At 63.6% G+C, this 56771-nt stretch carries 55 protein-coding genes and 3 pseudogenes; 13 read left to right on the top strand and 45 right to left on the bottom strand.

The genetic code is table 11. From position 1 onward, the window contains the following. Positions 1-154: 154 nt before the first annotated feature. The 3 genes from Q0877_RS12320 to Q0877_RS12310 form a co-directional block, all read right to left on the bottom strand. Entirely contained in the window at positions 155-412 is a 258-nt protein-coding gene (locus Q0877_RS12320) for a hypothetical protein (protein ID WP_299168203.1), read from the bottom strand. A gap of 63 nt (positions 413-475) precedes the next feature. Continuing rightward, entirely contained in the window at positions 476-769 is a 294-nt protein-coding gene (locus Q0877_RS12315) for a DUF503 domain-containing protein (RefSeq protein WP_299168201.1), read from the bottom strand. 6 nt (positions 770-775) lie between these two features. Then, positions 776-1534: an SDR family oxidoreductase gene (locus tag Q0877_RS12310; protein WP_299168199.1), complete on the bottom strand. Its 759-nt coding sequence runs from the start codon at positions 1532-1534 to the stop codon at positions 776-778. A gap of 150 nt (positions 1535-1684) precedes the next feature. Here Q0877_RS12310 and Q0877_RS12305 point away from each other — a divergent pair, with 150 nt between their 5' ends. Continuing rightward, on the top strand, positions 1685-2143 hold the full coding sequence (locus Q0877_RS12305) for a DUF4383 domain-containing protein (RefSeq protein ID WP_299168197.1): 459 nt from the start codon (positions 1685-1687) through the stop codon (positions 2141-2143). 200 nt (positions 2144-2343) lie between these two features. Then, complete coding sequence (gene fdhA / locus Q0877_RS12300; RefSeq protein ID WP_299168195.1) at positions 2344-3561, top strand: formaldehyde dehydrogenase, glutathione-independent; 1218 nt, start codon at positions 2344-2346, stop codon at positions 3559-3561. Between the two features lie 86 nt (positions 3562-3647). Here the strand turns inward: fdhA and Q0877_RS12295 are convergent, their stop codons facing one another. Beyond that, positions 3648-4064, bottom strand: a complete 417-nt coding sequence (locus tag Q0877_RS12295; RefSeq protein ID WP_299168193.1) for a thioesterase family protein — start codon at positions 4062-4064, stop codon at positions 3648-3650. Between the two features lie 376 nt (positions 4065-4440). Between Q0877_RS12295 and Q0877_RS12290 the strand changes: the two genes are divergently transcribed. Next, entirely contained in the window at positions 4441-5133 is a 693-nt protein-coding gene (locus Q0877_RS12290; RefSeq protein WP_299168191.1) for a transglycosylase family protein, read from the top strand. A 74-nt stretch (positions 5134-5207) separates the two neighbouring features. On the opposite strand, the gene Q0877_RS12285 is transcribed toward Q0877_RS12290, so the two are convergent. The 9 genes from Q0877_RS12285 to Q0877_RS12245 form a co-directional block, all read right to left on the bottom strand. Next, positions 5208-7628, bottom strand: coding sequence for a Tex family protein (locus Q0877_RS12285; RefSeq protein ID WP_299168190.1), 2421 nt, complete (start codon positions 7626-7628; stop codon positions 5208-5210). 79 nt (positions 7629-7707) lie between these two features. Continuing rightward, positions 7708-8562, bottom strand: coding sequence for a cyclopropane-fatty-acyl-phospholipid synthase family protein (locus tag Q0877_RS12280; RefSeq protein WP_299168188.1), 855 nt, complete (start codon positions 8560-8562; stop codon positions 7708-7710). A 45-nt stretch (positions 8563-8607) separates the two neighbouring features. After that, positions 8608-9717 (bottom strand): AAA family ATPase, encoded by a 1110-nt coding sequence (locus Q0877_RS12275; protein WP_299168186.1) that lies wholly within the window; start codon positions 9715-9717, stop codon positions 8608-8610. A gap of 79 nt (positions 9718-9796) precedes the next feature. Continuing rightward, positions 9797-10012, bottom strand: a complete 216-nt coding sequence (locus tag Q0877_RS12270) for a hypothetical protein (RefSeq protein ID WP_299168185.1) — start codon at positions 10010-10012, stop codon at positions 9797-9799. Positions 10013-10091: 79 nt separating this feature from the next. Beyond that, positions 10092-10790, bottom strand: a complete 699-nt coding sequence (locus Q0877_RS12265; RefSeq protein ID WP_299168184.1) for a hypothetical protein — start codon at positions 10788-10790, stop codon at positions 10092-10094. 131 nt (positions 10791-10921) lie between these two features. Further along, positions 10922-11071 (bottom strand): hypothetical protein, encoded by a 150-nt coding sequence (locus tag Q0877_RS12260; RefSeq protein ID WP_299168182.1) that lies wholly within the window; start codon positions 11069-11071, stop codon positions 10922-10924. Further along, positions 11068-11220, bottom strand: a complete 153-nt coding sequence (locus Q0877_RS12255) for a hypothetical protein (RefSeq protein ID WP_299168181.1) — start codon at positions 11218-11220, stop codon at positions 11068-11070. The genes Q0877_RS12260 and Q0877_RS12255 overlap by 4 nt, the downstream gene beginning before the upstream one ends. A 34-nt stretch (positions 11221-11254) precedes the next feature. Further along, entirely contained in the window at positions 11255-11899 is a 645-nt protein-coding gene (locus Q0877_RS12250) for a hypothetical protein (RefSeq protein WP_299168180.1), read from the bottom strand. Between the two features lie 61 nt (positions 11900-11960). Continuing rightward, entirely contained in the window at positions 11961-13007 is a 1047-nt protein-coding gene (locus tag Q0877_RS12245) for a hypothetical protein (RefSeq protein ID WP_299168179.1), read from the bottom strand. A gap of 117 nt (positions 13008-13124) precedes the next feature. On the opposite strand from Q0877_RS12245, the gene Q0877_RS12240 reads away from it, so the two are divergent. The 3 genes from Q0877_RS12240 to Q0877_RS12230 are packed head-to-tail and all read left to right on the top strand — an operon-like array spanning position 13125 to position 16062. After that, complete coding sequence (locus Q0877_RS12240; protein WP_299168178.1) at positions 13125-14261, top strand: type III polyketide synthase; 1137 nt, start codon at positions 13125-13127, stop codon at positions 14259-14261. Beyond that, positions 14262-14948 (top strand): class I SAM-dependent methyltransferase, encoded by a 687-nt coding sequence (locus Q0877_RS12235; RefSeq protein WP_299168177.1) that lies wholly within the window; start codon positions 14262-14264, stop codon positions 14946-14948. Continuing rightward, positions 14941-16062, top strand: coding sequence for an NAD(P)/FAD-dependent oxidoreductase (locus Q0877_RS12230; protein ID WP_299168176.1), 1122 nt, complete (start codon positions 14941-14943; stop codon positions 16060-16062). Before Q0877_RS12235 ends, Q0877_RS12230 begins: the two co-directional genes overlap by 8 nt. Before the next feature lie 12 nt (positions 16063-16074). Here Q0877_RS12230 and Q0877_RS12225 read toward each other — a convergent pair whose 3' ends face one another. The 11 genes and pseudogenes from Q0877_RS12225 to Q0877_RS12175 all read right to left on the bottom strand — a co-directional run bounded on the left by Q0877_RS12225 (position 16075) and on the right by Q0877_RS12175 (position 28168). Further along, positions 16075-17163, bottom strand: coding sequence for an FAD-binding oxidoreductase (locus Q0877_RS12225; RefSeq protein WP_299168175.1), 1089 nt, complete (start codon positions 17161-17163; stop codon positions 16075-16077). Positions 17164-17302: 139 nt separating this feature from the next. Further along, a complete protein-coding gene (locus Q0877_RS12220) occupies positions 17303-17929 on the bottom strand; it encodes a CE1759 family FMN reductase (protein ID WP_299168174.1) in 627 nt (208 codons plus the stop codon). 76 nt (positions 17930-18005) lie between these two features. Continuing rightward, positions 18006-18209 (bottom strand): DUF2945 domain-containing protein, encoded by a 204-nt coding sequence (locus Q0877_RS12215; RefSeq protein ID WP_299168234.1) that lies wholly within the window; start codon positions 18207-18209, stop codon positions 18006-18008. 63 nt (positions 18210-18272) lie between these two features. Further along, positions 18273-20060, bottom strand: a pseudogene (locus tag Q0877_RS12210) (glycoside hydrolase family 127 protein); the annotation flags it as partial. 114 nt (positions 20061-20174) lie between these two features. Next, on the bottom strand, positions 20175-21167 hold the full coding sequence (locus tag Q0877_RS12205) for an arabinan endo-1,5-alpha-L-arabinosidase (protein WP_299168173.1): 993 nt from the start codon (positions 21165-21167) through the stop codon (positions 20175-20177). Further along, entirely contained in the window at positions 21167-22669 is a 1503-nt protein-coding gene (locus Q0877_RS12200) for an alpha-N-arabinofuranosidase (protein ID WP_299168232.1), read from the bottom strand. The genes Q0877_RS12205 and Q0877_RS12200 overlap by 1 nt, the downstream gene beginning before the upstream one ends. A gap of 134 nt (positions 22670-22803) precedes the next feature. After that, a complete protein-coding gene (locus Q0877_RS12195; RefSeq protein WP_299168172.1) occupies positions 22804-23493 on the bottom strand; it encodes a YesL family protein in 690 nt (229 codons plus the stop codon). Position 23494: 1 nt separating this feature from the next. Further along, positions 23495-24835: an arabinan endo-1,5-alpha-L-arabinosidase gene (locus Q0877_RS12190; RefSeq protein WP_299168171.1), complete on the bottom strand. Its 1341-nt coding sequence runs from the start codon at positions 24833-24835 to the stop codon at positions 23495-23497. Between the two features lie 3 nt (positions 24836-24838). Next, positions 24839-25792, bottom strand: a complete 954-nt coding sequence (locus tag Q0877_RS12185) for a carbohydrate ABC transporter permease (RefSeq protein WP_299168170.1) — start codon at positions 25790-25792, stop codon at positions 24839-24841. A gap of 11 nt (positions 25793-25803) precedes the next feature. Further along, complete coding sequence (locus tag Q0877_RS12180; RefSeq protein ID WP_299168168.1) at positions 25804-26703, bottom strand: carbohydrate ABC transporter permease; 900 nt, start codon at positions 26701-26703, stop codon at positions 25804-25806. 124 nt (positions 26704-26827) lie between these two features. Then, positions 26828-28168 (bottom strand): sugar ABC transporter substrate-binding protein, encoded by a 1341-nt coding sequence (locus Q0877_RS12175; RefSeq protein ID WP_299168166.1) that lies wholly within the window; start codon positions 28166-28168, stop codon positions 26828-26830. Between the two features lie 350 nt (positions 28169-28518). On the opposite strand from Q0877_RS12175, the gene Q0877_RS12170 reads away from it, so the two are divergent. Further along, positions 28519-30012 carry a family 43 glycosylhydrolase gene (locus tag Q0877_RS12170; RefSeq protein WP_299168164.1) on the top strand — a complete coding sequence of 498 codons (1494 nt, stop codon included), beginning with the start codon at positions 28519-28521 and terminating at the stop codon, positions 30010-30012. A 104-nt stretch (positions 30013-30116) separates the two neighbouring features. Then, positions 30117-31124 carry a LacI family DNA-binding transcriptional regulator gene (locus tag Q0877_RS12165; protein ID WP_299168163.1) on the top strand — a complete coding sequence of 336 codons (1008 nt, stop codon included), beginning with the start codon at positions 30117-30119 and terminating at the stop codon, positions 31122-31124. A 6-nt stretch (positions 31125-31130) separates the two neighbouring features. Here Q0877_RS12165 and Q0877_RS12160 read toward each other — a convergent pair whose 3' ends face one another. The 4 genes from Q0877_RS12160 to Q0877_RS12145 all read right to left on the bottom strand — a co-directional run bounded on the left by Q0877_RS12160 (position 31131) and on the right by Q0877_RS12145 (position 35385). Then, the gene (locus Q0877_RS12160; RefSeq protein WP_299168162.1) at positions 31131-32138 is read right to left on the bottom strand and encodes a nitronate monooxygenase; all 1008 of its coding nucleotides are present in this window, start codon (positions 32136-32138) and stop codon (positions 31131-31133) included. A gap of 32 nt (positions 32139-32170) precedes the next feature. Then, positions 32171-33853: a thiamine pyrophosphate-binding protein gene (locus Q0877_RS12155; protein WP_299168161.1), complete on the bottom strand. Its 1683-nt coding sequence runs from the start codon at positions 33851-33853 to the stop codon at positions 32171-32173. After that, positions 33853-34836: an agmatinase gene (speB, locus tag Q0877_RS12150; RefSeq protein WP_299168160.1), complete on the bottom strand. Its 984-nt coding sequence runs from the start codon at positions 34834-34836 to the stop codon at positions 33853-33855. Before speB ends, Q0877_RS12155 begins: the two co-directional genes overlap by 1 nt. Positions 34837-34977: 141 nt before the next feature. Further along, positions 34978-35385 carry a VOC family protein gene (locus Q0877_RS12145; RefSeq protein WP_299168158.1) on the bottom strand — a complete coding sequence of 136 codons (408 nt, stop codon included), beginning with the start codon at positions 35383-35385 and terminating at the stop codon, positions 34978-34980. A gap of 162 nt (positions 35386-35547) precedes the next feature. Between Q0877_RS12145 and Q0877_RS12140 the strand changes: the two genes are divergently transcribed. Together Q0877_RS12140 and Q0877_RS12135 are read left to right on the top strand one after the other, a co-directional pair. Continuing rightward, positions 35548-36504 (top strand): carbohydrate ABC transporter permease, encoded by a 957-nt coding sequence (locus Q0877_RS12140; protein ID WP_299168157.1) that lies wholly within the window; start codon positions 35548-35550, stop codon positions 36502-36504. Between the two features lie 2 nt (positions 36505-36506). After that, positions 36507-37448 carry a carbohydrate ABC transporter permease gene (locus Q0877_RS12135; protein WP_299168154.1) on the top strand — a complete coding sequence of 314 codons (942 nt, stop codon included), beginning with the start codon at positions 36507-36509 and terminating at the stop codon, positions 37446-37448. Positions 37449-37614: 166 nt separating this feature from the next. Here the strand turns inward: Q0877_RS12135 and Q0877_RS12130 are convergent, their stop codons facing one another. The 5 genes from Q0877_RS12130 to Q0877_RS12110 all read right to left on the bottom strand — a co-directional run bounded on the left by Q0877_RS12130 (position 37615) and on the right by Q0877_RS12110 (position 41835). Further along, a complete protein-coding gene (locus tag Q0877_RS12130) occupies positions 37615-38994 on the bottom strand; it encodes an extracellular solute-binding protein (RefSeq protein ID WP_299168153.1) in 1380 nt (459 codons plus the stop codon). A gap of 209 nt (positions 38995-39203) precedes the next feature. Continuing rightward, entirely contained in the window at positions 39204-39782 is a 579-nt protein-coding gene (locus tag Q0877_RS12125) for a helix-turn-helix domain-containing protein (RefSeq protein WP_299168151.1), read from the bottom strand. Positions 39783-39879: 97 nt separating this feature from the next. Then, positions 39880-41031 (bottom strand): AI-2E family transporter, encoded by a 1152-nt coding sequence (locus Q0877_RS12120; protein ID WP_299168148.1) that lies wholly within the window; start codon positions 41029-41031, stop codon positions 39880-39882. Positions 41032-41102: 71 nt separating this feature from the next. Then, positions 41103-41429, bottom strand: coding sequence for a DUF202 domain-containing protein (locus Q0877_RS12115; protein WP_299168146.1), 327 nt, complete (start codon positions 41427-41429; stop codon positions 41103-41105). Between the two features lies 1 nt (position 41430). Next, entirely contained in the window at positions 41431-41835 is a 405-nt protein-coding gene (locus Q0877_RS12110; protein WP_299168231.1) for a YidH family protein, read from the bottom strand. Between the two features lie 227 nt (positions 41836-42062). Between Q0877_RS12110 and Q0877_RS12105 the strand changes: the two genes are divergently transcribed. Beyond that, positions 42063-43157 (top strand): VIT1/CCC1 family protein, encoded by a 1095-nt coding sequence (locus tag Q0877_RS12105; RefSeq protein ID WP_299168144.1) that lies wholly within the window; start codon positions 42063-42065, stop codon positions 43155-43157. On the opposite strand, the gene Q0877_RS12100 is transcribed toward Q0877_RS12105, so the two are convergent. The 3 genes from Q0877_RS12100 to Q0877_RS12090 are packed head-to-tail and all read right to left on the bottom strand — an operon-like array spanning position 43118 to position 46967. Next, positions 43118-44062 carry a glycosyltransferase family A protein gene (locus Q0877_RS12100; protein WP_299168143.1) on the bottom strand — a complete coding sequence of 315 codons (945 nt, stop codon included), beginning with the start codon at positions 44060-44062 and terminating at the stop codon, positions 43118-43120. The genes Q0877_RS12105 and Q0877_RS12100 overlap by 40 nt on opposite strands. After that, positions 44059-45552: a D-glycero-beta-D-manno-heptose 1-phosphate adenylyltransferase gene (gene rfaE2, locus Q0877_RS12095; RefSeq protein WP_299168141.1), complete on the bottom strand. Its 1494-nt coding sequence runs from the start codon at positions 45550-45552 to the stop codon at positions 44059-44061. The genes Q0877_RS12100 and rfaE2 overlap by 4 nt, the downstream gene beginning before the upstream one ends. Then, the gene (locus Q0877_RS12090) at positions 45549-46967 is read right to left on the bottom strand and encodes an aldehyde dehydrogenase (protein WP_299168140.1); all 1419 of its coding nucleotides are present in this window, start codon (positions 46965-46967) and stop codon (positions 45549-45551) included. The genes rfaE2 and Q0877_RS12090 overlap by 4 nt, the downstream gene beginning before the upstream one ends. A gap of 168 nt (positions 46968-47135) precedes the next feature. Here Q0877_RS12090 and Q0877_RS12085 point away from each other — a divergent pair, with 168 nt between their 5' ends. Further along, positions 47136-47393, top strand: coding sequence for a hypothetical protein (locus tag Q0877_RS12085; RefSeq protein ID WP_299168138.1), 258 nt, complete (start codon positions 47136-47138; stop codon positions 47391-47393). A gap of 290 nt (positions 47394-47683) precedes the next feature. Here Q0877_RS12085 and Q0877_RS12080 read toward each other — a convergent pair whose 3' ends face one another. From Q0877_RS12080 to Q0877_RS12040, 9 genes and pseudogenes are all read right to left on the bottom strand, one after another. Continuing rightward, the gene (locus Q0877_RS12080; protein WP_299168137.1) at positions 47684-47824 is read right to left on the bottom strand and encodes a hypothetical protein; all 141 of its coding nucleotides are present in this window, start codon (positions 47822-47824) and stop codon (positions 47684-47686) included. Positions 47825-48380: 556 nt separating this feature from the next. Beyond that, positions 48381-48569: pseudogene (locus Q0877_RS12075) on the bottom strand (metal-sensitive transcriptional regulator); the annotation flags it as partial. A gap of 240 nt (positions 48570-48809) precedes the next feature. Then, positions 48810-49037, bottom strand: a pseudogene (locus Q0877_RS12070) (DUF3105 domain-containing protein); the annotation flags it as partial. A gap of 15 nt (positions 49038-49052) precedes the next feature. Continuing rightward, the gene (locus Q0877_RS12065; RefSeq protein ID WP_299168136.1) at positions 49053-49277 is read right to left on the bottom strand and encodes a hypothetical protein; all 225 of its coding nucleotides are present in this window, start codon (positions 49275-49277) and stop codon (positions 49053-49055) included. A 284-nt stretch (positions 49278-49561) separates the two neighbouring features. Continuing rightward, positions 49562-50449 (bottom strand): prolipoprotein diacylglyceryl transferase, encoded by an 888-nt coding sequence (lgt, locus tag Q0877_RS12060; protein WP_299168134.1) that lies wholly within the window; start codon positions 50447-50449, stop codon positions 49562-49564. A 257-nt stretch (positions 50450-50706) separates the two neighbouring features. Further along, on the bottom strand, positions 50707-51390 hold the full coding sequence (locus Q0877_RS12055) for a ferredoxin--NADP reductase (protein ID WP_299168132.1): 684 nt from the start codon (positions 51388-51390) through the stop codon (positions 50707-50709). A 20-nt stretch (positions 51391-51410) separates the two neighbouring features. Next, the gene (locus tag Q0877_RS12050) at positions 51411-52001 is read right to left on the bottom strand and encodes a ferric reductase-like transmembrane domain-containing protein (RefSeq protein WP_299168130.1); all 591 of its coding nucleotides are present in this window, start codon (positions 51999-52001) and stop codon (positions 51411-51413) included. Between the two features lie 965 nt (positions 52002-52966). Continuing rightward, on the bottom strand, positions 52967-53623 hold the full coding sequence (locus tag Q0877_RS12045; RefSeq protein ID WP_299168127.1) for a transglutaminase domain-containing protein: 657 nt from the start codon (positions 53621-53623) through the stop codon (positions 52967-52969). Next, entirely contained in the window at positions 53623-54543 is a 921-nt protein-coding gene (locus Q0877_RS12040; protein WP_299168124.1) for a DUF3488 domain-containing protein, read from the bottom strand. The genes Q0877_RS12045 and Q0877_RS12040 overlap by 1 nt, the downstream gene beginning before the upstream one ends. 506 nt (positions 54544-55049) lie before the next feature. On the opposite strand from Q0877_RS12040, the gene Q0877_RS12035 reads away from it, so the two are divergent. After that, complete coding sequence (locus Q0877_RS12035) at positions 55050-56489, top strand: M23 family metallopeptidase (protein WP_299168122.1); 1440 nt, start codon at positions 55050-55052, stop codon at positions 56487-56489. Positions 56490-56771: the final 282 nt, after the last annotated feature.

Here is a 56771-nt window from a genome sequence, read left to right as displayed (position 1 = left end):
TGATCCTCCTTGTAGATGTGCTGGAACAGCGTACACGTGTGGGCTGCAAAGCGCATTGTGGCGATGGTGTTACGTGAACGAGGCACGGAAACAGGAGCGTCTCGGCCGCACTGTCACGTGATGACGGTGCTCGCTGCCTGCCTCCGTGTCCGGCTCAGGCCGACAGGCGTCCCTTCACTGCCGCGTGGGCGGAGTGCTCCTCGCGGACATGCTCCCTGCGGGACTGGTCTTTGCGGGTGTGATCCATGACCGGCCCGGTTCCGGCAATCTCACGGATTACGTCGATGCCCTCGATAGCTGCCTGCTTGGTGGGGAAGTATGCAGAAACGGCAACCAAAGTGCCGTCACCCGACATGAGTTTCAGCCGGTACCCATGATCATGGGCGTCAACCAGCTTGAAGTATCCAGCCACGCTCTTACCTCCTCGTAAGTACGCCTCAACATTCCCATGGTAGTAAGCGCGCTTGCGATCCTGTTAGTCATCGCCGGTCACAATTCGGCGACGGGTACTCAACAGTTCAAGCTCCGGCCGTCCGGCAACGAACCGCTCAACCGCGTCGAGGACCTCGACAACGTGCCTGCGGTCACCTGACACCAACCCCACCCCGACGGTTGCGCGGCGGTGCAGGTCCTGCGAGCCGACTTCGGCCACGGAAACCTCAAACCGCCGCCGTACCTCGGCAACCAACGGCCGCACCAGTGAGCGCTTCCCCTTCAGCGAATGCACGTCTCCCAGCAGGAGGTCGAACTCAACGAATCCCACCCACACGGCCGCTCACCTCCCGCGCGCGGCCAGGGAGGCCACCAGCGACGACGGCGCATTCCTGGCGATGAAAGCAAGCACCTTGTAGCGCAGGCTGGGAATGGAAACCGCCTTGCCGGCGGAAAGGTCCTTCAACGCGTCGCGGACCACCTCCGCGGCGTTGAGCCACATCCAACGCGGGACGGCACCCTTGTCCATGCCCATCCGCTGGTGGAACTCAGTGTGCACGAAGCCGGGACAGAGGGCCATTACGGTGACGCCGCGCCGGCGGTACGCGAAATTCGCCCACGTACTGAAATTGATCATGGCCGCTTTCAGGGCGCCGTAGGTTCCCCGCGGCGTAAACCCGGCGACACTTGCCACGTTCACGATCCTCCCGGAGCCGCGGGCCAGCATGCCCTCCAGCGCTGCATGGCTGAGCGCCAGCGGAACGGTGAGATGGATCGCTGCGTGGTTCAGCTCATCCCCAAGCGGATTCGCTTCGAAGGATTTGGGGAGGCCATAGCCCGCATTATTCACCAGGATCGAAACCGGCTCCCCGCTGTCCCGCAGCCTGTCGAGAACGCGACGGACGCCGTCGTCGTCGTGCAGGTCCGCGACCAGCACCTCAACACTCACACCAAAGCGGGAGCGAAGCCCAGCAGCTTTTTCCTCCAGCCTGGCGGCATCCCTTGCGACCAGGATGAGGCTGTTTCCCAGCGCGGCGAGCTGCTCTGCGAACTCGGCGCCGAGCCCCGCTGTCGCGCCCGTGATCATTGCCCGGTCATCCATTGTTTTGCCTTATCAGGTGGGTGTTTCAGCAGTAAAATAAAAGCGCTGGTTGGGCGCGGTTTGCGCTCCTCCAACAGCGGTGCAAGCGGTGCGCCTCTCCAGACGTCTCGCGGCACGGCGAAGAGTCATATTCATACAATAGGAGGGGAGATGACTACCGCATCACACCATGCGCATGATTTCCATGTGACGCGCGATCACGTTCGCAGCGCCTCTATGGGGATGGGAGTAGTTTTCCTGCTGGTGGGGGTCCTCGGGCTGTTCCCGGGCATCACCACCCAATACAGTTCCATGGCTTTTGCATCCGGTTCCGAAGCACTGCTCCTGGGCGCGTTCCAGGTCTCTGTGCTGCTCAATCTGGTGTATCTGGCCATGGGGGCTGCCGGAGTCTGGACGAGCCGCGGGGTTCTTTCGGCCCGGAACTTCCTCATGGGAAGCGGTGCAGTTCTGCTGGTCATGTGGCTCTACGGCTTGATTGTCGGCACCTCCGCGGCCAACATTCTGTCCACGAACGCATCCACCAACTGGCTCAACCTGATCCTCGGCGTCATCGCTGTAGGGTTGGGCGCCGCTTACGCCATGCGGCACCGGGGAACCCGCGCCATCTGACGGCTTGAGTCCGGAACCCACGCCCCGCCCGGAAGCCCGGCGGGGCGTGTTCTTGTACGACTGGAATGTTTACCAAAACTGATGCTTCCTTAGGGGTCCGAGACCTAGACTGACCGCGAGGCCACCTACGACGACTGGGGTCGGTTACGGCCTTGAACGGGCGTTCGACGACGAACTCCCACCAACTCGGAAGGATCACCATGTCAGGAAACAGGGCTGTGGCCTACAAGGGCCCAGGCAAGGTCGAAGTCATCGATACCAACTACCCCACTTTTGATCTGAAGGACGCGCCGGGAATCAATCCGGCCAACATCGGGCGCAAGGTGGACCACGGAGTCATTCTCAAGACGGTCGCCACCAACATCTGCGGGTCAGACCAGCACATGGTCCGCGGACGAACCACAGCGCCCACCGATCTGGTGCTGGGGCACGAGATCACCGGTGAAGTGATCGAGGTCGGAAGCGGTGTCGAGTTCATCAAGAAGGGTGATATCTGTTCAGTTCCGTTCAACATCTCCTGCGGCCGCTGCCGGAACTGCAAGGAACGCAAGACCGGCATCTGCCTCAACGTCAACCCCGACCGCCCGGGCAGCGCTTACGGTTACGTGGACATGGGCGGCTGGGTCGGCGGGCAGGCAGAGTACGTACTGGTTCCATATGCTGACTGGAACCTGCTGAAGTTCCCGGACCGGGACCAGGCACTGGAGAAGATCCTGGACCTGACCATGCTCTCCGACATCTTCCCGACCGGTTTCCACGGCGCGTTCACGGCCGGCGTCGGAGTCGGATCGACAGTCTATGTGGCGGGAGCCGGACCCGTGGGCCTCGCTGCTGCAGTATCGGCGCAACTGCTCGGTGCCGCCGTCGTCATTGTCGGCGACTTGAATGAAGAGCGGTTGGCGCAGGCACGGAGCTTCGGTTGCGAGACCGTTGACGTCTTCAAGGGAGATCCAAAGGACCAGATCGAGCAGATCCTCGGTGTACCGGAAGTCGATTGCGGCGTTGATGCGGTCGGCTTCGAGGCGCGCGGTCATGGGAGCGACTCCTCGCATGAGGCCCCGGCTACCGTGCTGAACTCACTGATGGATGTCACGGCCGCCGGTGGGGCGCTCGGAATCCCCGGACTCTACGTCACGGGGGACCCGGGTGGAATCGACGAGGCCGCGAAGGTTGGATCGTTGTCCATTTCCCTCGGTACCGGGTGGGCGAAATCGCTGTCCTTCACCACCGGACAGTGCCCGGTCATGAAATACAACCGCGGCCTGATGATGGCGATCCTGCATGACAAGGTGCAGATCGCGAAGGCAGTCAACGCGAAGGCGATTCCCCTCGAAGATGCGCCGCGCGGCTACGAGGAATTCGATAAGGGTGCGGCCACCAAGTATGTGCTGAACCCGAACGGTTACATCGCCGCCTAACCCCTCGTTGATTTGGCAGGACTCGCCCCTTATGAGCACGCGAAAGGGGCGTGTCCTGCCAACTCACGGGTCTCGTCCCACACGGGTCATCTGAAGAGTGCCGGGCCCACGTAGGGTGCCAATTGCCGCTTCTGCTCGGGCGTGATCCGAAGCAGCGCTCCGCCCTCACCATTTACGAATGCCAGCGTGGTTTGCGCCTTTACGCAGACACGAGCGTCCACAGGATCGTGGATCCGGTATGCGACGTCGAGACTTGCCGCCTTCAGATCGGTGATCCAGACCTCCACGTTCAGCGGAAGGTTCCGGTAATCCAGGGTGGCCGTGTACCTGATGCGATGCTCGACCACCAACGCCTGCACCCCCGTGGCTACCGAGGAGAAGAGGGGCACCGGTGGCTCCTGTCCGAACGCGCCGGTTCCTCCGGGAGGACCGAACGCATGAATTCGGGCCTCCTCAAGCAGCCTCACTACCTGGACGTTGTTGATGTGACCATAAGCGTCCATGTCTGACCATCTCAGAGCAATTTCACAGGTAATAGTTCGGTGTACGTCCATCCCTATGTTTTACAGTGATCTACAGGGATTTCACTACTGTTGAGTAGCAGCCTTCGAGGCGTCTTTCGTCAATAACCGCCACGTCTCGATTTGGCAACGATTAGAAAACCCTCTACGGTAGACAGGAACCCACTTCCGGGTAATCACAAAGCAGACGGCGCTATTCGCGTTTGCCACATAATGCCCTGGTGCTGCCCCTCCACCGTACGTTGCTCGTCCGGCAGACACCACAGACAAGACCAATGATCAGTCAAGGGTGAGCAACGTCGCAAAGACGTCCGGGGACGGAACGAGTGCAGGTGGCCTTTTGGAGCATCGTACCCACATGAAGAACCAGAAACTTACCCTTAACGCGCGCCGCGGATTTGCAGCAGCAGCCATCGTCGGTGTCGGAATCACCGCTTCTGCCGGCGCAGCCAACGCTGCTCCTGCCAGCACCTGGGACGCCCTCGCACAGTGCGAAAGCGGCGGCAACTGGGGCATCAACACCGGCAACGGCTTCTCCGGCGGCCTGCAGTTCACCCCGTCCACCTGGGCCGGCTTCGGCGGCCAGGGTGCCCCTCAGGACGCCAGCCGCGCAGAGCAGATCGCAGTTGCTGAGCGCGTACTCGACGGACAGGGCTGGGGCGCATGGCCCGCATGCTCGGCCAAGCTCGGCCTGACCGCCGGCGCCAACCCGACGCCGATCCCCGCTGCTCCCGCACCGGCTCCGGTTCAGGTCCAGTCGCAGCAGGTTCAGGTTCAGGCACCTGTTGTCCAGGCACCTGTTGTCCAGGCACCTGTCGCTCAGGCTCCGGTTGTTCAGGCTCCCGTTGTTGAGGCCCCTGCAGCTCCCGCGGCTCCTGCCGTTCAGCTGTCCGGTGAGACCTACACCATCCAGTCCGGCGACACCCTCAGCATCATTGCTGAGAAGCTGGGCGTCGAAGGTGGATGGCAGGCCCTTTACCAGGCCAACGCCGACACCCTCATCCACGCCGACCTCATCTTCACCGGCGACGTTCTGCAGCTGCCTGCCTAATAAGGCAACAGCCACAAGCGCAAAGAACCCCGCAACGTTATGCGTTGCGGGGTTCTTTTTGTGTCCGGCCACAGTTAATCCTTTGGCGCCAACCCCGCAGCGCGAAGCGCCTCTGCCATGGCGCTGTTGGCCGGAGCCTGAGCTGGCTTGCCGCCCTGCTTTCCCGCGCCCGACCTGGAGCTGGGCCCCGGCTTGGAGTTGGACCCCGGCTTTGAACCGCCACCCTTCGCTGGGTTGTTACCCTGCCCACCGGACGGACGACGACGGTGGTCCTCCCCTCCCCCGCCCCGCGCCTCACGCGCGGACTTCCCGCCACGTGATACTGCGTCGTCGTTCAATCGCAGGGTGAGCGAAATCCGCTTCCGGTCCGGATCAGCCTCCAGCACCCTGACCTTGACGACCTGGCCGGATTTCACAATCTCGTGCGGATCGCTCACGAAGCGGTCTGCCATGGCTGAGACGTGAACCAGTCCGTCCTGATGCACCCCAACGTCTACGAAGGCGCCAAAAGCAGCAACGTTGGTCACTACGCCGTCAATAACCATGCCGGGACGCAGATCAGAGATCTTCTCGACGTCGGCAAACGCGGCGGTCACAAAGGCCGGACGCGGATCACGCCCCGGCTTCTCGAGTTCTGCGAGTATGTCCTGCAGGGTAGGCAAACCGAAGGTCTCGTCAACATACTCAGTTAGGCTCAGCGACCGAAGTGAGCCGCCGGCGTCGTTCACCATTCGCCGCGCCACGGAATACGCCTCCGGGTGCACGCTGGAAGCGTCCAGCGGCTCAGGTCCGCCGGGAATCCGCAGGAAGCCTGCACACTGCTCGAAGGCCTTCGCGCCGAGCCTCGGCACCTTCAGCAGGTCACTCCGGCGGGCAAAGGGACCATTCGCATCCCGGTGCGCAACAATGTTCCCGCTCAGCAGCGAACCAACGCCGGCCACCCGGGTCAGCAGCGACGGCGACGCGGTATTCACGTCGACACCCACCGCATTCACGCAGTCCTCGATCACGGCGTCCAGCGACCGTTCGAGCTTCGCCGGGCTCACGTCGTGCTGGTACTGGCCCACGCCGATCGACTTCGGGTCAATCTTCACCAGCTCCGCCAACGGATCCTGAAGGCGCCGGGCAATGGACACCGCACCGCGCAGCGACACATCAAGCTCCGGCAGTTCAGCTGACGCCAGCGCCGACGCCGAATACACCGAGGCACCGGCTTCGGAAACGACCAGCTTCTGCAGGGCGTGCCCGGACATCAGCGTGATCAGCTCGGACGCAAGCTTGTCAGTCTCCCGCGACGCAGTGCCGTTGCCGATCGCGATGAGTTCGACGTCGTGACTGGCCACCATGCGCGATAGCGTTGTGAGCGCGTCATCCCACTTCTTCGCCGGTGCGTGCGGATAGATGGTCGCCGTTTCGAGTACCTTCCCGGTTCCATCAACCACGGCAACCTTCACGCCGGTCCGCAGCCCCGGGTCCAGACCGATGGTGGTGCGGCTGCCCGCAGGCGCCGCGAGCAGCACATCACGCAGATTGGCAGCGAAGACCCGCACCGCCTCGGTTTCCGCCTCCACGAAGAGCCGCACACGCAGATCGATCGAGAGCTTCGCGAGCAGCCTGCGCCACGCCTGCTGGACGCTGGCCATGAGCCACGCGTCCGCCGGCCGACCCTGTTCCGCGACGCCGAGGAACGCGGCCACGGAGTTCTCGAAACGTCTCCGGGCGCGCAAGGCGGCTTCGGCGTCAGCTGTGTCAGCCTCCGTGAGCGTCAGCTGCAGCACTCCCTCCTTCTCACCGCGCAGCAGCGCCAGCACGCGGTGCGACGGCATGGCCGACGGCGCCTGCACAAAGTCGAAGTAATCGGAGAACTTCTGGCCCTCGGCTTCCTTGCCGGCAATCACCTGCGAGCGCAACCGTCCCTGTTTCCAGAACCGTTCCCGCAGGTCGGCGAGCAGGTCAGCGTCCTGACCCGCCCGCTCCACGAGCAATGCACGGGCACCTGCCAGGGCGTCTTCGGCTGTGGGAACGGCGTCGTTCAGGTAGCGGCCGGCCTCAACCGCGGGATCGAGGGAGGGGTTGCCGAGCAGGCCATCTGCGAGCGGTTCCAGCCCGGCTTCACGCGCGATCTGCGCTTTGGTGCGCCGCTTCGTTTTGAAGGGCAGGTAGATATCTTCCAGCCGCGCTTTGGTGATCGCACCGACGACGGCGGCACGGAGTTCATTGGTAAGCTTGCCCTGCGCTTCGATCGCCTCAAGCACAGCCGCGCGCCGGTCCTCGAGTTCCCGCAGATAGCGCAGCCGCTCTTCCAGCTCACGCAGCTGGGCGTCGTCCAGTGTTCCGGTGACTTCCTTGCGGTACCGGGCGATGAAGGGGACCGTCGATCCGCCGTCGAGAAGTTCTACGGCTGCCTTGATCTGCCACTGCTGGACGCCGAGTTCCTCAGCGAGTTGCTCGAAAATGGTGGGACGGGTGATGTTTGGTGCGCTCACGCCTGCCATTGTGACATTGAGGGCGGCGGCGGGCCCAAATGACTCTGGTCTTCGCGGCCAGTGTCTTCTGCTGCGTTGAGGTGCCGGGTTAGCGTGGCCCTTCGTCCTTCCCCACCTTCGTCAGGGTGAATATTCCGTACCGCATGGCGCCGGTGCGGTAGGCGAGGATCAGACGGGGCAGACTCAGAATGAAGACGCGATTGCGTGCGCGAACTGCGAGGCGACGGGTTTCGCGGTCGAGGAGCAGGGCCTTCAGAAGTCGATGTGCGCAGATCGTCCATGTGCGCGCGACTCGGCTGCTGACATCCTCATAGCCCACGATCGCAAAGCCCGCCGCCGCTGCCATCGCCTCATACTCCTCCCGCGTGCCCATCGACGGCAGGCGTCCTTCGCGACAGATCGGCTCGAGCAGGTGGCGGACTTTCCAACCCCTGGCATCGGTGTCGGCGAGCCAGGCGCAGACGACAAGGCGTCCGCCGGGTGACAGCACTCGATGCGCCTCAGCGAAGAAGCCGGGCTTATCGACCATGTGTTCGCTTGACTCGATCGCCCATGCGGCGTCGGCCGAGGAATCGGTCAGGCCGTTGGAGAGCCAGTCGCAGACTTGGATGTCCACATCAGGCGTGGGATGCGCGGCGGCGTAGTTGGCCTGCTCAGCGGAAATCGTTAAGCCGGTAACGCGGACGCGGCGGGTGAGCGCAAGCCGCCTCGCGGTGGAACCATAGCCGCAACCGATGTCAACGCACGCCTCACCGGACTGAAGGCGCAACCGGTCGCCCACTGTGTCAACCAGCATTTCAACGGCCTCGGCGGGAGTCTCCTGACCCGTAATCCATAGCCCGTGATGGACATGATCGCCCCAGAACCGACGATAAACCGAATCGAGCTCGTCGTAATGATCGGCGACCGCCTCAGCGTTCTGTGCAACATCGGGGACGATCACGCCATCACACTACAACCCGGTAGGCGTGATCGGAAGGGTCAGAGCTCAGGACCGCATCCCGTAGCTCTCTTCCGCCGGCTGGGTGTTGCTACCGAGTAGGCTCCGTGTGAGGGCGGCACCATCCGCCATCAACTCATTCACTGCAGTAAGCAGGTGTTCGTCTCTCAAGCGGGTCGATTCGGACGCTGCAGCAAGCACGGCGCGGCGAACAAGTTCCTTTGTGAAGGACGCAGTCGTTCCCTCAGTTGCTTTCGCTGCCGCGTGAATAGCTTCCGGACTGAATACTTCCCCGGGCGCGTAAAGCTGCAACAGGGCAGCGCGTTCACCATCATCGGGGAGGGGAATCTCGACGGCGAGGTCCACACGGCCGGGACGCTGCGCGAGGGCGCGTTCGAGCATGTCCACACGGTTGGTCGTGAGCACGAATGTAACGTCTGCATCGTCGGCAAGGCCGTCCATCGCATCCAGCACTTCAAAGAGCAGGGGTTGCGGACCATGGCCGAAGCTGCGGTCTTCCGCGATGAGGTCACAGTCTTCAAGCACCACGATGGACGGTTGGAGGGCTCGTGCCATCCGGGCTGCCTCGCTCACATGCGCCAGCGTGTTTCCGGACAAGATGATGGCCGTAGTCTTCTCGCTTGCGCTCAACAGGTAACGCACGGTGTGCGTCTTGCCCGTGCCCGGTAGGCCGTACAAGAGAATTCCCCGCTTGAGATGTTGTCCGGCTGCGACAAGTTCGTTCTTATGAACGGCGATTCCAAGGGCATGCTCGCTGATCCTGGCGAGGAGACCGTCAGGTAACACGATCTGGTTCCTCGTCAGATCCGGCCGCCGGTGGAATGTCACGCCCGCGCTACTAGGACCAAACTGCTCGACGGTGAAGGACAGAATTTGTCCTTTCAGGATGCTTTCGCTCTGCATGCGACGTCGAAATACGGCGAGGAAGTCCGCCGTGACAGCAGCATCCGCGCAGAGAACCTCCATGGAAGCGGACTGCCGGCCGTATCGAGGTTCCGCTTTGCGCTGCAGGAGTGCGATCGGTTCGCCGTTGTGATGAAAGAGTCGAAGTCCGAGCGCCACCGTCTGTCGCTGTTCATCAGGACCAATTGGAAGATTCGCGTAGTCCGGCTGCGAAAGCGGGAAATTGGGATACATGTCGGATTGCTGGACCATATCGCTCAAAGACATGTGGTGCCGCTGATCACCGCCGCCGATGCCGGTCAGCCTGCTGCCCTCAACCCACGAGCGAGGCGAGGACGATGTCGGCGTCCACCAACCGGTGAACAGGCACTTCCTCAACAACCAGCGGAAGAGACGATGGCTGAGCGCCAAGGTGTGCAGCCATCGTATCGACCAATTCCCGACCACGGTCAGAGGTGGGTTGAGTCGACTGCGCAAGCCTGACCATCGCACCGAAATCACTGACAAACTTCGCCGTATCATCCCCCATGCAAGGAGGCTAACAGCCCCCGTCAAGAGACGTGCTGTTCAACATGACGGGTTCCTCAACGGCTGATTTCGCGGGTCCGTCAGGCCCTCGCACATCCCGTTGGTGATTTGTCTAACCAGGCGAGAATTCGAGCTCCCGCCTCCTGTGGTGTGAGGTCGCCGTTGTCGAGCCGCATGTGCCGGTGCTCAGTCAGGAGTGCGGCCCCTGGCAAAGCTGGGACGACATCGGCGTAGGAGTCAGTATTCATAACAAAACGCTCCATCTCGCGAACATTCGCGTCGGACCACTCCACGTCCCGTTTCGATCGCTTCTCGGCAAGCCGCAACTCGGTCCGATTCCGTCGCAGGCGCTCATTCAGATCCGCCGACAGTTCCACGAACGCCACGTCTGCACCCTTCTCGACATAAGGGCGGATGTATCTCGCCAGCTCCTCGGCGTCATCCTGCAGCTCAAGGCCCCAGACGAACGTGAACAACAGATCTATTCCCGACGTGGCCGCTTCCTCGACGACCCGGGTGCGCCACTCGCCAAGTAGTCGATTGAACGGTGGTGTCCCGTAGTCGAACACCTCAAGTAGAGGCTCGATGAGTGCGTGGTTATGGAACAGGCGGAACTGGCTCCGCTCAGCGATCTCGCGTCCGACGGTCATCTTTCCGACAGCGGGCGGACCAAAAATCACAAGCAAGCGCATCCAGTAACTCTGCCACAGGAGTTCCCAGCAATTGCCATAGTCGAGCGCACGTGCCAGGCGATCACCGATCGCCTGCTGCTGAGCCATTGCATCGGCGGTAATCTTCGGGCCGTGTCACGGTGAGTAAACGCTATGACCTTCGGTGCCACGGCCACAAAGAGAGCGCGAGGAGTAAGAGCGAGGCGAAGAGGGTACCCGGCGGACTACCCTGTAGGCCTTCACATCAGTCCGCCGCCACCACGGCCGCGGTGATGCCGTTGCCCTTCATCCTCACGGGGAAGCTTTACGTTCTTCTCCCTAAGGCGACGGACGGCAAAGGCGATCAGCAGCACTACAGCTACGAGTGCGACTATTTCGAGCAATGTCATTCCTGGCCGGACCGATCCGACGACGGCAGCGTGGCCGGCACAGAGGCGATGACGACAGCTTTCGGCTTCCCCATACCGCCATCCTGCCATGTGCGGCCAAGGCATTGCCGATAGGCGCTGAGGATGGGGAAGCCATTGAATCTACCCATCACAGGCACACGCTTATTCCCTAAGGTCAGGACGCTAGACGCAGCCCTCGCGGTCCAGCTCGACCACCAGCGGGTGGGTGCCCGTGAATTCGGAGCCGCCGGTGGAGTACGCAACGGTGATGCCTTGCGCTGTGCCGGCGTCCGCGCCCTCCGCGATCGACACCGCGACCACGAGGTTGACGTATTCGTGGGTGGTGATGTTGTACCCCTCAGCGGACACCGGCTCAACCGGACCGGCAGGCTCAGCGCTCTCGGAAGGAGCTGCAGGCGCAGGTTCCGCGCTGTGCGTGCCGTGAGCGCCGCCGTCGTCGTCTGCGGGGGCCTTGTGATGGCCGTCCCGGTTGGCCGGTGATACTTCGGCGCTCACCAGGGTGAGGTTTTCGGGATCCTGCAGCGTGACGTCGTCGAGCGTAAAGGTTTCCAGCGCCTCGTTGTGCACAAGGACCGTGAACTCCTGAAAGCCGATGTCCGGCTGGGTGTAGCAGAGAGTGGCGCCGTTCTCCGCGAGGTTCAGCGGATCATCACCGAAGTTCGCCACCGTCTGCTGAACGGCACTGACGTTTCCCTGCGAGCGCGGAGAATTCACATCGAGCGGGTTGGCCTCGACAGCCATGCAGCCGCTGGTAAGGAGCGCGGCGAGCATTACGCCGCCAACCCGTGCTGCCGATCGAACCGCCATATCCACCATCCTCCAGAGAAGCCTTTACCTGTGTTCGGCGACACAGAGCTCCTGGATGGGTTCACTCGTAAAGGACGTATTCCGGCTGCGGCGTGAGCGCGAGAACTTCGGCCGGCGTCATGAGCGGCCCCAGCACCACGTCCTCCTCGAAAAAGAGCTTGAAGCCGGGATGAACGGTCGGTGGCAGGTCCTCCATCAGCAGGTTGTAGGTTTCGATCTTCATCCCCGCAGACCCGATTCCGTCGACACTCCGAATTACCTCGACGCCGGGATACTCCTGGATGGCAGCCACATTGCTGACGACGCCGGGAGCCACCTGATGGAAGACCAGGGCCTTCTGCGGGAGGTTCTTTTCCTCCACCAGGGCATCGAGGTATGCCGCGATTTCGTTGATTTCCTCCCCCGCGGTGTGTCCGTAGGACTGTCCCGGAAGCTGCTCGGCGGTAATGTCCCATTCAGGATCGATGGCCACACCGACGTCGGGCTCTACCAGCCATTTCTCGAGTGCGCGCACTTCCTCCGCCATGCTGGCACGGCCGGGCTGGACGTTCAGGAGCAGCATTCCGTCATGCCTGCGGGCGGCCTCGAGGTACTCGGCGATGATCTCGTCGGACGTCCGGGTCCGGTAGGCACCGTCGTCGCCCGGGGCTGCCTGCACGACGACGGCAATCAGTTCCAGCACCGGCATAGGCTTCCTGTCGCCCGCCAGTTCCGTTCCAAGGGTCTTGATTTCTGCCACCCGCTCATCGATCGCGCCAATCCCGAGCCGGCCGAGTCCCGCCGAGTAGGGGTGCCCGCTGAACCCGACGAGCCGGTACTCCGGAAACAGCTCAACGCCGCCGCGGGGTAGCTCAAGGGTCTCGGGTGTGGGAGTCGGTGTGGGTGTGGGGCTGGAAGACGCCGGTGCAGACGCCGGCACGGTCGCTTCGGGCGAACCGGACGACTGTTCCGGCGAACCGGACGACGCCGGGGCACCCTCCGGAGCGGGGGCACTGCACCCGGCCAGCAACGCGACCGATACCGCCCACACCGAGCCGAAGCGCAGCGTGCGCCGGGCTTCCTCAGGGATGCGGCTGCGACGTCGTCGTACGTTCCGGTTCAGTGCCATAACTTCACGCTACCGCCATAGGAAGCGAGTCCGGGCAGGCACAGCGCGCAGGCAACGAACGCATCGTCAGCCTGCTTCGTATTGTGTTCAGTTACTCGGTCGCCTAACAATGAACCTATGACAGTGCTGATGAGGTCCCTCGAAACCGCCGTACCGACCACCGTCATGGTGCAGCCTCAGGTGCGCGATGTGTTCGCCGCGCAGCCTAAACTGAACCGGCTGGGGCAGCGGCTGGTGACCGCCGCGTTCGATTCCTCCGGCATCGACACCCGTTACACGGCTGTGGAGGAGCTCACCCTCGAACGCCACAGCGAGACCCCGGTGTTCTTCGATTCGGAGACCATGACCATCCTCAGCCCCGGCACAAAGGCACGCAACGAGGTGTATGCCGAGGCTGGAACCAAGCTCTTCGTAGAAGCCGCGCAAAAAGCGCTTGATGCGGCTGAGGGCATTGAAGCGGCAGACATCACCCACGTGGTAACGGTGTCCTGCACCGGTTTTTTCAACCCGGGACCGGATTACAAGATCGTCCGCGCACTGGGTCTGAACCCGTCCGCACAGCGCTACCACCTCGGCTTCATGGGCTGCTACGCGGCATTCCCCGCCCTGCGGGCGGCAAAGTCGTTCTGTGAGGCGGATCCAAAGGCTGTGGTCCTCGTGGTCAGCGCCGAGCTCTGCTCGTTGCATGTGAGGTCTTCCAACAACCCGGACACCATTGTGGGTACGTCCCTCTTCGCCGACGGCGCAGCTGCCGCGGTCATTTCCGCCCGCCCCGACCTGGCGCCGCCGTCGGGCCCTGCCCTGTCCCTCGACTTCTTCGAAACCACCCTCACGCCGGTCGGTGAGGAATCGATGGCCTGGAACATCGGCGACGAGGGGTTCGAAATGGTGCTGGGAACCTACGTGCCGCACATCATCGACGAGCACATCGTCGGTGCCCTCGCTCCCCTGCTGGAACGCGATGAGTCCCTGATCGGTCTCGAGTACCGGGACATCGAGCACTGGGCCATCCACCCGGGCGGCCGGAGCATCCTGGACAAGGTCCAGGCCAAGCTGAAGCTCAGCGATGACCAGCTGGTCCCTGCCCGGGAAACCCTACGGAACTACGGGAACATGAGCAGCGCAACGGTGCTGTTTGTCCTCAAGCACATCCTCGACCAGCCCGGCTTGGACGCGAATGAGCGCATCTGCTCCATGGCCTTCGGTCCGGGGCTGACGGTGGAGACCGCGCTCCTGACCAAGACCTCCGCCTGAATGGCGTTCCTCACGCACCGGAACCTCACCGCGATCGAGGAAATGGACAAGCCCGACTGCGATCCGGAGATGCTCGACCGCACCTACGCACAGTTCCCGCTCGTCAACCGCACGGTCACCGGCTGGCACCGCACCTGGGCGCGCTACATCCGGCCCGTCCTGTCGGCGTCGCGTACCAACACCCTGCTCGACGTCGGTTCCGGCGGCGGTGATGTGCCGCGTGCGTTTGCCCGCTGGGCTGCCCGCGACGGCTTCGAACTGGAGATCACCGCGATTGACCCTGACGAACGCGCCAATGCCTTCGCAAGCAGCCAGCCGACGACGCCGGGGCTCACCTACCGGCGTGCGTTCACTTCGGAGCTGGTCGCCGAAGGTGCCCAGTTCGACGTCGTCACCTCCAACCACGTGCTCCATCACCTCTCGGCGGACGAACTGAGCGGGCTGCTCAGCGACTCGGAGAAGCTGAGCACCCGGCTCGTCCTGCACAGCGACATCCGGCGAACACGCGTCGGATATCCCCTGTTTTCGCTGGTAACGCTGCCGATGCGCGGGTCCTACATCCGCGTGGACGGGCTGACGTCGATCCGGCGAAGCTACCTGGCGAAGGAACTGCGCGCCGTCGTACCAACCGGCTGGCGCGTGGAGCGGCAGGTGCCGTTCCGTAATCTGCTGGTACGCCGTGCCTGATGTCCTGATAGTCGGTGGCGGCCCGGTGGGATTGTTCGCCGCGATCCTGCTGGCGCAGTCGGGTGTTGAGGTGGAGGTCCTGGAACGCCGCACCGAGCGCAGTTCGCACTCCCGTGCGATCGGTATCCACCCGCCGGCGCTTGCCGCACTCGAGCAGGCCGGAGTCGCCGATGACCTGGTTGCCGCAGGGGTGCAGATTCCCGGGGGTGTTGCGCGGAGCGGCGGGCGGACAGTCGCTGAACTGTCCTTCTCATCCCTACCCGGCAAGCGCCGCTACGTGCTGGCGATTCCACAGGAACATACTGAGCGCATCCTCTCGGAGCGGCTCGCTGAACTCGCGCCGGACGCGCTGCGCAGGGGCGAAACCGTCGAGGCCGTTCACGACGTCGGGGGCGAGGTGCTCACCGTCACCGGCCGCGGCACTCACCGGTCCGCGTTGCTCATCGGCGCAGACGGGTCCCGGAGCACGGTGCGCGACGCAGCGGGTATCGGCGCCAGCATCCGACCGTATCCCGATGCCTACGTCATGGGGGACTTCCCGGACACCACCGGGGACGGAAGCACCGCCGCCCTGTACCTGGAGGCCGGCGGAATTGTTGAGTCATTCCCGCTGCCCGGCTCCGTCCGTCGTTGGGTGGTGCGGATGCCGTCGCTGATGGAAGACCCCACGGCCGAAGCGGTCGCGGGATTGGTGGCGAGCCGCACCGGCGTGGGCGTCGACACCCGGAACAACACGATGCTGAGCTCCTTCGCGGTCCGACGGCGCATCGCCGACCGGTTTGTGCAGGGGCGTATCACGCTGATCGGCGATGCCGCACATGAGGTGTCGCCCATCGGCGGACAGGGCATGAACCTGGGGTGGCTCGACGCCGTACAGCTGGTGCCGCTGGTTGTTGCGTCGCTGGCGGGCACCGACGTCGGGCTTGGCCTTCGGCGCTTCAACGATGAGCGGCGCCGGGCGGCACTGGCGGCCTCGCGCCAGGCGCACATCAATATGATCCTCGGGCGTCCGCTCCCGCCGGGCATGCTGGCCGCGCGCAACCGGGTGATGGGCAGGATGGCCGGAGTGCCGCGAGTGCACGACGCCGTAGCCCGCACCTTCACGATGCACTGACCCTGTGCGCGATCAGGCCTTTCCGAGCTGCGCTTCCGGGCGAAGGACAGCCGGTACGACGCCGGACAGTGCGGTTTCTGCCAGCGCCTCCCCCAGTGCCGGTGCCTGTTTGAAGAGGTTATGGCCGGCAATGGCGCTGATTTTGCCGGTAGACCAGACGCCGACGCCGTCCTCGCCCCAGGGCAGACGGGTCACCCAGCAGTGCACGTAGCCGGACGGCTCTGGGTCCAGGCCCGGCAAAGCATGGCGGACATAGGTCGCTGCACGGGCGGCAAGTAACGTGAGTGCGGTGGGGTCCGAGAGGCTTCCGTCCTGCCGTACCCCGGTTGTTTCGCTGAGGCCCACCGAGTAGGAACGGTTATCGGCCGACGGCGCCGCGTAGATCCCGGTTTCCCCGAAAGTTCCGCTGCCGTCCTGGAAGGTCGGCAACGGCGTGTCAGCGTCTCCCCGTACCCGGAACGTCACCCGGGCATGGGCTGCGAGTTCAACAGGAATTTCGAGCCCTGCATCCCGCGCCAGCGGAGCCGTGCCGCGGCCGGCGCACAGGACGGCATGGTCAAACCGGTCAACGCGGGTCCCGGTACGGATTTCGACCTTCCCCTCGACGGTGTGCTGGACGGTCAGCACGTGGTCCGCCACCAGAGCGGCGGAAAGGCTCGCGGTCAGGGCCCGGAAAGCGGCGAGAGTACGGATAGTGCCGCCGTCCAGATCGAGCATGGCCTTACCCTCGAAGTCCGCGAGGATCGGCAGCGCTGATGCGAGTTGTCCCGGTGCCAGCAGCGCAAGAAGGATGTGTGGAAGGTCGCTGAGAACGCGCAGTTTGTCCTCGACACTGTCGCCGATCGCCACGGCTCCGGCATCGGACACCAGTTCCACGCCGAACTCGGCCTCCCACTGCCGCCAGAGGGTGCGGCTGTGGCTGACGAACCCGGCCAGCCGGACGTCGTCGTGGGCGTGCCGGAAGATCCGGCCGTCGCCGGCAGACTGTCCGCCGCCGGGTGTTCCGGACTCGTAGATGGTGACATCCGCGCCCTCCTTCACGAGGGCATGGGCTGTAGCCAGTCCGACGATTCCTGCACCCACCACTGCAATCCGAGTCATGGGTCCAGCAAAACATGCTTGAGCATGCCGGCGCAGCCCTGACCAACTCCGGATATCCCAGTGAACGGACGCGTTCAGTGGGAATGTCTAGACATTCCCACTGAAATCCGCGATTGGGTGGGATGTCCCGGGTGGCGGATCAGCGGCCCTGCACCTGCGCGAGAAGCTGCTCGAACGGCAGGGAGGCCTGCAGCCCATTGGGGCGGCGCGCCGTCGTCGTTCCCGCAACCATTCCGGCGAGTTCGCTGGCCGCGCGGGTGACGCGCTGGTCCAGGGCGGGCGCGCCGTCGGATCCGGTTCCCCAGTCTTCCGGACCGGCATACACGCCGGTCGAGACAACGCGGGCGCGGAGATAGGTGAAGAGCGGGCGCATGGCGTGATCGAGCATGAGTGAGTGCCGGACACTGCCGCCGGTGGCAGCGATGAGCACGGGCATTCCGTCGAGCGCGGTGTTGTCGAGGACGTCGAAGAAAGACTTCAGCAGACCGCTGTAGGAACCGGAAAAGACGGGGCTCACGACGATCAGCGCATCGGCGTCGGCGACGGACTTCAGGGCGTCCGCCAGCGCAGGCGGAGCGAAGCCCGCAACCATATTGTTGGCGATGTCCACGGCAAGTTCACGCAATTCGATGGTGGTGATGTCGGCGTGAACCTCGGCACGCTCCAGCTCGCGCCGTGCTGCCTCGCCCAGTTGATCGGCCAGCATCCGACTCGACGACGGCGATCCCATTCCGCCCGACACCACTACTACTCGGCGTGTTTCCATTGCCGGTCCTCCAGTTGCTACGTTTCTAAATGCGTTTGCATCTAGTTGAACCGGCGAAGACCGGGAAACATTCCCGCTACTGTTCGTCGAGCGCGCTTTCCTTGTGCGCCGCCTGCTTGCCCGACTTCTCGCTCTCGACGATGTAGTAGGGCTCATCCTTCGACGCGTTGAACTTCTGGCCGTCGAAGGTGAACTCCTTGTCCTTCTTCTCCACGACCTTGCCGTGCGTCTTGCCCTGCGACGTGTTCCAGGTGACCTTGGTTCCCTTGCTGAATGACATTGCCCCAGCCTGCCATCCGGAGCGGGTGCGCACCACCCCTTGAGGGATCGTCGGAATCCAGACGCGCATGCCGCCTGAGCCGCGGTTGCCCCAGCGGAAGTACGGAACGAGGTCCACGGTGAAAGTGCTTCCCCCGCCCGCCGCCGGCTCTCCCGCAAGGGGATAAGGCTCCGACGACGACGGCGGCCTGACCGCCGCAGAGATGCTCACCTTCGGAACACTGATGTCGCCCGAAACTAGCGGTTCCGAAGCAGTCACGACGGGCTGGCTTAATGGATCGAGCAGCACATCCTCGATTACGACGTCGGCGGGCAAGTCGGTCTGTTCCAGCGCGTACACGATCGGCCCTCTCGTCACCGCGAGACAGCCTCGGACGGCGTCGATATGCGGGTGCGGCGCCCGAAGCCGTGCGGGCATGTCCAGCACCAGCTCAATCGTCCCGGGGCCAACGTCGGCAAGTCGCAGGTAGCCGTCCACAGGCTCCACCTGCTCTTCCACACCGTTCACGGATAGCTCGTAAGAGCTTGCCCATCCGGGAACCCGCAGCGACAACCACGGCAGATCGCCCGCAACCTCGAGCTTGATCCGGCCGTCGAACGGGTATCCCGTCGCTACGGTCACGGACGCCTGCGGAAGCCGGATGTCGCCGGGCTCATAGAGATGCAGGTGAAGGCCGCCGTCGTCGTCGGTGGTCGCGGCATAGGAGTGAAGCGACGAAAGCAGGCGGGCAAGGTTCGGCGGACAGCAGGCACAGTCGTACCAGGGTGCGCGCCGGGCGGGCGCCTGCTCGTGTTCGCCGTCGCGCTCGGTGCGGACCTGCAGCGGGTTGGAGTAGAAGTATTCAGTTCCCGCCGGTGAGGTGGACCCCGCAACGGCGTTGTACAGGGCGCGCTCGAGCTCGTCCGCGTACTTCGCCTCACCGGTGATCAGCAGCATCCGCCAGTTGAACTGGAGGCTGGAGATTGCCGCGCAGGTTTCCGAGTAGGCGCGGTCCGGCGGCAGCTCGAAAGGGTCTCCAAACGCTTCGTCGCGATGCCGGGAACCGAGGCCACCGGTGATGTACATCTTGCGGGAGTGCACGTCGGACCAGATGCGCTTCAAAGCTTCGAGCAGGTCCTCGTCGCCGTCCTCGGTGTACAGATCCGCGACCCCGGCCGTCAGGTACAGCTGACGCACCACATGCCCGGTAGCCCCGGGGACGTCGCGCACCGGCAGATGGTCCTGGAAGTACTGGTAGCCGAACCGATCTTCGCCGACGCTCCGGTGACCGCGGGCATCGACCATGCGCCGCGCGAGCTCCAGCCAGCGGGTCTCGCCGGTGTGCCGGTACAGCTCCACGAGGGCGGTCTCGATCTCCGGGTGTCCGCAGACCGGCGGACGGCCGCCGGGCGGGAAGGTGCGCTCCACCAGTTCGGCGAAGCGGATGCCGATGTCCAGCAGGTCGGTCCGGCCGCTCGTTCGGGCCCAGGCGATGCCGGCCTGCAGTAAATGACCGAGACAGTACAGCTCGTGCCCCCACCGCAAATCGGCGAACTGCCGGTCCGGCGCTGCGGCGTAGAAGGAGTTGAGGTAGCCGCTCTCCTGCTGCGCGCGGGCAAGCAAATCCACTGTCCCGTCCACAAACGGCAAAAACTCCGAGACATCGCTGCGGCCGGCTTCCCAACCGAGGGCCTCCAGCACTTTGTAGATGTCGGAATCGGCAAAGTGGAAGCCAGCAAAGGTGTACGACGACGCTGCCTCCTTTGGCTCCGCAGCGGCCCGCATATTCGGCAGCGCACCGGATACCTCCAACTGCTCGATGCAGTGGCGCAGGCTCGCGTTGCGGTTGATCTCCTGCCAGCCACCGAGCATCCCGGCAGGATTGAAAGTTACAGCGTCGAAGCCCAGGGGCTTCAGCGTCAGGCGTTCCGGGGAACGCGGTGCTGCGGGCGTAACGGTGGCGGTTCGGGATTCCATGAGTGCTTCCTAATCCCAGCGCGCTGTGGGCCAGCCGTCGTTCCAGTTGAGGGGAACCAGACCGAGCCGGAACGCGCCGTCGAGTGTTTCATCGTAGTAGTGAAAGGCCAGTATGTCCTTGGATACGGACTGCCCGCCCGGCCCCACACGAGGGCCATCGCTCGCCAGCAAGGGTGTGCCGCCGTCGTCGAGCATGGGAACGCCGTCACGGTCCACATAGGGGCCTTCGATATTCTCCGACCGACCTACGGCTATGTTGTAGGTGCTGTCCAGGCCCTGGCAGCAGAAGTCCTTCGAGACAAAAAGGTAGAAGTAGCCGTCGCGCTCAATCAGGTACGGCGCCTCGATAGCGTTCGGCGGCGTACCCCGGTCGGCGATGGTTACAGGCTCGGCTGCCGGGTCCGCGGGCAGCCCCGAGGGCCACTGGAGTTCGACCAGTTGCAGGCCTCCCCAAAACGAGCCGAAGCTCATCCACGGTGTGCCGTCCGCATCTTCCACAATGCCGGGGTCAATCGCATTGAAGTTTTCCCCCGCCGAGGAGATCACTTCACCCTGGTCCACCCACTGATAGTCAGGATCCTCAGGGTCGAGGGTGGTGTTCGTCGCGAGCCCGATCACCGACTCGTTGCTCCCGAAAGTCGATGCCGAGTAGTAGAGGTACCAGGTGCCTGCATGCTCATAGAGCTCCGGAGCCCACAGATTGTCGACGCCGGGAACAGCCTCCGCAAGCCAGTCCGGTTTCTCCTGCCATACCTCGCCCGCGTACTCCCAGTGCTCGCCGTCGTCGGAGCGGCGGACCTGGATGTTGCCGTCCGCAACCTGCCCGTCGCCGGTGGAGTAGACGAACCAGTCCTCACCCGCGGAACCTGAGACTAGCGCCGGGTCATGGGTGAAGTAGTCGCCGCTCAACTCCCGCTCCCCTGCCGGAATCGCGGCACAGCCCGCCGTCGCGATCACCAGGGTGACCAGGACGGCGGACCAGGCTGTTGCGCGACGGTACATTAGCCGAGCGCAATCGCTGACCAGGAAACCGGCGGCAGAGTGACGGTGAGGATGCCGTCGTCGAGGACGGCGCCCTGCAGGTCCTTGAGGCCCACCCGGTTCTGGTTCTCGAGGGTGTTCTTGGCGTAGACGTCCTCATCATGCAGCGTGACCGCTTCCGTGATCACGCTCGCGGCCAGATCCTTCACATCGATCGACACGTCGATTGCGTCGGTCTGGCTGCGGTTGACGAGGAACAGTGCCGCCTTGCCGGCGTCGACCGTGGCAACCGCGTCGACCAATGGCGCGTCGCCGTAGACCTTCGTGGAGTAGGTGCCGGCGTTGATCTGCGGGCGCAGGACCTCTCCCTTCGCCAGCCGGGAAGTCACGGAGAAAGGGAAGAAGGTGGTCTGGCGCCAGGTGTCGCCACCGGGCTCGGTCATGATCGGGGCGATCACGTTCACCAGCTGTGCCAGCGAAGCGGAGGCGACGCGATCATGGTTCTTCAGCAGGGTGATCAGCAGGTTGCCGAAGACCACTGCGTCAGCCATGGAGTAGGTGTCCTCGAGCTGGCGGGGCGCTGCCCGCCACTCATCATTGACCTCGTCCGATGCCTGGTGCTCGTCCAGGTACCAGATGTTCCACTCGTCAAAGGAAAGCTTGATGGTCTTCTGCTTCTTGAGCTTGTGCTTGACGTGGTCCGCCGTGGCCACCACGGTCTCAATGAAGTACTGCATGTCCAGCGAGGAAGCGAGGTAGGAGCCGAGATCGCCGTTGCGTTCCTGGTAGTAGGCGTGGCAGGAGATGTAATCGACGTAGTCGTAGCTCTGCTCGAGGACCACCCGCTCCCACTCACCGAAGGTCGGCATGGAGGAGCCGGAGGAGCCGCAGACAACCAGCTCAAGGTCCTTGTCCGCCGTCTTCATCGCGGAAGCTGTGCGGGCGGCGATCTTGCCGTAGTCCTCAGCGGACATGTGGCCGATCTGCCAGGGTCCGTCCATCTCGTTGCCAAGGCACCACATGCGGATGTTGTAGGGGTCCTTCGCGCCGTTCGCGATGCGCTGATCACTCAGCGCCGTGCCGGACGGGTGGTTCGCGTACTCGAGCAGGTCCAGCGCCGCCTCGATACCGCGGGTGCCGAGGTTGACGGCCATCATCAGCTCGGAGTCGGTGAGCTTGCACCAGCGGGCAAATTCCTCAAGGCCAACCTGGTTGGTCTCGATGGAGTGCCAAGCCAGGTCACGGCGCACGGGACGCTCATCGCGGGGGCCGACACCGTCTTCCCAGCGGTAGCCGGACACGAAGTTGCCCCCGGGATAGCGGATGGTCGTCGAGCCGAGCTCGCGGACCAGTTCGACGACGTCCATGCGGAAGCCGTCCTCGTTCGCAGTCGGGTGTCCGGGCTCGTAGATGCCGTCGTAGACACAGCGGCCCAGGTGCTCAACGAAGGAGCCGAAGATCCGGCGGCTGACCGGCGCGACAACTGCGGACCGATCAACACGGATGGTTGTCGGGGCTTGCACGGGAAGGTCGCTGCCTTCGGCGGGTGTCGTGGCCGCCGTCGAGTCGGGCGTGGTGGTGGTCACGGTGGGTTCCTTATCTATGGTGTGGTCTGTTCGAAGTCCGGATGTAGCAAGTACAGGTTTGTGGGGCGAGGTCAGGCGGTGAGCTGGCGCGGCCTCCCGGAATGGGAATGTCGCCGGGCACCGTCGTCGTCATTCTGGATTCGGTCCTGCGAAAGGTGATCCAACCGATGACCGATGACGAGTCCGGATACGAGCAACGGCAGCGAAGCTCCGACCAGCGGCAGCAGGGCGTTGACACCGCTGAGGAGCACCGCAATACCTGCGACCGATACCAGCCAGGCGAGAGCCATTGCCGGCGAGGCGAGCGGAAGCACCAGTGCGTATCGCCAGGTGCCCAGCACTGAATCCCGGTGGCGGGAGCAAATTACGACGGCGGCACCCGCCGACACTGCCAGCCCCACCGAGACGACGACGGCGAGCGCACTGAGTGCCAGTTGCGGACCCGGCGCGGCGCCCGGGATTGCTGCAAGGTTGAGGACCGCCAGCAGACCGGCAAGGGCGAACAGGCTGCCGACTTTGTTCGCGTGGATGAACTGGGCACGGTAGGCGGTGACGAAGTCCTGAATCAGCCGGTCGCCGGAGTCGCCGGCGCGGAGGCGTGCTAGCAGCACAGTGGTAGCCACCGCGCTCGGGAAGATCCCGAAGATGCCGAGTCCGGCCAACGTCCCGGCGAGGAACAGGAGATTCAGGAGCACCAGCTGCATGACAAAGCGCAGCCAGTCCATGAGACGGCCCGCCCAGCCCGGGGTGTCGGTGCTCATTTCATGCCCCCTGGGTCCCGGAATAGACCACGCCGTGCTCGTCGATGCCGCTGAAAGACAGCGCAGCGCGGTTGCGTGAGGCGTCCCAGGAGCCGAACACCACAGCATCCAACACAGCATCGAGCCCCGCATCTTCATCGGATCCGGCGACGGCGAGCCGGACCCGGCGTGGTTCACCGGCAGAGGTGACGCCGCCGTCGTCGTGCACGGTCACGGACTGGGCTTCGACCAGATCGGTGGATTCCGGAGCAAAGCGCAGTACGCGCCACGGACCGCTGATCCCTTCAGGTGCGGGAAGCGTTTCACGGTCCGGTCCGGCGTAAGGCTGCGGCGAGACGATCGGCCAGCCATTCGCCGTGGTGAAGACCCGCCGAAGCTGAACCAGGTGCTGGGTAGGGTCTTCGGCGAAGCGGACGTGGTGCACCATGAACTGCTCCTCCACGTTTCTCTCGCCGGACGGCACAGTGAGGATTGAGTTGTGGCCCGGCGCCAGCCAGGCGGTGTCGCCGTCGAACCGATAGCTGCCCAGGATCTTGGTGCCCACGCTGTGCGGCTCGGTGTCGACGTCCGTCATTTCGGCGCCGTTCACGTCCTTGAAGGGGCCGGTGATCTCCTCGGCGACCGCAACGCGCACGTTGTAGGTGCTGAACAGCGAGTCATACGAAACGAAGAGGACGTAGCGGTCATCCTCCGCGCGGTAGTGGATGAAAGCACCCTCAATGGCGCGGTCGACGTCCGGATGCCGGCGGGCAATGCAGGTGCCGAGGTCTCCGTCGGTCAGCGCTTTGCCGGTCTCCGTATTCAGTCGCAGCGTATGGATGCCTGCGAAGAAGGAGCCATAGGTGAGCCAGGGATCACCGTGCCGGTCAAAGGTGACGGCCGCGTCGATGGCGTTCTGCGTATCCCTGCCTGCGAGCGTCCGGACCACGATCCCGCGATCCTCCCACGGGCCGGCGGGGCTGCCCGCCACCGCAAGGCCAATGGCCGACGTGCTGGAGCCGAAGGTGGACGCCGAATAATACATGTGCCATCGGGTCTCCCCCGCAGACGCAGGCCAGCGGACCACCTCCGGCGCCCAGAGGCCACGGGCACCGCTCCATTCGCGGGCTTCAGCAGGCACGCCGTCCAGCGCAGTGCCCACGTAGGTCCACTCGACCAGGTCGGCGGACGTGCGCACATGCACTCCCGCGGGAACCTCCCTTGAGTTGGCTACCGCGTCGGTCGAGAACATGTAGTAGGTGCCGTCGTCGTCCCTTACCACCGTCGGATCGTGCGCGTGGCGGGCGCCCCAGGCTTCCGGTCGGCCGGTCGGAACCGGTTGCAGGCTGTTCACGAGCGCCACTGGTCAGCCCTTCGAACCGGTCAGGGCGATGGATTCGATGATCTGCCGCTGGAACACGATGAACACGATCAGCACCGGCAGCAGCGCGACAAATGACGCCGCCATGATGAGCGGGTAGTCGGTCTGAATCGCGTACTGGGCGTTGAAGTTCGCGATGACCAGCTGCAGTGTCTGCACCTCCGGCGAATTCAGGTAGATGATCGGCGCCAGATAGTCATTCCAGACGGCCATGAACCACAGGATGAACTGCGCGGCAATCGCCGGCTTGATGATCGGGAAGATCAGACGGAAGAAGATCTGCAGGAACGAGGCACCATCGATCCGGGCCGCTTCGATGATCGAATCCGGCACTGAATTGAGGTACTGGCGAAGGAAGAAAATCATGATGATGTTGCCGAAGATGAACGGCACGATCAGCGGAAGCAGGGTGTCCACCCAGCCGATCGAGGCGAACATGGTGAATTGCGGAATCATCAGGGTGGGGAACGGCACCATGAGCGCTGCGAGCAGGCTCAGGAAGACCACGTTCTTGAACGGCATCCGCATCTTCGCGAAGGCAAAGGCTGCCAGGGCGGAGAAAAGCGTCCCGACGATCGTGACGGTGCACGCGACGATGAGGCTGTTCTGAATGCCCGTGAGCAGCGGTCCGGCGGACCAGATCCGGAGATAGTTCTCCCAGACAAACGGGTCGGGGATCCACTGGGGCGGAAGGGCGAAGACCCCTTCACGGGTCTTCAGCGATGTCGAGAACGTCCAGAGCAGCGGAGCAACCATCACGACGGCTCCCAGCGAGAGCACGATGGTCACGATGAGGTTGCCGAGGCGGTGCTTCCGCTCAGAGTTTGACGGCCTGGTGCGTGTCTTGGTGTGTGAAGCTGCGCGGGATGATGTCCGGTCCGGGAGATTCCGCTCGGGCTTGAGCGGCGGCGGAGATGGAAGGACGCGTTGGGAGGACATGGTGACCTGCCTCAGTCAATCGAGAACTGGTTGCGGCGGTTGAGCCGGAACTGGATGAAGGTAATAAGGAACACCATGAGGCCGAGCACGATCGACATGGCGGATGCGTAACCCATCTGCAGGTTGTCGAAGGCCTTTTGCCAGATGTACCAAACGATGGTGGCGGAGGAGAACTCGGGACCGCCGGTCGGGGTCATGATGTTGATTTCCACGAAGACCTGTGACCCGCCGATGACGCTCGTGACCACGAGGAAGAAGGTGACGGGGCGGACCATTGGGACGGTGATGTGGCGGAACTGCTTCCAGGCTCCGGCGCCGTCAAGGGCCGCTGCCTCATAGAGGTGGCGCGGCACTGACTGCAGAGCGGCCAGGTAGAGCAGCATCGAGAAGCCGAGGCCCTTCCAGATCGCCATGATGATCAAGGCCGGTTTCACGGTTGCGGTGTCCTGCAGCCAGTTGGGGCCGTCGATGCCGACGAGCGCCAGGATCTGGTTAATGAGACCGAAGTCGCCGTTGAAGGCCCACTGCCACAGGATGGCCACCGCCGCGATCGAGGAGATCACGGGGACGTAGTAGATGGTGCGGAAGAAGGTAGAGCCGCGCATCTTCCGGTTCATGGCCAACGCCAGAGCCAGGGAGATCACCAGCCCGATCGGAATCCCGAGCATCAGGAAGAACGTGTTGTACATGGACTCCAGGAAGTACGGGTCCTGCACCATGGCGATGTAGTTGTCGAAGCCGCTGAAGACAGGGGCGGTCAACCCGTTCCAGTTAGTGAACGAGGCGTAGACGGAGAACAGCATCGGATAGAGGGTGAACAGCAGGAACCCGATGACCGGCAGGGCAACGAACGCCAGCGCAGTCAGGTGTTCCTGCCGGTGGAGCCGGGATCGGCGCGCGGTGGTGGACATCTGAAATCCTCGTTGATTCAAGAACGTATGGGTCTGCCCGGCAGGAGCCTGGCTGGAGAGGTGCTGCGGCCGGCCTTGGCGCGGCCGCAGCACCCGGATCGGATTAGCCTTGAACGCGCGGCACCTAGCCGCCGATGCCTGCCTGCTGGTTCGCCGAGTCAAGGAACTGCTGCATCTTGGGCTGCGCTTCCTTCACGTATTCGGCCGCAGTCTTCTCGCCGTCCAGCACCGGCTGGATGTTGGTGAAGAATTCGTCATACCACTCGGCGTTGTACGTGAGCTCGCTTGGCAGCGGGCGGCCGTAGTCGCGGACAATCTGGAGGAACTCCCCCTTGTTGGCGGGCTTGGTGCTATCGTCACTTGCCCATTCCTCAGCCATGTCCTCGAGGTTCGGGATCTGGACTCCGGCGTCAGTGAGGGTCTGCTGTGCTTCCTCATTGGCGGAGAAATAGGTTGCGAGCTTCGCCGCTTCCTCCGGGAGTGCCGAGGAGTTGGAGACGGCAATCCCCAGCGTGCCGGTATAGGTTGCGGTCTCGCCGGTAGCACCGACGGGGTAGGGAATCAGGTCATATTCGAACGGCAGGTCCTCATAGGTGGCCAGATCCCAGGGCCCGACTGGGAAGAAGCCGATCTCGCCCTTCATCCATCGCTGATACGTGTCCAAAGTCTGTGCTTCGCCGGCAGATGGCGTGACTTTGTGTTCGTTCTGCAGGTCGGCGAACCACTGCAGCGCCTCAGTGAATTCCGGTGTATCGATGGTTACCTGGGTGCGGTCTTCGTTGAGCCACGACCCCCCGTTGGACCAGACAAAAGCCGGAAGGTTCCAGGTGACGTTGAGGCCGGTGCCCCATTGGTCGAGCTTTCCGTCACCGTTGTTATCCTTGGTCAGCTGCTTCGCTACGTCGACGAATTCTTCGAGGGTGTATGGCTTCTCAGGATCCGGCAGCGGCACCCCAGCTTCCTCGAACATCGTCTTGTTGTAGCCGAAGGAGAACGGCCCAACGTCCTTGGGGAGCGCATAAATTGCGCCTTGGCCGCTGAGCTCTCCGTCGAAGCGGTAGCTGTCTACGCCGTAGTCCCAGATGTTGTCCAGGTCGATGTTCTCGGAGCCCTCAACGTACTCGGTGATGTCCTTGATGATGCCGTTCTGCACATAGGCCTGGACCTCGCCGGGGCTGATGTAGAACACGTCGGGAATCTGCCGGCCGGAGATGGCCGCCTTGAGCTTGGTGCTGTACTGGTCTGCGGTGGTCTGGATCATTTCGACCTCGACCCCGTTGTCCTCCTCGAACTGCGCGACTGCCTGTTCGTAGGCCTTCTTGTCATCAGGCCCGCCGCGGTACATGAAGGTGAGGGTATTGTCGCCGTCTTCGCCTCCGCCGGCAGCGGCGGCACATCCGCTGAGCAGGAAGCTTGCCGCCGCTGCTGCGGCGATGGTCTTGGTGATGGTACGTGACTTCATCATCACGTGGTCCTTCCGGTTAGAGGGTGGGGCGGCACACCAGTTCATCCTGGTAGCGAGGCCGGAGTTACAACGTTGATTACAACGTTGAAAACGAGAATGGCATAGATCACATCCAACCGTCAACAGTCTCCGCGAAAGTTTCCGACTGGGGATGCCGGAGGCCCCGCGCGACCGGGACCGCGATACGTTTCCGCTGGGTGATAGCACTCATGCCTAATGACACCGTTTAACCGCTAACGCCCGGCCGAACCGCTATCAGAACGCATCCACCCTTGACGCTACAGAGAACCTCTGCAATATTTGCAACGTTGTAATTTTGCAGCGCATCCCTGAACGAAAGGACCGTGATAATGGCGTCACGATCACCGCAAAGCCAGCGCCTTACCAAAGCAACAGCAGTTTTCACCAAAGCAACAGCAGCCATCGGCATAAGCGTCGGGCTGATCTTCACCGGCACCGCCACTGCTCCGGCAGTGGCGGCCGACAACAGCCAGAACTCTTCCCAAACGTGGACCGGCCAGGGCAGACCGTTCACGGAAGACCTTCCCGGCGGCAAGACCGTGGTGGGCCAGACCTCCCCCATCCACGACCCCGCCCTCATCATCGACGACGACGGTACCTGGTACGTCTACTCCACCGGCCTGGTCAACAGGGAAAACGGCGGAACCATCCAGATCTGGTCCTCTTCTGACGAAGGCACCACGTGGGAGTACACCGGCACGGTCTGGGACCGGATTCCCGCCTGGATCGATAAGCACTTCTCCGACGGAGAGCTTCCCGGCAACCTCTGGGCACCCGAGATCTACGAGAACGACGGCACGTTTTACCTGTACTACTCCGCCTCCCGGTTCGGCGGAAACAATTCCCTGACCGCACTCGCCACCAACACCACCCTCGATCCCGAGGATCCCGACTATGAATGGGTCGACCAGGGCCTGGTGGTCTCCTCGCCCGCAACCGGCCTAGATCCGAACAACCCGGGCAAAACGTTCAACGCAATCGACGCCGGCATTGTCGAGGGCGAGGACGGCAAACCATACATGGCGATCGGCTCCTTCTGGTACGGCATCTTCCTGGTCCCGATCGAGTGGCCCAGCGGAAAACCCGTTGAGAACTGGCAGTCCCAGACCGTAAACATTGCCGACCGGTTCATGCCGGGCAACCCCATCGAGGCCCCGTACATCACGAAGAACGGCGACTACTATTACCTCTTCGTCTCCTTCGACTCCTGCTGCCGCGGCGGCGACTCCACCTACAAGATCGCGGTTGGCCGGTCGAAGTCGGTCAAGGGACCGTACCTCGACAAGGACGGCCGGGACATGTTCGGCGGCGGCGGTACGGTGGTGCTCGACGCCCACGGCGCCATCACCGGGCCGGGCGGTCAGTCTGTCTTCGGCGACTATCTCGCCTTCCACTATTACGACGGCGCCAACAAGGACATCCCCTACTTCCCCACCCTCGGCCTCCAGAAGATCGACTGGGTCGACGGCTGGCCCGAGTTCAACCTGACCGTTGAACCGCCAAAGGTGACACAGGCTCCAAAAGATGACGCCGCCGTCGTCGGCGGTAAGGCGACCTTCCGCGCCGAGGCGACGGGCACACCGGCCCCGGTGGCGCAGTGGGAGACGTCCGCGGACGACGGCGCCACCTGGCAGCAGGTGGGGGACCAGCCCCGCACCATCAACGCCGGGGACAACCTGCGTCGGTCACAGCTGACGCTGAAAAACCTGACGGCAGCGCAGGACGGGCTGCTGGTGCGGGCCGTGTTCGCCAACGCACACGGATCCACAGCCACCGAACCGGTGACGGTCGATGTGCGGACGCCGCGCGCAGGCCGGCGCTAGTTCCCAGCAACACCCCTCGGCGTTCCGAAGCCCGGTAACGCGATATTCTGCCGGTGGGACACATGCGTGTCCCACCGGTTTCAACTCGAAAAAGGACAGTCCAGATGGCGGCGACCCTGCATGATGTGGCTCAGGTGGCCGGGGTGTCGTTCAAGACGGTGTCCAACGTCATCAACGACCATCCAAACGTTCGGCCGGCAACACGGGAGCGCGTGAACAAAGCCATCGCGCAGCTGGGCTACCGTCCCAATCTCACTGCCCGCAGCCTCCGCTCAGGGCATACCGGCGCCATAACGCTCGCAGTTCCCCAATTACGCCTGCCCTATTTCGCAGAACTGGCCGACGCCGTCATCAGTGCAGCGGAAGCCCGCGGCTTGGTGGTTCTCATCGAGCAGACCAGCGGCGAGCGCGATCGCGAACTTGAGGTACTTCGGAGCCCGCGCCTGCGGATGTCGGACGGGTTGCTCTTCAGCCCGCTTGGACTCGGGGAGGAGGACGCGTCACTGGTCAGCGCGGAGGTTCCGATGGTGCTCCTCGGCGAGCGGATTTTCTCCGGCAACTGTGACCACGTCACCATGCAGAACGTCGAGGGCGCCCGCGCCGCCACCGAACACCTCCTGGACACCGGGAGGCGACGCATCGCCGTCGTCGGTGCCCACGAGGGAGAGGTTATCGGCTCCGCTGGACTCCGGCTCAAGGGCTATCGTGAAGCGCTGGAAGCGCGCGGCATAGCGTACGACGACGGCCTCGTTGCCTACGTCGGTACCTGGCACCGTGCAAACGGTGCCGAAGCGATGCACGATCTGCTCGACCGCGGCGTCGAGTTCGATGCGGTGTTCGGCTTCAACGACACGCTGGCGCAGGGAGCCATGCGTGTGCTGCAGGAAGCCGGGCGGCGCATTCCGTCCGATGTCGCCGTGATCGGCTTCGATGACCTCGACGAAACCCGCTACTCCATCCCCACGCTCAGCAGTGTCAATCCCGGCCGCGAGGAAATCGCCGAGACCGCGATCAGGGTCCTCATGGAGCGCATCAAGAATCCGGCCGGCCCGGCGCCGCGAGAGATCCTGACGCAGTTCCAGGTGATGGCGCGGGAGTCGACGGCCGCCTGAGGGTGCCTATAGCAGCGATTCGATAATCTCCGCCGCAGGCCCCTGCCGCGCTGACGCGAAACCGGTCCCGGCCCAAAGGTGCGCCACGTCGGCATTCCCCTGAGCCACGGCCGCCTTCCGCAATGGCGCTGTCATGTAGTGCAGGTGCGGGTAGCCTGCGGGAGCGTCCTGATGCTCGAGGATGAAGCGGTTGGTCAGCCCGCGCGCATACCGTCCCGTATAGGCCCGAGTGAGTGACGTCCGGGGAAACCGACCCTCGCTGAGCGCCGAACGGTGCAGCGCGTTGGTGCCTGCTTCATCCGAAAGCAGCAGGGCCGTGCCCACCTGAACGGCCTCGGCGCCGCTATCGCGCAACCGTACGACGTCACCGGGCCCGGACACTCCCCCGCCTGCTGCCAGCGGCACGTCCGTGCTGGCCCGGATGCCCGCCAGCGTCTCCTCGAGCAGCTGACCCGTCGGTGCTTCGCGCTGGTCGAAGTTCCCACGGTGCCCGCCCGCATTCGGCCCCTGAACCGCGAGCGCACGAGCCCCGGCCGCTACGGCGAACGCTGCCTCAGCAGGGGTTGTCACGGTGACCATCGGAAGGATTCCGGCCCCGGCCATCCGCCCGAGAACCGCAGCGTCCGGGCAACCGAAGGTGAATGACACCGCTGCAGGCTTCGCAGCCAGGACAATCGCCAGCTTGGCGTCCCAGCCGTCGTCGTCGTTCCGCGGCTCGCCCACTTCCACTTCCAGCGAGGCAGCCTCCGCGCGCAAGGACTGCGCGTAAGCGTCGAGGAGCGCCGCGTCCGGCTGAAACGAATCCGGCACAAACAGGTTCACGCCAACTGGGCCACCGGTCAGCGTGGAAACGCTGCGCAGCTGCTCCTCGAGGTCCTCCGGCGCGCGGTAGCCCGCGGCAAGGAAACCCAGACCGCCGGCGTTGCTTACAGCGGCGGCGAGCTCCGGCGTCGTAGGGCCCCCGGCCATGGGCGCACCGATGATGGGCAGGGCAAGGTCGCGGAGGTCGAACATCCCTCCAACCTACCTACAGGTGCCTGGGAGTCCTACAGGTGTGTAGGAGCGAAGAGCCGCAGCAGGGTCTCGACAACGACGACGTTGGGACCCTCCGCGGCAAAGCTCGCCTCAAGCGCCTCCCGCACGTTTTCCGGCGCCACGCGGACCGCGGGCACGCCGAAGGATTCAGCGAGTTTCACGAAGTCCGGCCGGGTGAGCTCGGTCGCCGTGGCCTTGCCGAAAGCGCCCTCCATGTATTCGCGCAGGATGCCGTAACCGCCGTCGTCGACAATGAGCCAGGTGACCGGCAGATTGTGCTGACGGGCGGTGGCAAGCTCAGCAATCGAGTACATGGCCGAACCGTCACCGGAGACGGCAAGCACGCGTGCGGGCAGGTCCTTCGACGCCAGGCCGACAGCGCCGCCGATCGCCCCGGGGAAGCCGAAGCCCAGGCCCCCGGCGCCCTGCGCTGAGTGGAACTCGCCGGCCCTCGAATCCCAGCAGCTCCAGGCCCAGTACGCCGCGATGGTCATGTCCCAAAAGGTTTGCATGTCGTCCCCGGCGGCCGCGCGGATGTCGGCCATGAAGGTCCGCTCCTTGCCGAGATCCTGTTCATCGAGACGCGCCTGCACCTTGGCGAGGGTCTCGGCCACGAGGGCGCGCGGATCGTAGTCACCGGTGCGGCGCTCAGCAGGGGCCAGCGCTTCGTCCAGCGCTGCAAGCGCCTGACCAGCGTCGGCGCGAATGCCGAGCGCGGGGCGGTTGGATTCGAGGACCCGCGGTTCGGCGTCAATCTGAATGATGCGGCCGCGCGGCTCAAGGGTGAAGTAGTTGGAGGTCACCTCGCCCAGGGAAGATCCGATCACCAGGAGCACATCCGCGTCCTCAAGCACCTCGGTGACGTAGCGGTCCTCCACCCAGGACTGCAGCGATAGCTCGTGGTTCCAGGGGAACGCGCCGCTTCCGCCGGGCGAGCACAACACCGGCGCGTCCAGCTTCTCCGCGAGCGAAAGCAGCTCTTTCTCGGCCTTGCCGCGGCGGGTTCCGCCGCCGGCTACGATCGCCGGCCGCTTTGCTTCGGAGAGCCACTTGACCGCTTCGCGGACCAGCTCCACCCGGGGCGGATTGTCGAACGGTTCCGCCAGCGCATCCTCGACCTGCGGTACGACGACGGCGTCGAGCAGCACATTCTGCGGAACCTCCACCCAGACGGGCCCCTGCGGCGAGGAGACGGCCTCGGTCCACGCGTCCTGAATGGCGGAGGGGATACCCGACGCGTGCTGGATCAGCCGCTGGCTCTTGGTGACGTTGGCGGCTGAGGCCTTCTGGTCGTCGAGCTGGTGCAGCATGCCCTTTCGGCGGGCGCCCAGACCCTCAAGGGGAATCTGGCTCGCGACGACAACCATCGGAACACCGGTCGCGTAGGCCTCCTGCAGTCCGGCGAGCGAAGTCAGCGCGCCCGGGCCGGTGGAGAGGAAGAGGACGCCCACCTCACCGGTTGCCCGCGAAAAACCATCGGCCGCGAAAGCCGAGTTATTCTCCACCCGCGACGAGACGAACTGCAGATCCGAGCGCGACAGCGCATCAAACAGGCCCAGCGCATGCTGCCCTGGAATGCCGAACACCGTCGTCGCACCGAGAGCACTCAGCGTCTCGACAACCAGGTCACCACCATTGCGCTGGCTCGTGACCGGCTGCGGGGGAACTGTTGCGTCACTTTCAACGGACTGCATCAGCCGTCCTTTCGCGTGGAGATTTCGTCAGCCATCAGACTCACCAGATCGTAGGCCACGTGCGAAGCCGCCACACCGGTGATCTCGGCATGATCGTAGGCGGGGGCGACTTCGACGACGTCGGCGCCCACCAGGTTCATCCCGCGCAGGCCACGCAGGATTTCCAGCAGCTCGCGGCTGGTGATACCGCCGGCTTCGGGGGTGCCTGTGCCCGGCGCATGTGCCGGATCGAGCACGTCGATGTCGATGGAGACGTAAAGGGGTCGGTTCCCGATGCGGTCGCGGAGCTTGGCCACGGTCTCATCGACACCCTGGCGAAAGACATCGGAGGAGGTGACGATGCCGAAACCGAAGCGCCGGTCATCCTCAAGGTCCTTCACACCGTACAGCGGCCCGCGGGTGCCGACGTGCGAGATGGCCTCGGTGTCCAGGATCCCTTCCTCCACAGCGCGGCGGAACGGAGTGCCGTGCGTGTACTCGGCGCCGAAGTAGGTGTCCCAGGTGTCGAGGTGGGCATCGAAGTGCAGCAGCGCAACCGGCTCACCGGCGCGTTCGGAGGCGGCACGTAGCAACGGCAGCGCGATGGTGTGGTCGCCACCGAGCGTGACCAGGTGGGCGCCGTCGTGCGTGAGATCCAGCGCGTTCTGCTGGATGGTCTCGATAGCCTCGTTGATGTTGAAGGGGTTTACCGCCATGTCACCGGCGTCAGCCACCTGCACCCGCTCGAAGGGCGAGATGTCCATCGCCGGGTTGTAGGGCCGCAGCAGCCGCGACGCCTCGCGGACATGGTTGGCACCGAACCGCGCACCCGGCCGGTAGGACACACCGGAGTCGAACGGCACGCCGACCACGGCGATATCGGTTTTTTCGACCTGGTCGATCCGCGGGAGCCGTGCGAAAGTGGCCGCTCCGGCATAACGGGGGATACGTGCCGAATCGATCGGCCCCAGGTGGCCACCTGCCGTGACGCGCAGCTCTTCCAATGCATCTCCTCTTCCCTGCAGTCTGCCTTGCAACGCAGGCGGGCGCAGGTTTCCTCATAGGCATCAACTGTTTCCCAAAAGGCTAATTGTGGCACGCGTCTCAGTCAAGATTGCTGCCTGCAAGGGATCGAGGGCCGCCGGCTAGGAGCGCGGGATCAGCGGCTTGTCGGCACGGGCTTTGATTTGCTGCACTGCCCACGAATTGCCATCGGGATCATCAAAGCCAAAGAAGGTGCCGCCGTCGCGCTCGTCAAAGACAGTGATGTCACCGACGTCGACGCCACGGGCCAGCAGCTCCTCGCGCGCCGCATTGATGTCCGAAACCACCAGTTGAAGGCCCTTCAGAGTGCCCGGCTGCATGGCGTTCATGCCCGGCCCGTTGCCGAAGACGATGGAGCAGCCTGAACCCGGCGGGGTCATTTGGGTGAAGTGCATACCGCCCGCATCCGTCTCGAAATCCTGCGCGAAACCGACCTTGTCGCGGTAGAACGCGACCGAGCGCGCGATGTCGCTCACCGGCACAACAACAACTTCCAGCGTCCAGTCCATCGACTACTCCTGACCATGAAGGGGTGGCGCTCACGCTATCCGACCGCCTTCTCGGCGTATAGCCCATCGCTTCTCAAATGGGAAGATTTTGCGCCGTAAACAAAGCATGCTGATGGCTTACTCTAATCAGAAGCGACTCTGCCGACAGCAAGGAGGTGCAGCATGGCCACAGCGGTTGACTCCCATCGGAAGAGACGGCTTCGGCGTCCCCGCTGGATCAAGGAACCCTTCAACAGCGAGGCGAGGGCAGGCTACCTGTTCATCCTCCCCTGGGTCATCGGGTTCCTGGTGTTCACCCTCGGCGCCATGATTTACAGCCTGGTCATCTCCTTCACCAACTATGATCTCTCCACCGACACGGCCACGCCCGTCGGCTTAAGTAACTACGAGTTGCTGCTCAAAGACCCGAAGGTTCTGACCTCGCTCGGCAACACGCTGTACTACGCAGTACTGTCGGTACCGCTCGAGATCTGCTTCGCACTCTTCCTGGCGTACCTGCTGCACCGCATCCCGGACCGCGGTGCCGGCGTCTTCCGCATCATCTACTACCTGCCGAAAATGACGCCGTCAGTCGCCGCAGCGTCGATCTTCCTCCTGCTGCTCAACGGCAACTCCGGAGCAATCAACGGGTTCCTCGGCATTTTCGGTATCGACGGGCCGCAGTGGCTCATCGACCCTAACTGGATGAAACCGTCGATCATCATCATCGGCCTGTGGAGTGTCAGCGGAACCATGCTGATTCTTCTCGCGGCACTGAAGAACGTCCCGCAGGATCTGTATGAGGCAGCAGCACTCGACGGCGCCGGGGCAATCCGGCAGTTCTTCTCCGTCACCCTGCCGATGATCTCCAACGCCCTGTTCTTCTGCACCATCGTGCTGACGATCGCCGCGCTCCAGGTGTTCGACCAGGCGTTCCTGCTGTTCTACCGGGATACGGCAAGCGGGTCGCCGGATGCCGCCCTCTTTGTTGGCGTCTACCTGTTCCAGCAGGCCTTCCAGCAGTTCAATATGGGCTTCGCCGCCGCGATCGCCTGGCTGCTGTTCGCCATCATCCTCGTGATCACGATCTTCCAGGTCCGGTTCGGGAACAAATTCGTCTACTACGAAGGGGGCCGGTAGCCGTGGCATCAGTTCTGAAATCACAACCGCAGGCAGCGGCTGAATCGGACCCGCGGGACAAGTCCACTGCAGCCCCCAGCAAGCACTTCCCCTGGTACAAGCCGCGCAGCATCGTTGGACGGATAGTCCTGTGGGCACTGCTCCTCGGGTTCTCGGTCCTCTTCATGTACCCGTTTGTCTGGCTGCTGGCCGCAACGTTCAAACCGCGCCAGGACGTGTTCGACAACCGGCTCATTCCTGAAACCTGGGTCTTCACCAACTACGTGGAGGTGTGGCAGCAGTTGCCGCTGCTGTCCTGGATCTCCAATAGCGTCATCATCGCGCTGTTGGCCGCGGGGCTCGTCACCATCTCCAGCTCCTTGGTGGCCTTCGGCTTCGCCTACTTCCGGTTCCCGTTCCGCAACCTGCTCTTCGGCCTCGTGCTGGGAACCATGATGCTGCCCGGTGCCGTGACGATGATCCCGACCTACTTGATCTGGAAGGAACTCGGCTTTCTCACCACCACCGTGCCACTGTGGGGCGCCAACCTCTTCGGGTCTGCGTTCTATATCTTCCTGCAGCGCCAGTTCTTCCTGGGGCTGCCGCGCGACATCTTCGAAGCGGCCCGCATCGACGGGTGCAGCTACTTCGGATTGTTCTGGCGAATAGCGATGCCGCTCTCCATCCCGTCCTTCATCATCGTGTTCATCTTCGAGTTCCAGGCGAGCTGGAACAACCTGCAGGCGCCGCTGATCTACCTGAACTTCGGCAGCCCGGACCAGTACACGGTGCCGCTGGGTATTTCCTACGCGATGTCCCTGTTCAGTCCCACCTCGGGCGGCGAAGCCGACTATCAGTACGTGATGACGGCGGCCCTGCTGGTGACGCTGCCCATGCTGGTCCTGTTCGCGTTCGGCCAGCGGTACTTCATCGAGGGATTGGCGGGCCAGGGCCGGAAGGGCTAACTGCCCATTCCGCGAAGTCCACTCGTTGGTTTGGCAGGACACACCCCTTTTGGAGGCTTATTCGGGGCGTGTCCTGCCAAATCAACGGGGAAGTGGAGGAGGGTGGGAGCCAGCCTGTACGGCTGACTCCCACCCTCGCTCTATGAACAGAGAACGACGACGGCGCCTACTGCGCGCCGGCGGTCGCCTGCTCGTACACCAGCATCGCGGCGGCCTGGGCGTCTCCGAGCGCTTCCTCGATGGTCTTGTCGCCGGACATCGCAGGAGCCATGGCATTCTGCAGTTCGGTCTGGATCTCGAGGCCCGCTGGCGAGGACCCGAGGGGTACGCCGTTTTCGAGCGCCTGGTAGTAGGAATCGATCAGCTGGTCGAAGCCCTCGTTACCGGTCGGCTCAAGGTACTCCTCCTTGATCAGCTGATCCGCGGTCTGTGAACCGGTGAAGATGCCGGTGAACATTCCGCCTTCTTCCATGCCTGACACCCGGGCCTCAGCTGCAGCCATCCAGGCGTCGTCGGAGGTGTTGGTGACGGCCCACTTGCAGGCGGCCGCCTTGTTCTTCGCGCCTGCCGGAATGACGTAGGACTGCCCGCCGGCCACCGCGATCGCTTCACCGTCCTGGTTCCGCAGGGGCACACCGGAAACCTCAAGCTGATCCGCGAAGTCTGACAGAACGTTCGGGTACCACTGGGCGTACAGACCTGCGCCTACCTGATCGGCGACGAACTGGTTATTCTCACCGAAGAAGTCCCAGGTCTGGCCGAAGCTGTAGGCCGTTTCATAGCCACCCTGCGCGTCGTAAATCTCCTTCAGCCAGGTCAGGGCTTCGACGTTGGCCGGGTCATCGAGGGTCGGCTTACCGGTCTCGTCCATGATTTGTCCGCCGAAAGCTGTGAACCAGATGGGGGCCTGGGACGGCATCTGGGGGTCAAAACCAAGACGCGTCGGGTTCTCGCCGTCGGACTCGTACATTGCCTCCGCAGCGGCGAGGACAGCATCCGGGTTGGAGGTGTCCAGATCGTCAGCGGTGACGCCGGCTTCCTCCATGACGCGGGTGTTGGTGATAATTGCCCACGGCTGCCAGAACTGCGGAATGCCGTACACCTGGTCGTTATAGGTCACGTCCTGCAGCACCGCCGGGTAGTAGTGCTCCTCGGCGTTGACGTCGTGAGTGGTGAAGCACTCGTCAACCGGTTCGATCAGACCCTTGGCCGCATACGTCGCCACATACTGCCGATCCATCACCACAAGATCGGGCAACGTTCCGCTCGCCGCTTGCGCAGCGAAACGCTGCGGGTCGAAGTTGCTCTCGTTGATTTCAACTGTGACGCCGTCCTCTTCCAAGGCGGCGGTAGCGAGTTCTGCACGGGAGGTTGCCACCTCGTCGCCCAGGGTGAAGCCGCCGGCCGACATGGTGCCCGAAAGATCCGCCCCATAATCCACCGCTTCCCCGGTATCGGCGGTTCCGCCGCCTCCGCCACCACAAGCGGTGGCCGTCAGGGCGATGGCCGTCACCACCGCGAATCTTGCTGATCGAGAAGTCTTCATTGCTCCAGTCCCTTCACAAGCTAACGCGCCAGCGCTGGCGCGGGCGGATCGTCGAGGTATCGAGGCAATCAGCAGGCACGCGCCGACTGGCCGCAATTCGTGACCACAACAGGCACCGGTCTGTCTAGACCGGCGCCGTTCGATCAGTATTCCATAAGCCCGCTTGGTATCCCGGTAACGATTGGGACGAGGTGGGATCGCCTGCGGTGTCAGCTCCGGGAAGCCGCCGGAACCAGGGTCCAGAGCACCACCGCTTCTTCGTCCGAGGGGTTGAGCCAGGTGTGCGGCTCACGCCCCGGGAAGGTCAGCGTGTCGCCGGCTTCCATCTCGTAGCGGTCGTTGGAGAAGATCAGTTCGAAGCGGCCGGCCACAATGTGCAGGGTTTCCACCTCGCAGTCCACCGAGTAGAGGTCCGACTCCCCTTTCCCATGCGGCGCTATCACAGCACGGATCATCTGGAGCCGCCGCTCGGAGCGCGCCGTCATGAGCCGCTCGTTGATCCCCTCACCGCCGAGGCTGATTCTCGGTGCTTCGCTGAGCCTCGTGAGGTGGGTCTCCGGAACGGTGAAGAGATCGCCGATCGAGATGGACAGGACCTGGCACAGCGTAACCAGTGAAGCAACCGACGGAGACGTCAGGTCCCGCTCCACCCTGCTGAGGAAGCCCTTGGTCAGACCCGTTGAACCGGCGACCTGCTCGATCGTCATCCGCTGCGCCTGCCGCGCTGAGCGGATGCGTGAACCAATCGCCACGGGGGCATTGCTTGGTTCAACTGGGAGAGCCTTCAATGTGGTTCCTTCCGGGACGGCTGATTTCAAGAACTGCCCGCAGGTGCAGGGCTGCCGCTACGAACCGGCAGGCGTGCACCTGCGGGCAATTTATGGCTTAGGGTTCCTGTGCGGGCTCCGAACCCCCGACACTGTCCGGCTCCGGATCGGACGTTGCGGGCGCTGTCACCGGCTCCGGCTCATCATCTTCAGTCCAGGCCTTGATTGCCGCCCAGGTGACCGCCGCAACCGGCACGGCGAGGATTGCACCGATGATTCCCGCAAGGATGGTGCCTGCCGTCAGCGCCAGCAGGATCACGAGCGCGTGAATGTTCAGCGAGCGCCCCATGACCACCGGTTGGAGGAAGTTGCCCTCCAGCTGATTCACCACGATGACGGCGAGAATCACCATCAGCGCAACGAACGGTCCGTTGGCCACCAGTGCAACGAGGGCGGCGAGCACGCCGGCCACAGTGGCGCCGACAAGCGGAACGAATGAGCCGATGAAGACGATCACAGCCAGCGGCACCGCCAGCGGCACCCCCAGAATCAGCAGGGCGATGCCGATGAACACCGAGTCCACCGTGGCAATGATGGCCGTACCGCGCACGTAGCTGCCCAGTACGTCCAGGCTGCTGTGACCGACCCGCTGCGCGCGCTGCAACCGTTCCCCGCGGAAGGGCCGGAGCATGAACGCCCAGATCTTGTCGCCGTCCTTAAGGAAGAAGAAGAGGATCACCAGCATCAGCAACGCGCCGGTCAGGAATTCCCCGGCGGCCGTCAGCCCGGTCAGCGCGGTGCTCCCGACGGTCGAGCTCGTGGCGAAGTCGATGACCGATTGCCTGGCGCTTTCGATCTGTTCCTGGTCAATCGGGATGGGACCGGTCTGGATGAAGTCGTAGACCTGCTGGAAACCCTCGTTGGCCTGCTGGATCAGTTCATCCAGCTGGCTGCGCACGGCGAACACGATGCCCGTGACCACGCCGCCGAGCACCACCAGCAGCAACAGGAATGAAGAGGCGGTTGCAAGCGCGCTCGGCCAGCCGCGCCGCCGCAGCATATTGACCAGGGGGCTGATCGCAGCGGCGAGGATGAGAGCCAACAGCAGCGGGATGACCACCAGGCGGATCTGGATCAGTCCGTAGATAGACACCACCACCGTTGTGACGAGCAGCAGGAGCTGAGCGCTGCGGATGCTCACTCTCCCGAGGCCGTCCCGCCACGGGCTCGGCTGATTTCGTGCTGCACTGGTGTCGCGTCTGTACTCCACGGGCGCTTCTTCCTTGTGTGTGAGGGCGTGCCGAAAGCAGGCAGGTTCGCTACTACCCTACGTGCAGCCCCTTACAGCGGCAGGAACAGCACGGTGTAGATTCCGAGCCCGCCCAGAACGAACACCGCCGACGACGTACACAGCACCGCAGCGACATCCGCATCCACCCTGCCCCGCGAAACTCCCGCAACGCGGACGGCATACCTTCGCCGCTGGCTTACGTAGATTCCCAGCGCCGCCGCCAATGACGCAACCACCAGTGCGCCCGCGAACCAGCCGTGGGCCGGCACCCAGCGCAGGAACAGCAGGCTTGAGCCCACCAGCGCGGTCATGGTTCTGCCCCAGGCCAGGGATGTGCGCTCCGGCTGCAGGCCCGGATCGCGACCCGGCGCGGTCACTTCAGCTGCCCCGAACCAGCACAAACACGACGACGACGGCGGCAATCACCGACCCTCCCAACGCCAGCAGCGGTGCCAGGAATGGAAGCGGCAAGGGCGCGCCATGGCGCATCGCGCGTTCGACATTGAGCCAGCGGAAGCATGCCACTGACGAAATGATCATCGCGAGCAGCAACAGCAGGACGGCCAGTGTGGTGCGCAGCTGAGGCATGAAAATATCGGTTGTAAAGGCTTCAACGGCTATGCCGCCGGCCATTAAGGCCAGCGAAGTGCGGATCCAGGCAAGGAACGTACGTTCATTCGCGAGTGTGAACCGCGGGTCCGGCTCAGCACCGCCGCGCAGGAGGCGGCGAGCGAGACCGCGCCGGGCGCCGTCGTCGTTGTTGCACTCCCCGCCGGTATCCACCGCTTCATCGTAGCCAGTGGGCAGCAGGACCACCGGACCGGGTAGAATGGACGTTTGCGAAGGGGAGTAGTTCCGGAGTGCTTGCGCTCCGCGGCCTGTCGACATACTGGCACTCAGTGATGATGCCCGGCAGTCCACCGTAGTAGCGGCGAACGAGACCTTCGGCCATGCACTCGTTAATGGCCGGAGCCCCAACAGCCCTGGCCGAGGATAATCAGGAGCCGGCTGTGAGCCCCGAGGTAGCCCGAACACCCGCCGAGATCAAGCGCTGGCGGCAGTACCTGGCCGACGAGCGCGCCGAAGCCGCCACCTACCGCTACCTTGCGCGCAAGCGCGGCGGCGAGGAAAAAGAAATCCTCCTCGCGCTGGCCCAGGCGGAAGGGCGGCACGAACAGCACTGGCTCACCCTGCTGGGCGACGACGCCGGCAGACCCCAACGCCCGTCGCTGCGGAACCGGGTGCTTGACTTCCTCGCACGCCGGTTCGGCTCTGTCTTTGTGCTTGCGCTCGCCCAGCGTGCAGAGGGCCGCTCCCCCTATGCGTCAGACCCGTCCGCGACCAGCGCGATGGCCGCCGACGAGCAAATCCACGAAGAGGTTGTGCGCGGCCTCGCAACCCGCGGACGCAACCGGCTCTCGGGCAATTTCCGGGCAGCGGTCTTCGGCGCCAATGACGGGCTGGTGAGCAATCTCGCGCTCGTGATGGGCATCGGCGCGACCGGGGTTTCCAGTGCGTTCGTCCTATTCAGCGGCCTCGCCGGCCTGCTCGCCGGCGCACTCTCGATGGGGGCAGGCGAGTACGTTTCGGTGCGGTCCCAGCGTGAACTGCTGACGGCGTCGCGCCCGACGCAGGTCACCCTGACCGCGGCAAAGGAACTCGACATCGACGCCAATGAACTGGTGCTGGTCTACCGTGCGCGCGGCATGTCGCCGGAGGCAGCGGAACACCGCGCTGCGGAGCGGATGGGGCAGTTCACCTGCGACTGCGATCCGAGCTTCTCCCTGCAACCAGAACGGCAGGAGCCGAAAGACGATCACGAGAGCGTCGGCACGGCCATGGGCGCCGCCGCGGCCAGTTTCTGCTTCTTCGCCTCCGGAGCAGTGATTCCCGTCCTGCCCTACATTTTCGGACTGACCGGAATCGCTGCTGTGGTCGTCGCCTGCGCTCTCGTGGGATTGGCGCTGCTGGCAACCGGCGCCGTCGTCGGCCTGCTTTCCGGTGCATCACCGCTCAAGCGGGCGCTGCGCCAGCTCGCCATCGGATTGGGTGCGGCTGCGGCAACCTACCTGCTGGGACTGGTGTTCGGCGTCTCCGTCGCGTAGCCGGCGCCCGGACTTGCTGAGCCGGCGGGCGACGGAGCATGAACGACGTCTCCTAGCACGACGTCGGCTGCATCGGTTTTGCGGTCGGGAACTGTCGTCGGCGACTCCAGATGAACGGCGCCCGTCGGCACGATGCCTGCACCTCCGTACCGTTCCATGACCCGCCATTGCGCGGCAACATCCTCACCGGCGTGACTGGCCGGCAGCTGATCCCAAAACTCGAACCCGCCGCAGTCCATCAGAGCCTCCCTGTTGAAGAGGACGCACCCGCCTATCCACGCCACCTTGTACAGCCGCCATTCCTCAGGTCCGAGGTTCAGCTCCGTGGCAGCGTGGGTGAGATTGGCGGCGTTGTGCAGCGACCACCGGTCGAAGGACCCGGCATCCCGACGGACCCGTTCCGGTCTGACTCGGCCGCGTTCCCACAGTTCGAACGGTTCGCGTTCGTGTTCCCGATAGTCATCGAGGAAGGACAGCCCCTGCACCGCCGCACCGACAAAGCCGCAGCCCGCTTCTTCCAGCGCGGCGTGCATGCGGGCAATCATCCCGGGTTCAAGCCAGACATCGTTATCGAGAAACAGGACTTCCCGCGCCGTTGAGAGCTGAAGCAGAAAGTGCCGCTGCTGCGCCACCCCGCGCTGCGGCAGGTTTCGCAGAAGCTGCACTGTCCGCCCCTGCACGCGAAGCACCCGGACCATTGCGTTCACGGCAGGTTCGGTCCACACGGGTTCGCCGTCGCTCTGGTCGCTCAGGATCACCGAGAACGCGGGGCCGTCCTGCCCCGCCAGTCCGGCAAGCGTAACCGCCAACTCGGACGCCCGGCCATAGGAGGGAATCAGCACGTCCAGCACGGGCTTCTGGGCAGGAGCCGGCCGTCCCCACTCTCCCGACGGTCGCCGGCTCATGGCGCAGCGGTCGGGGCGGCCCGGATTTTCCGGACCATCGCCGTCGTCGACTGCTCAGCCACATAGTCAAGGATGCGCACTACACCTCCACAGCGCTCAACCACGGGCGCCTCCTCGAGCATCTGCGACGAGTAGTCTCCGCCCTTCGCGTAGATGTCCGGCCGCAAGGCCTCGATCAGGGGCACAGGGGTATCGGTATCGAAGGCAGCCACGTAGTCCACACAGCTCAGTGCCGCGATGACGCCGGCGCGGTCGGCCAGGGAATTGATCGGCCGGTCAGGTCCCTTCAGGCGCCGCGCCGATTCGTCACCGTTCAGGGCCACCACCAGCACGTCACCCAACTGCTTGGCCTGCGTCAGATACCGGGTATGGCCTCGGTGCAACACATCGAAGCAGCCGTTGGTCAGCACGATCCGCCGGCCCTGCTCCCGCTCCTCCGCCACCCGGTGCAACAGCTCATCAAGGGGCAGGACCGCGGATGACAGACCACCGAGGTACGCGGCCAGATCCACGGTGGAGCACACCGACGTGCCGGCCCTGCCAACCACGACATCCGCCGCCGCCTGCGCCAGGTCAAGTGCGGCGGTCATCGGCATGCCCGCCGTCCGCGCTGCAGTCAGGCAGGCAACAAAGGTGTCACCCGCCCCGGACGCCTGCTTCTCCGACGCCGGCCGCGCCCAGGTCCGATGGGCCTGACCCTCCGCCGACAGCAGCACTGTGCCGTCCCGGTCTAGCGTGACGACGACGGCGCCCGCGCCCGTCGCAGCGAAGAGCTCTTCGCTGCGGTCAGTCACCAGCGCGACCCGGTCCTCGGCAGCAGCGGGCGGGAAGTTCGTGCCCAGCAGCCTCGCCGCCTCCTGCGCATTCGGCGTGACGATGGCGGGCTTCAGTTCCGCCCAGGCACGCGGATCATGCGCATCGACCACGGTCAGCGCGCCGTGAGCGTGCGTCCGCAGCGCCTCCCGGACGGCTGGGCCAAGGGCTCCGGTGCCGTAGTCACAGACAACGACGGCGGCACTTCCCGCGAGCGCAGCCGGAACTGCCGCTGCCAGGGCGGCCACCGATTCCTCCGGTGGTTCCCCGTCCTGATCATCAAGGCGCAGCATCACCTGGTCGCCGCCGATGATCCGGTTCTTGGTGGTTGTCCGGACGCCCGGCCCGGCCAGGAGTCCGGTAGTGTCCACGCCGGCGTCGTCCAGCAGCGCGCGGAGGCGAGCTCCGGCGTCGTCGTTTCCCACAAGACCGACCAGGCGCACACGTGCGCCGAGCGCAGCAAGATTCATCGCCGTGTTTGCGGCGCCGCCCGGAGCATACTCCCTGCGCTGCACGTCGACTACGGGTGCGGGAGCCTCGCGGCAGAACCGTTCAATAGTCCCAGTCCACCAGCCGTCCAGAATCACGTCGCCCACCACCGTCACCACCGGCGCCACGCGCGCCAGTTCGACGGGCACCCACTCGGTGAGGCCGCGGGTTTCCGAGAGCGCCGTCATGACCGGGCCGGCTTTCCGGGCGCCTCGATGTGCACCACCTTGACGGTGCAGAACTCGTCCAGCAGTTCCGGTCCGTAGCCGAAACCCTGACCGCTCTCACCGCGTGGCTGTGCGGAACCTCCCGGCGCACCACCAAAGACGGCGTTGACCTTGACTGTCCCCGCCTTGAACGCCGCCACCGCCTTCTGCGCGTTCGTGATGCTCCCGGTCAGGACGTTCGCAGCCAGTCCGTACCGGCCGGCCGATGCGAGCCCAAGCCCCTCGTCAAAGCTGCCCACACGCACAATGGGAGCCACGGGGCCGAACGTTTCCTCCGTCATGACATCCATCCGGTCAGTGCAGTTGAGCAGGACGGTCGCAGGGTAGTGCGCGCCGGGGCCTTCCGGGATGGTGCCGCCTTCGGCCGCCTCGGCCCCTGACTCCACCGCTGCCTGGACCTGCTGGTGTACGGCGTCCCGCAGGCGGCGGTCAACCAGCGGCGCAAACGTTCCCGACGAGTTGCGGCGGCGGGCTTCGGTGACAAGCGCCGCGCAAAACTCGTCTGCCACGGCGTCTACAACGTAAATGCGCTCGACCGCCGTACAGATCTGCCCGCTGTTGCTGAAGGCGCCGATCGCGGCTTGCTCTGCTGCCCAGACCGGGTCCACGTCGTCGTCAATCAACAGCGGGTCGTTGCCGCCGTTCTCGCGAAGCACATGGGCGCCGGTCAGAACCGCCGCACGGGCAATGCGGGCACCGGTCGCGCTGGATCCCACGTGCGCGTAGACGTCTACGCCCTCTTCCGCGGTGAGCATGGTCCCGACGTCCCACCCGCCGGTCAGAGTGGTCAGCACACCCACAGGGAAACAGGGCGACAAGAGTTCACCGAGCAGTTGACCCAGGTGCGGGCAACGTTCGCTGGGCTTGTGCAGAACGGTGTTGCCGGTGACTAAAGCTGCCCCTATCAGCCCGGCTGCGACCGCAACCGGGTCATTCCACGGCGTCAGGAGCACCGCCACACCGCGGGGCTCGGCAACTGTGTAATCAGAGGCGAGCGCTGAGCCGCGCAGGCTGTGACCACGATGCAGGGGGCCAAGCTCGGCGTACTGTTCGAGCGTCGAAGCTCCCGCCTCAATCCCGGCGAGTGCCTCCTCGCGCGGCCGTCCGGTCTCCCGGCTGTTCAACTCGGCGAGGCGGTCCGCCCCCTTTCGCAGGGCACCGGCAGCGGCGCGAACCATTCCTGCCCGGTCAGCGGGAGTCACAGCAGCCCACTCCGGCTGCACGGATCGGGCGAGCTGGACGGCGAGCGCAACCTGCTCCCGCCCGGCAGACTCGACGGCACCGACCTCACTACCATCGCGCGGATCATGAATGGTCAACACGGGCTCCTGCCCGGCGGCGCTGCCGCGGATCATCGTCTCGGGCTCGCTTGTCATTGCGCTCCTTTTTATCTGGCAGCAAATGCGTTGTGCCAGAGGAGTACCCACCTGCGCGCCGGTTCACACAGCTTCCAGGGCGATGATTTCGCCGAGCTGAGGATCAGTCTTCCCTGGGAAGAGCCGCGGCCATCCTTCGCGGTCTAGGTGTATTGTCCCGTGAGGTTGGTGACGCGGCTTGCTGGCGTCTGGCTTGGCTTCCCATTGGCGGACCCGATCATCGGCCTGCTCATTTCTGCTGCGATCGGAGTGCTGCTGTTCGGAACAGCCCGGGACGTCGGACGCCGCCTGATGGGCGGGGTTGATCCTGCACTGGTGGACCAGGCAGAGCAGGCCCTTCAGCCGTGTGCGCCAGGGACTACGGTGCGTATGCGTTGGATGGGCCATAAACTCCACGTCGAAGCGCCCTTCCCTGCCACGTCGTGATCGGTGGACGCGGTGCAGGAATAAGGTCGGGCTGTGGAAGCGACGTTACGGGCCGGCATCCCTACCGTCGGTTCGGTGCTGACTATCCCTGTCTGGGCCGCCCACGAGGAAGACGCATCAGCACCGACGTCCTGAATCCCCCCGAACAGCGGAGTCACATCGCTAACACAGGAGGTTCAGATACCGCGCCCATTGTCGGCCGCGCAGGCGGCTCTTCCGCGCGGGTACACGTTCGGCGTCACCACGGATGCGCTGGAAATGATAGGCGTTTTCGGTGGCACCCTGCACTGTTACCAAAGTCCGGGGGCTGCCGTTCGCAGGGCCTGTACTTTTCCCTCACCCTGCCGCTCGAACCGGTCTTCAGCACCCTGTCCCCCATGGGTCAGGTCGAGGCAGATGGACAGCGACACCCGACTGGTGGTGCTGACCACCAGCAACACCTTTTCTCGGCTATCAACCTCAGTGTCAGCATCGACCTTGCCCCGAAAATTCACGGAACCGTGCTGGATTTTGCTGAGTACAACGATCTTCAGCGGTTCATTTGGCTGACCCTGCCCGCTGCCAAGGGCCCGCAGTGCACCTGCCGCAGATCCATCGGAACCCCCACGGGAAATTGGCCCCGCTGCTTGGATAATCAGCGCCTCGGGCTCAGCGACCTATAAACAAAAGAGGCTAAAAATTCTTGAATGGTGGGGCAGAACACCCTCGCGGCTCTGGGAGGACTCGCAGCCTCTTTATGCGGTGCTGTCAATCATGCTGTCGGCCTACGGAAGCACCCTCAAATCTTGGCCATCAAGGACTCGAAGAGGTAACAGTCTGGTGAAGGGGCATGGCTTGCGACCAGCAGATAACAGCGTATCTGTCCACGCTTTGTGGCGGAATGTCAGTGGTAGGACCTGGTGGGATGCGGCGGAAGAATCCGGCGAAGTGTGGTTACTGTAGCGTGACCGCATGGTCTCTGTTCCAGGATCGACGTGCGCGGCTTTGCATTGCTGAAACCTGGGTGCGGATGTCGATGCAGTACTTATCCTTTTCCACCATGCGGGCGATGCCGTCGACTTGGCCCTCAATGCGCTTGAGCCGGCGGAGGTATGCCTCCTTCTCCGGCGTGTACCCGTGGTCGACGGGAGTGACGTCGTCCAGTGGGCTAATGAAGTTTTCGGCGGTGATGCTCATGACGAGTTTCCTTTGTAACGTGTCGGGCTGGCAGTAATCATTTCTCAGTCGCCCGCTGCTTGCTCAGATCTTCAGGCGGGTTGTGCTTAGCGTGCGGGTTCTGCGTCCCTTATGGGCGCGCATGCGTCGCAGCAAAGATAGTAGGAGGATGGGCACGCCGCGGGCTCGCTGGGTACAATCAGGTCCCCCGCTTCTATTAGCTCGTGGAACCGGGCGTCGTTTCTGCCTCGCTCGGAAGAACTATCGCTCCAGGCGCGGATCTTCGGCATCTTCGACGGTCAGCTGGGTTCCCCACGCGGTGGCTGTCACCGCATTCTCCTGGCCATCCTGTGGGCTGAGCAGCACATGACTTGGGTCTCCGACCAGCTCAGTCAACGATTGGACTGCTTCCGGGTCCAGGTCTGAGCCGTAACTGATCCACACGGCGCCGTGTTCGAGGGCATGAACGGCGAGGGTTTCGTTCACTGGCTCTGTGTAGACGCCCTAGTTAATCCACACCGGTGCGTGGTCACCACCGGCTCCAGGTGTCTGCGGGTAGTCGACCGGTGATTCGATGTGATTACGCGAGAGATCCTCGAAGGTCTGAACTCCCTCGATGGGTGCCTCCGCGGCCGCGGTCAACGCGGCGTTCTGCCGCATTTCGTCGACGATGACGAACGAGACGGCCGCTGCGACCGCAGCAGCGAGCAGGAGCACTGTGCCGTACACCGTAACGTTCTTGCGCCGTTTCGCTGCCTTCTGCTGTGCCTGGAGGGCCTAAAGCCGACTCCGGCGATCACGGTTTTCTTGTCCGTTTCGCTTGTTCTTGGTTCGCTCCCAGCGGTTCTACGGTTGGTTGGCGGGTGGGATCACCGTTTGCCCCGTCCCCGAGGGGGGTCACGCAGTGGGTCAGGGAGATGAGTAGAAGCAGGAGGATCACCGAGAACCAGACGAAAACTGGGTGTGTAATTATCCATCGGCTAACGCACCGCACTCTCAAAACCCGGCGTATCTCAGTTTTGGGCGGCCTGCTCCGGTGTAGGTTCCGATGTCCCTGTTCGGGATGGTTGGCGTGAACGGAGCCGCGCAAACACCGCTGCAGCGGCCAGGAACATGATCGCTGAGACCCAGGTATTCACTCGTAGCCCCAGAATGAGGTTGGCGTAGTCAGAGCGCATGAGTTCGAAGAAGAACCTGCCTGCCGTGTAGATGACAACATACGCGGCGAAGACCGCGCCGGCACCCAGACGTATTCTTCTGTCGATCAGGAGCAGCACTGCGGCGCCGAGCAGGCACCAGATGGATTCGTAGAGGAAGGTGGGGTGGAAGTAGCCCAGGACGACTGGGTTTCCGGATGCGTCCAGCATTGCCCGCCCGGCGGAAAGGTCCATCTCATGGACTTGAAGTTTCCACGGCAGGTCTGTCGGGCCACCGTAGAGTTCGTTGTTGAACCAATTTCCCCAGCGGCCCAGCCCCTGCGCGATGAGTATTCCCGGTGCAGCGGAGTCAGCGAAAGCTGCGAAGTTCACTTTGTGGCGGCGGCACCCGATGTAGGCACCTACCGCCCCGAGGGCTATTGCTCCCCAGATCCCCAATCCGCCGTCCCAGATCCGGAGCGCGTTCCACGGATTCATCCCAGGGGCGAAGTACAGCTGGTTATCAGTGATCACGTGGTAAAGACGTCCACCCACTAATCCAAACGGCACCGCCCACACAATGACGTCCAGTGGTTGCCCCGGTTCACCTCCCCGCGCAACGAGGCGCCGGTCAGTCAGCCAGGTCGCCACCACAATGCCCGCAAGGATGCAGACTGCATAGAAAGCAATCGACAGAGGTCCCACCTGCAGGGCACTGACGGTCGGGGAGGGAATGTAAAGATCCACTGATGGGCTCGTCTTCATGATCGGGGCTTCAAATAATGCTGGCGGCGTGGACTGCGGGGACAACCCTGAGGGTAGAACCTCGGGATCATCGCCCTCCGCCAAGGACGCCGACCCCTACAACCGAACGCTCCCATCCCCATGAAAGTTCCGCTTGCCTGATCTGGCTCCTTCGCGCTGCGGAGGAGCCAGATGAGTGAGTCTCATCAGGCGGTGCCGTGCCGACGTACACAGACGTAACCGAATGGTGGGAGAACCCGCCGGCATCTGCGCCGCCGTTAGTATCCAGGAAACTCTTCACAATATATGCGGCCGGAATCAACGCCCATGGCCTCTAGCGCGCCCTGGGCGGACTCGACCATAAAGGGCGGGCCGGCGATGTACCAGAGACACTGGTCCTTGTTCTTTACGCTCGTGGAGATGAACTTTTCATCGATGATGCCGAAATTCGTTTTGACGGTCAGGCGCGCAGATTTCTTCTCGAAGTGTTTGAGCTCATCAAGGTAGGCCGCACTCCGCTGGCTCCGGTTGACGTACAGGAGAGTGATGTGGGGACGAGCCACCTCGTCGCGCTCGGCGTTAAGCCGCAGCATGCTCATGAAGGAGGTGATGCCGATTCCTCCGGCGATAAGGACGACCGGGCGGGCCGGTTGCCGAGGCAAGAGATGAAAGCCGTGCGGCCCCTCGATTATGACCTCAGAGCCGATCCGTGACTCGCGAAGTGTCTGTTTGAACCCGCTACCTGTGTCACGGTAGGCAACGATGATCCTCTCCTTGTCCGCAGGGGAGGAGGCGATGGAAAACACACGTGAAGCGCCTCTCCGGTCACGATAGAGAAGTTTGGGCAGCCGGAGCTGAAGGTATTGACCGGCGTGAAACGCGAACTTCTCCGGCCGTTTGAATGCTAGCTCCAGGGTTCCTTCCGCTACCTGCCTTCGTTCGAGCAAGGTCGTCTTGAACACTCCGCGCCCTCGCACCAGGTCTACCGGGCCATACTTCGTCGCTGGTGAACCGTCTTCACGAAAGCGGCGATCTGTGCCATGAAGACTGACAGCAGCATGGCCAGATAGACGAACCGGAGAACATTTTCTGGATACTCGGTCGGTAGGCCCATGAGGACCCGGTGCGGGGCCGGTGTGTAGTGCATAAACGCGAAGTAGAGCGAGTGCAGCGCCACGACGTAGAAGATTACGTAGGTGAAGCTGTGTAACCACTTCCACGACGAAGGGCCGAGGAAGCTGACTGCTCTGTCGAAGGAGGTTGCCGCGAGGATGAGAGCGAAGAGGAGGGCCATGAGGCCCATGAGATTCGCCAAACCGAATCCCGGCTCGAATCGCAGATACGCGTCGAGCTCCGGCACGTATTGATACCCCAGGAGTTCCCGGACGTCCCAGCGTGCCCAGCCGTCCCAGACGAGATAGAAGTGTACGAGCGTCACTACCGTGAACCAGATGCCGGACTCTCGGCGCCAAGAAATGATTCGCACCAGCGGCGCCCATAATCTTATGGCCGGACCGATGAGCGCAACGAGCCAAATGAGGAAGGCGCCGGCAACACCAAATGATTTCCACAAGCGCATCTCCGGGTCCCACCCCGAGTGCAACTGCCAGCCGAAGTACACAAGTAGTGTGGAAATTCCCCCGGCCAGTAGATGACGCAACAGGATTTCCCTCTTGTGCCTGACTCCTAACAACATGCTCGGTTCTCACCCTCAAATACTTTGCGGACATCAGGCTTCGCACGCCGTTCCAGCAACCCAGCACCAGTAGCGTGAATTGACGCTACACAGCTTGCTCGCAATGCTATCTCAGCCCCCTGACTTGGGCTCGGGTTGACCGCCCGTGAGTGCTTCCTTGAACCCAGCTGCTGGCCTTCTACAACCGAGAGTCCTATCTGACTGGAATGGGTGACGGAGGGAGTAGGGCAGGAGCTGTGCCTTAAGCCGTGTGGTGGGTTTAGCGGTGCGACGCAGGGCGCTGATGACCGTTTGCACGTCCTCCCAGGTGCGAAGGGTGCCGGCAGCTTGGAGCGGAGATCCGGATGTTTGAGCGAATTCCTCGATCTCGTAAGCATGCTGCAGCCTTGAAAGCGAAACGGCTGCCTGCCCCTCAAGTGCGGCCTTGGATCTGAGCCGCTCAGCGAATGTACGGGGGGTGTCCGCTGGAACCATTGGATAACCATAATCACTTGCTATTTCGGTTGTTTCGGCCCAGGCCATCTTGGCCGGATTATGGGTACCCGAGGTAAGCAACCGACGGCGGCGGGAGGACCGTGCTTCACGTCTGAGGAATGGTGTAACGGTAATCAGGGCGAGCAGCAGTAGCGTTCCGGCCGTCAAAACCCCTATCTGCCCTAAACGGGAGCGGTCAGTCTGACCATCTGATGGAACCGGTGCGGTGTCCGGTGTGGACGGAGGTTGAGCGCCAGGCAGCGGCGAATCCTGCGGTGTGAGGTTATCCTCGGCAAGCACCTCGGACGGGAGCGGTTGGGTTTGCGCATAGTCAGGGACCACACCCCGGCCTGGGGTGGGTTCGAACTTCACCAGCCGACGTCCCTGAAGTAGAGTTCGGGCCATGCGTGAGCGTCCCGTGAATCGACGGCGAACTCCGTGAGCTCCTCCCCATGGGGCCCGCGAATTGTGTTTCCGGTGGGAGTGCCCGGGACATAGCCGACCGCGACCCGGCTTGGGATCCCGACCAGTCTCGCCATCACGGCCATGGTGCCAGCGAACTGCACGCAATACCCGGCCTTGACGTCCAGGAAACGCTCGATCACGCCCATACTGTTGCCGTCATAACCGCCCTCCACCGGGGCTTCCAGGGAGTACGTGAACTCCTCCCCCCTCAGATAATTCTGGATCGCCATGGCCTTGTAGAAAGGGTTGACCGTTTCAGCCGTCAGGGCACGCGCTGTTGTCTCAACGGCAGCTGGAATGTCGTCGGGCAGTGTCATAAAGTCCGGGGAAACTTCGCCGTCCGGAACGGGTCCTATGCCTGCAAGAAGTTCCCTCGTGAGTTCAGGGGTTGAACTTCGCACCTGATACGTTTGCTGCGCTGTTGATCCGCCGTCAGAGGCCAGGATGGTGAAGTTCTGCGGGTCCCACGTCCACATACCCTCCACATTCGTGATGCTTGTCGGCGCGTACGGCGCCAGCAGCCATGGGCTGGTGAAGCTCCCTGTGGTAATCGTGGTCACTATGGGGCTGCCAGTGCGATTATTTCCTCCATTGCCCTGATTCCCGTGCGTCGGGAATCCAGCCGCTGGTCCGGCTCCCACCGTTGGCCGGAGAAATCTTCCAAAGTTGACGACCGTAGATACAGCGGCTCGTCCGCGTTGGTGGCATAGGTGATGCGCCCGAAACTGGTCGGATTGCGCAGGTCATTGCCCAGTGTCACGCTCGGGTTCAATCCGGTTGCAGTGCCCCAGGGATTCAGGCGGGACCCCTGTGGAAACGCGCCTGAATTGAATCCCGGGATCATCAAGGGCAGGACAAGGGCGGTGGTGAGTGCTACCGCGCCTATGGAAACTGCGCGAGCGAAGAACCCGTCGGAGGTCCTGCCGGTGCTGGCCGTCTTTCTGGGCTTCTCCCGCCATTGCCCAGCGGCGAGAAGAAGCAGGTAACCGGTCGCAGCAGCGACGAACGCGGGTATACCCACGCCGTAGGGTTTGGTGATCGCTGGAGGTATGAGGATCACCAGGAGAATGATTCCGCTGACAGCCGGCATCCTGAGCGTGATGGCCAAAGTATCCATCAATACCGCCATCAGCCCCGTTGTGGCACTGATGATGAGGAGAATCCCCGCACCGGGTAGGACTGGTGCCAGCTGGGAGACCACGGTGTCTTCTGCATCCTTGAGCAAAAATGTCAGGCGTTCAGGGAACTCCGGTCCGGGAATGGCGCCCAGGATGCTCTGGTCGGAAAAGTATTGCCAATTTACGGTGCCGACCAGGACGAGCAGGCCGGTCACAAAGATCAGCGGGTCAGGGAAGTGCAGTCTTCGCGCGATGGCCATGCCGGTGAACACGCTTCCGACCGTGAGAGCGACGGAGGGCAGCCAGAGCCAGCCCTGGATAACGCCGTGGAGGCTCAGTGATGCGAGAATCACGGCTGCCATAGAGACGAGCGAAAGCACGAAGTGCCGTTGATCGTGTGGAGTGCGGGGCTGCTGAGCCGGACGCTGTGCAGGTCTAGATGGTGCCGGCAGCAGCGTGGTCGTCATCGTCGTCGCTGCCCCCTTAGGGTGATCTGAGTCCGTTCGGGCTGATGTGCCCGGGTTCATGCTTTGTCGCAGCCACAGCGGGTCACACATGTGGATGAGTTCCGAACCTCTCGTGGGCCCTGCACGGGACACGCGGACGGCGTCGGCATCAGCGTCCGGGGTAGGCCGCAAAGGTCCGATTATGGTTATCCATGGGTCTCATAGCAACACACGGTGAGTGCTTACTGTGTCAACTTGCTGCAGTGATCAAAAGTTCCACGCGGTGGGCGTCCGCCGCGACGGTTCTGGACAGAACCGATACACTGCCCGACCTTGACCAGGAGCACGAAGAACTTCGCCGGTTTCTCTTCTTCGATGTTCCTTGGCTTCCGGGTTATTAATTAGCAACGAATGGAGAACCTGTGGACGTTGTTTCCCGGCTGCGGGCAGCGGGCAGGATCTCAGTTGAGGCCAGGACCGTTACAGGTACTTCGATGGTGCTTGTCATGGCGCTGGTCCTGGGTAGCAGTGGACCGGTTTTCGCCGACGAGCTGGACGAGCGCAAGAACGCCCTTGAAAGCCAGATCGCCGAAGTGCAGCAATCGATGGACTTTCTGGATGCCGACATCATCGAAACGGTGGCTCAGCTGCGGGTCTACCAGGATGAGCTTCCGGCAGCGCAGCAGTCTCTGGTTGATGCGCAGGGCCGAGTTGCGGTCGCCGCCAATGAAGTGGCCGTCCTGGCTCAGCGGGTGGACCTTGCGCAGGACACAAAGAACACTCTCACCGAGCAGCTTGAGCGGGACCGGGAGGAGATGGCGGCGAACCGTGTGGTGATCGGCCAGATCGCCAGTCAGGCTTATAAAAGCGGTGGTATACCTTCCGGTATTTCGTTATTGCTGGGTGCTGAAAGCCCCGAAAGCCTCACTTACTCCATGGACATGGTGAATCAGGCGCTGCGCAGTCAGAACGCCGCCATAGAGCAGCTGTCCCAACAGAACGCCATCAACGTCAACTCGGAGGCGCGGCTCATATCGGTTGAGGAGGAAATCCGTGATCTCAAGTACCAGGCCGAAGATGCCCTTGCCGCTGAACAGAGGGCGCGCGATGAGGCTGAGGTCGAGAAGGCGAAGGTCGATGACCTGATTGCTGAGACCACCGCCCTCTCTGAAGAACTCCAGGCGCAGAAACCGGTCATCGAAACCCGGTTGGCCAAGATCGAAGCGGAGCAGCGACAGGTGGTCGCGGACATCGCTGAGCGGCAGCGCAGGCTGCTGGAGGAGGCCCGCAAGCGTGAGCAAGCACGGCTGAAGGCAGAAGCCGAAGAACGCGCACGGATCGAAAACGAGCGGCGGGCCGCAGAGGCCGCCGCCGCGAACCGTCCTGCTCCAGTGCCGGTACCCGTCCCGCCGCCGTCACCACCAGCCGTCGGGAGCCCGTCGACATTCGGGTTGAATCCGCCCCTCAACGGCCCCATCACCTCAATATTTGGTTACCGCCCCACACCGGCTGGGACCATCGACTGGAGTGGCACCGGAGGTTATGCGCATACAGGAATCGATTATGGTGTCGGCTGCGGGACTCCGATCTACGCACCCGCCGCAGGCGAGGTCTGGTTCGCCGATTCCGGTGTCCTCAGCGGTGCAGGAGTGCGCGTGGTGTTGAACCACGGGGTCGTTCAGGGAAACGCCCTGGTCACCAACTACTACCACCTGGAAAGTTTCGCGGTCTCCCCCGGCCAGCAGGTCAAAGCCGGGCAGCTCATCGCCTACGTAGGCACCTCCGGCAACTCAAGCGGCTGCCACCTGCATTTCGAAACCCAACTCAACGGTTCCCTCGTCGACCCGCTGGGACTGCTATAGGACTCAATAGGAACCACCGAGTCCGTGCACCAGCATGATGCCCCCCGATATTGGGATCCACCAGGTGAGCGGGACGAGTCTGATGGATGTGCCGACTCCGACCTGACTTGGCTCACGGGTTGCGGCTTTTCTGAGGTGTGTGGCTGTGACCTGCGGTGATGTCTGCGTTTAGTGTGTTTTTCACGCACTAAGGGCGGGGTGTTTTAGCCTGAATCCACCGGCTGGGTGTGGCGGGTAGCCCGGTTGCGGTTTCGGCGGGTTGTGCGGTGTGCGGGCATGGCG

It is taken from the genome of uncultured Arthrobacter sp. (assembly GCF_947495145.1).
Lineage (GTDB): Bacteria > Actinomycetota > Actinomycetes > Actinomycetales > Micrococcaceae > Arthrobacter_D.
This window is presented reverse-complemented; position numbering and strand designations above follow the sequence as displayed.

Excerpts from the sequence above, each read along its gene's own strand:
- Q0877_RS12310 (WP_299168199.1), bottom strand. The coding sequence starts at position 1,534 with ATGGATGACCGGGCAATGATCACGGGCGCGACAGCGGGGCTCGGCGCC.
- Q0877_RS12305 (WP_299168197.1), top strand. The coding sequence starts at position 1,685 with ATGACTACCGCATCACACCATGCGCATGATTTCCATGTGACGCGCGAT.
- fdhA (WP_299168195.1), top strand. The coding sequence starts at position 2,344 with ATGTCAGGAAACAGGGCTGTGGCCTACAAGGGCCCAGGCAAGGTCGAA.
- Q0877_RS12295 (WP_299168193.1), bottom strand. The coding sequence starts at position 4,064 with ATGGACGCTTATGGTCACATCAACAACGTCCAGGTAGTGAGGCTGCTT.
- Q0877_RS12290 (WP_299168191.1), top strand. The coding sequence starts at position 4,441 with ATGAAGAACCAGAAACTTACCCTTAACGCGCGCCGCGGATTTGCAGCA.
- Q0877_RS12285 (WP_299168190.1), bottom strand. The coding sequence starts at position 7,628 with ATGGCAGGCGTGAGCGCACCAAACATCACCCGTCCCACCATTTTCGAG.
- Q0877_RS12275 (WP_299168186.1), bottom strand. The coding sequence starts at position 9,717 with ATGTATCCCAATTTCCCGCTTTCGCAGCCGGACTACGCGAATCTTCCA.
- Q0877_RS12270 (WP_299168185.1), bottom strand. The coding sequence starts at position 10,012 with ATGGGGGATGATACGGCGAAGTTTGTCAGTGATTTCGGTGCGATGGTC.
- Q0877_RS12265 (WP_299168184.1), bottom strand. The coding sequence starts at position 10,790 with ATGGCTCAGCAGCAGGCGATCGGTGATCGCCTGGCACGTGCGCTCGAC.
- Q0877_RS12260 (WP_299168182.1), bottom strand. The coding sequence starts at position 11,071 with ATGACATTGCTCGAAATAGTCGCACTCGTAGCTGTAGTGCTGCTGATC.
- Q0877_RS12255 (WP_299168181.1), bottom strand. The coding sequence starts at position 11,220 with ATGGGTAGATTCAATGGCTTCCCCATCCTCAGCGCCTATCGGCAATGC.
- Q0877_RS12250 (WP_299168180.1), bottom strand. The coding sequence starts at position 11,899 with ATGGCGGTTCGATCGGCAGCACGGGTTGGCGGCGTAATGCTCGCCGCG.
- Q0877_RS12245 (WP_299168179.1), bottom strand. The coding sequence starts at position 13,007 with ATGGCACTGAACCGGAACGTACGACGACGTCGCAGCCGCATCCCTGAG.
- Q0877_RS12240 (WP_299168178.1), top strand. The coding sequence starts at position 13,125 with ATGACAGTGCTGATGAGGTCCCTCGAAACCGCCGTACCGACCACCGTC.
- Q0877_RS12235 (WP_299168177.1), top strand. The coding sequence starts at position 14,262 with ATGGCGTTCCTCACGCACCGGAACCTCACCGCGATCGAGGAAATGGAC.
- Q0877_RS12225 (WP_299168175.1), bottom strand. The coding sequence starts at position 17,163 with ATGACTCGGATTGCAGTGGTGGGTGCAGGAATCGTCGGACTGGCTACA.
- Q0877_RS12220 (WP_299168174.1), bottom strand. The coding sequence starts at position 17,929 with ATGGAAACACGCCGAGTAGTAGTGGTGTCGGGCGGAATGGGATCGCCG.
- Q0877_RS12215 (WP_299168234.1), bottom strand. The coding sequence starts at position 18,209 with ATGTCATTCAGCAAGGGAACCAAGGTCACCTGGAACACGTCGCAGGGC.
- Q0877_RS12205 (WP_299168173.1), bottom strand. The coding sequence starts at position 21,167 with ATGTACCGTCGCGCAACAGCCTGGTCCGCCGTCCTGGTCACCCTGGTG.
- Q0877_RS12195 (WP_299168172.1), bottom strand. The coding sequence starts at position 23,493 with ATGAGCACCGACACCCCGGGCTGGGCGGGCCGTCTCATGGACTGGCTG.
- Q0877_RS12185 (WP_299168170.1), bottom strand. The coding sequence starts at position 25,792 with ATGTCCTCCCAACGCGTCCTTCCATCTCCGCCGCCGCTCAAGCCCGAG.
- Q0877_RS12180 (WP_299168168.1), bottom strand. The coding sequence starts at position 26,703 with ATGTCCACCACCGCGCGCCGATCCCGGCTCCACCGGCAGGAACACCTG.
- Q0877_RS12175 (WP_299168166.1), bottom strand. The coding sequence starts at position 28,168 with ATGATGAAGTCACGTACCATCACCAAGACCATCGCCGCAGCAGCGGCG.
- Q0877_RS12170 (WP_299168164.1), top strand. The coding sequence starts at position 28,519 with ATGGCGTCACGATCACCGCAAAGCCAGCGCCTTACCAAAGCAACAGCA.
- Q0877_RS12165 (WP_299168163.1), top strand. The coding sequence starts at position 30,117 with ATGGCGGCGACCCTGCATGATGTGGCTCAGGTGGCCGGGGTGTCGTTC.
- Q0877_RS12160 (WP_299168162.1), bottom strand. The coding sequence starts at position 32,138 with ATGTTCGACCTCCGCGACCTTGCCCTGCCCATCATCGGTGCGCCCATG.
- Q0877_RS12155 (WP_299168161.1), bottom strand. The coding sequence starts at position 33,853 with ATGCAGTCCGTTGAAAGTGACGCAACAGTTCCCCCGCAGCCGGTCACG.
- Q0877_RS12145 (WP_299168158.1), bottom strand. The coding sequence starts at position 35,385 with ATGGACTGGACGCTGGAAGTTGTTGTTGTGCCGGTGAGCGACATCGCG.
- Q0877_RS12140 (WP_299168157.1), top strand. The coding sequence starts at position 35,548 with ATGGCCACAGCGGTTGACTCCCATCGGAAGAGACGGCTTCGGCGTCCC.
- Q0877_RS12130 (WP_299168153.1), bottom strand. The coding sequence starts at position 38,994 with ATGAAGACTTCTCGATCAGCAAGATTCGCGGTGGTGACGGCCATCGCC.
- Q0877_RS12100 (WP_299168143.1), bottom strand. The coding sequence starts at position 44,062 with ATGAGCCGGCGACCGTCGGGAGAGTGGGGACGGCCGGCTCCTGCCCAG.
- rfaE2 (WP_299168141.1), bottom strand. The coding sequence starts at position 45,552 with ATGACGGCGCTCTCGGAAACCCGCGGCCTCACCGAGTGGGTGCCCGTC.
- Q0877_RS12090 (WP_299168140.1), bottom strand. The coding sequence starts at position 46,967 with ATGACAAGCGAGCCCGAGACGATGATCCGCGGCAGCGCCGCCGGGCAG.
- lgt (WP_299168134.1), bottom strand. The coding sequence starts at position 50,449 with ATGAAGACGAGCCCATCAGTGGATCTTTACATTCCCTCCCCGACCGTC.
- Q0877_RS12040 (WP_299168124.1), bottom strand. The coding sequence starts at position 54,543 with ATGGCAGCCGTGATTCTCGCATCACTGAGCCTCCACGGCGTTATCCAG.